Raw genomic sequence first — 55,426 nt, forward strand, 5'->3', positions numbered from 1 at the left:
CGCCCGCAAGGGCCTGAAGGGCCTTTTTGCGCCCGCCTTGTGGCTGGCCATGTGGGGCATGTGGGTCCGAGCAAGCCTTGAACGCAGCCACGATCATGCACTCAAGGGCTCAAATTGAATTTTGCAAGGCCGACTCGAGAACATCCGCAGCGAGGTGATGCCATTGAGCGACAGGGTGGCCAGGCCGGAGCGCACATCACCAATGATGGTGCCGCCCGTGAGGGTGACGGAGCCCAGCAAACCCGCCTGACCATATGCCTGCAGAGTGAAGTTGGCCGACAGCGACGTGCCAAAGAGCACATCGACGCGGTCGAAGGACGAGGTGAAGTCGATGTCCAGGTACTGGCCCGTGGTGCTGCCGCCACCTTGGTCGACCCACAGCACGTTGGGGGCGCTGGCGCCGGCGATGAGGCCGGTCAGCGTGTTGTTGGCGCGGGCGCCGCCGCTGTGCGAGTCTTCGAAGGTCACGCCAAGCGACTGGTACTGGGTGGTGACTTGTTCACCGGACCAGATCGGGCCGCCGGCCAGCGTGTCGAAGTCAATGGTGACGGCACCAGCCGAAGCGTGGATGGCGAGGGCGGCGAGCGGAGCGCTCAGGGCAAAAAATTTGGACATGGTTTCCCTATTTAGGTTGGGGGCGACCACCTTGGGGGTGATCAGGTGTTGCTTCTCGGGCCGGCCGGGCAGGGGGCGCCAGGCCGTAGCCGCACGCTGATTCAACACGGTCTGCGTGCCTCGTTAGGATAGGGGCAGGCCATGGAAGAAATCAGCCTGAACGCATCCCTAGGTTGAGGGAGATCAGGCAGGGCCGATGGTGCCTCGCTCTTCGAGCGAGTTGTCATCCCGCAAGATCACAACAAGTCACCTCGGAGGAATTCATGAAGTTCGCACTCGCGGCCATGGTCGCCAGCCTGTTCGTCGCATCTCAGTCGTGGGCGTACCAGCCCCGAACGGGCGACATCGTCTTTCACACCTCGACGTCGGCCCAAAGCGCAGCCATCCAGGCCGCCACCCACTCCGCATACAGCCACGTGGGCGTCGTGGTTCACGACCTGGGCAGCCCCAAGGTGCTCGAAGCGGTGGAGCCCGTGAAGCTCACTTCGCTTCAAGCTTGGCTGAAACGAGGCAAAGGGCAGCATTACGTGATCAAGCGCCTCAAGCAACCCCTGGCGGCTTCGGCTGCGGCGCAAATGGAGCTGGACGCCAAGCGGTTCATTGGCAAGCCCTACGACCTGACTTTCGAGTGGTCTGACGACCGCATTTATTGCTCCGAGCTGGTGTGGAAGCTCTACAAGGGCAGCGCGGGGATCGAGCTGGCGCCGCTGTCGCAACTCAAGAGCTTCGACCTCACATCGCCCGCCGTGCGGTCCAAGCTCAAGGAGCGCTACGGCAGCCAGATCCCCCTGGATGAACCTGTTGTGCCGCCATCGGCCTTGTTTGACTCGCCCTTGCTGGAGACGGTCGCCGAGCGTTGACAGAGACCGGCGGTATCCATCGTGGAAAATGCCGGCCATGAACAAAAAACAAACTCAGGCAGAAATCGCCCGCCGCATCGCCCAAGGCGAAAGCAAGGCATCCATCCACCGAGCATTGAGTGGAGGCGAACTCAGTGAACGCCAGGTTGCCAACCTCATCGCCACCCACGCGGACCCGCAACTGACGCAGAAGCACGCAGGTTTGGTGACGGCCCTGGTCATCATTTCCTGGATCCAGTTGGCGCTTGCCATGGTGGTGGTCCTGGTGGTTGGCGCGCCGCTGGGTTGGGGAGCGTTGTTGTTCCTGATGGCGTTCACCGCCGCCTTCGGTTACCTGTTCATCTGGGGGTTCAAGCACCACAAGGCCTGGGCCTACACGGCCGCGTTCATCCTCTCGTGCTCGAACCTGCCCAAGACGCTGAAAGACTTCAACTCTGAGCCCATCACCAGCATCGTGGCCCTGCTCGTCGGAGCAGCGATCATCGCGTTCACTTGGTACGTGCGCAGCAAACTGTTCCCCGATTTGCTTTTCTTCGGGCCCAAAAAGGTCAAGGGCGCATTCGTGTTTTCTAGCTGATCCGCGACGGTCGTTTCGGGCTGCGAACATCGGCATCCCCCCCCCAGTTTGCAGTCCGCGCGGCGCCGCCCGGTCGTTGACATCGGCCATCGCCTCATCAGAATGGGATCCCTCATCAACTGGGGGATCCACATGAAGCATCGGGCTTTTTCTGCCGCCTTGGTCACCGCCTTGGGCCTGGCGACTGCACTGCCAGCTCAGGCTCAGTCCGTCTACCTGAACCAGGACAACATCGCGGTGTCCGTGGGTGCAGGCACGTCTGCGGGCACGTTCAACAACACGTTCTCGGGCGGCGCCACGATCACCAAGGTCATTGACGCCCCCACGGCAGACGCCGCTGAATTCCACAATCAACAGACCCACATCTGGTTCACCGCCAGCAGCGTGGGTGGTGGGCTGGAGTTGCTGTTCGACTTCGGCCAGGCCTACGACATCCAGACGCTGCACTTCTGGAACTACGACGGCGAAGCCTATGACGTCGACAACGTCAGCTTCAAGTTCTTCGACGCGGGCAACCTGCAGGTGGGGGCCCTGGACATCCAGCCTGCACTGGGCAGCTCGCCTGCCATCTACGCGCAGGACATCGGCCTGGCCGCGCCGCTGAATGTGCGTTACGTCAGCGCCTTCCTGACTGGCTCGAATGCCCAGGTGGACTTCCAGAACATCGGTTTCACGGCCGTGGCCTCGGTGCCCGAGCCCGGCGTGCTCACGCTGATGGGACTGGGTGGGCTGGTGCTCGTGCCCACCTGGCTGCGCCGCAGGCAAAGGGCTTCGATCTAGGGGGCAGGGGGCTGGGCGGCAGGGCCTTTCCACGTCAGAATGGACGTGAAAGCGCAGACCCAACGCAGGTCATGCGCGTGGCACAAAACAAGACCCGTGTTTCAGGAGGTGGCTCATGGCCGAATCGTTCCCACCCGCCCGCCCGGTGGCCCCCAATGCAGAGCCCTTTGGCGCGCGACGCGTGCCACTCTGGGTCGTGGCCTTGCTCACCTTGGGCTCTGCTGCTATCGCGGCTTGGGCCACCCAGGCCTGGCTGCTCCATGGCGCGGCCTCCGCGCAGGCGGTGCACGCCACCTTGTCAGGTGATCAGGGGCCGATCGAGTTGATGCCGACCGCAGCGGGTCCTGCGACCACGCGCTCGTCAGAGCACGCGCCCACCATGCTCTACGGCATGCTGCCCCTTCACACCGGTCACGGCTTGCGCGACGAACAATGCCGTCAACTCGCTGCCGACGCCTTGAAAGAGGCCGGCGTCACCGAGATCGACCAGACCGGAGATGCCGCCCTGTTCGCTCGCCAGGGCGACTACGCCTTGTTCGTTGGCTGCCACCTGGATCAGAAGCTGGTCCTGGTGGGGGCTGCCGGTCCCGTGCCAGAGCAGGCCGAGTCGCTCCAGGAGCAGCTGCTGCGCTCGCTGCAGACTCGGTTTTGAGCACGGCGTGAGCCGGGCCTGAGCCAAGCACGCCCGGGGCGGCGGCACAATCTCGTCCATGTGGACCCAGATCACCTTGGCCGACCTCGGCCACCCCGAACACGCCGACGCCATCGTCAACTTGCTGGATGCCTACGCCCGCGACGAGATGGGTGGTGGGCGCCCTTTGAGCGAGCACGTGCGGCGCAACCTCGTGCCCGAGTTGCGCAAGCGCCAGGGGGTGCACGTGGTGCTGGCCTTTGCGGGTGACGAAGCAGCGGGCATGGCCATCTGCATGGAGGGGTTCTCGACTTTTGCGTGCGAGCCTTTGCTCAACGTGCACGACATGGTGGTGCTGCCGGCGCACCGGGGGCAGGGCCTGGCTGGGCAACTGCTGGCCGAGGTCGAGCGCCTGGCGCGCGAGCGGGGGTGCTGCAAAGTCACCCTGGAGGTGCTCGAGGGCAATGTGTCGGCGCAGGCGGCTTACCGGCGAGCTGGGTTCGCTGGTTATCAGCTCGACCCCCGCATGGGGCGCGCCCTGTTCTGGCAGAAGCTGTTGGCCTGAGGTTTTCGGCCACAGTGCCCGCGTCTGGCCCGCATTGGGTCCGTGTTGGGCCCGCGTTTCACCGGGTGATGCCGCGCCGAGAACCTCGGCATCATCTGCCCACACCTTTTGCTGGAGTTTGACCATGGATGCGCCCCGAGCCACCTTCACCCGCATGGAAGAAAGCACCCAGGCCGACTGGGCGGTGATCCTGCCGGAGGCCATGAAGATGGCCCGCTCCCTGCCCGATCGGGTGATGGAACACCTGCGCTTGCTGGACGGCGACTTTGGCGGTTTTCCGGTGGACCGGCTCAGCCATTGCCTGCAGGCTGCCACGCTGGCCGAGGCCGACGGGCGAGACGAGGAGTACATCGTGTGCGCGCTGTTGCACGACATCGGTGACACGCTGGGCAGCTACAACCACCCCGACATCGCCGCCGCCATCCTCAAACCCTTCGTGAGCGAGGCGAACTTGTGGATGGTGCAGCACCACGGGATCTTCCAAGGGCACAACTTCTTTCACCACATCGGGCTGGACCGGGACATGCGCGATCAGTTCGCGGGACACCCTCACGCAGAACGGACTGCGGAGTTCGTTGAGCGTTACGACAACCCGGCATTCGACCCGGCCGCGCCCACCCGGCCGCTGAGTCACTTCGAGCCCATGCTGCGGCGCGTGATGGCCAGTCCCAAACAATCGGTTTACAAGGCGGCCATGCGCGAGGCGTGAGTTCGCTCAGGGGGGGGCGCACCCGGGATTGCCCTGCCCCGTGAATCCGGGAGACGAGGGCAGTTTTGCGACAGTTGAGGTGTGCCTCAAACGCCCCCGGTCGATCAGGGGATTGGAATCGCACCGCATCAGTGCTTTACTAGCTGTCTTGAGAAATATGTCTCACCCGAATGGGTGAAGGGATGCCCATGAAGACCCTGTCGTCGCTGCTGCCGCTTGGATGGATCCTGTCTGCGGCCGCTCTCCTGCCTGGGCAGGCGATGGCGCTGGCCTATTTCGACTCCGCCGAGATCACGGCGGCTTCGACGGTCAGCAATTCCTCGTTCAGCTACCTCGATGGCGTGGGTTATGTGCTGACGGCGAACCAGTCTGCCGGCAACTACGTGGCCTGCACGGGCGCGGCCTTGTCGTCGCGCCTCATCCTGACGTCCTCGCATTGTTTCGATTTCAACTACGACAACAAGACGGACAACAGCCGCTCCATGTTCTACGCATGGGAAGGCGAGGGCGCAAGCCGCGGGCTGACCCTTCACAACGGTGATGTGGTCGTGTCCCCGAAATACGAAATCATCCTGGCTGGGGGTTACAAGGCCTACAGCGACGTGGCCTTGATCGTGCTGGACACGCCCCTGGCGGCCACCACGCAGACCTACTCGGTTTACTCAGGCGAGCTGTCCGACAGCGCCCTGTCCAAACTCGGGGACGGCGCCATGGTCGTGGGCTATGGTCAGCACCACGAAGAGGGGCGCTTCATCGAGGGCGGCAGTGTTTACAACCGCTGGATGGGCTACACCCAGATCACCGGTTACGACGACGAGAAGGGCGGCACCTTGTCCGCCGTCCTGGTTCCTGGTGGTGCGGCCTTGGCAGGTGGGGACTCCGGTGGGCCGCTGATGTCCTGGACGTCGTCTGGCCAGGGCGTGATCTTCGGCACCGCCGCCTATGCCCGCGACAACCAGAACAACGGCCGCTACACCGACCTGGGCGATGAGTCGTTCTGGAGCTTCATCGGCGAGCAAGCGGATTTCATCCGCGATGTGGCCCTGAAGTATGGTGAAACGGTCAGCTTCTACAACGATGCCGACCTCGCGGCCTGCCGCCAGGGCAGCACCTGCCCCTTGAGCGGCCCAGGCAGCGTGAGCCACGCACCCGAGCCCAGCGAATGGGCCCTCCTGCTGGCGGGCCTGGCCACGGTGTGGGGCGTGTCGCGCCGCCAAAAACGATCAGCCTGAGGCGACTCGCTTGATGCATGAACAAGGCCCGCGCGATGCGGGCCTTTTCGTTCAGGGCTTCCTGGTTGGCCCTGGGTGAATCAGTGGCTGATCATCCACGGGCGCTTGCTCGGGAAGGCCTTGGCGCCATTGGCCGCCGTGACCGTCGCGCTGCGGATGCCCTTGCTTCCGCTCGAGCAGCAACCGCAGCCTGATGGGTGCTTCAGTCTGGCGTAGCCACCCTCCTGGTAGCCCTTTGACGTCATGGGCGCGTGGCGGGCGGTTTCGTTTCGGTCCATGGCCGTGCGGGTGTCGCTGCTCAGGCAGGCCAGGCGCGGCGCGCTGACGAACACGCGCGGCGAATGGGTGCCGCAGTCGGGGCAGGCGGCCGGCTCGTTGCGCTCGGCCAGGCTGCGAAAGGCGTCGAAGCCCCCGCAGCTCGGACAGTCGTAGTCGTAGGTGGGCATGCGGGGGGCTCCTTGCTTCAGTGCATCGAGCTCACTTGACGATGTCGTACGAGATCGGCATGTCGATGCTGCCGTCGAGCATCTTCACGGGGCCAGAGGCCGTCGGGTTGATGTCGAACTCGAAGATCTCGGTGGGCAGCCACAGCGTGGCGCAGGCGTTGGGGATGTCGACCACGCCGCTGATGTGGCCCTGCACCGGCGCCGTGCCCAGGATCGAATAAGCCTGGGCCTTGGAGTAGCCGAACTTGGTCAGGTACTCGATCGCGTTGAGGCAGGCCTGGCGGTAGGCCACGTGCACGTCCAGGTAGTGCTGCTTGCCGTGTTCGTCAACCGAGATGCCCTCGAAGATCAGGTAGTCCTTGTAGTTGGGCGTGACGGGGCTGGGCTTGAAGATGGGGTTCTTGATGCCGTACTTGGCCATGCCGCCCTTGATCAGGCTCACGCGCATGTGCACCCAGCCGGCCATCTCGATGGCGCCGCAGAAGGTGATCTCGCCATCGCCCTGGCTGAAGTGCAGGTCGCCCACGGAGAGGCCGGCGCCGTCCACGTACACGGGGAAGAAGACCTTGGAGCCGCGCGAGAGGTCCTTGATGTCGCAGTTGCCGCCGTGTTCGCGCGGGGGCACGGTGCGCGCGCCTTCGGCGGCGATCTTGTCCTTGACTTCGCCGGTGGCCTTGCCTGCGTGCGTGGTCTTGGCAAAGGGTGGGTTGGCCAGCGGGGGCACGCGGTCGGGCTGCGTGGCGATGAAGTCCACCTCGCGCTCGTTCCACATGTCGAGCATCTTCTGGTCGGGCAGGCACCCGATCAGGCCCGGGTGGATCAGGCCCGCGAACTCGACGCCGGGGATGTGGCGGCTCTTGGTGAACATGCCGTTGAAGTCCCAGATGGACTTCTGCGCATTGGGGAAGTGCTCGGTCAGGAAGCCGCCGCCGTTGTTCTTGCTGAAAAAGCCGTTGAAGCCCCAGAGGCTGTCGGCCTTGGCGCCGATGTCGAGCAGGTCAACGACCAGCAGGTCGCCGGGCTCGGCGCCCTTGACGCCCACGGGGCCGGAGAGGAAGTGAACGGTGGTCAGGTCCACGTCGCGCACGTCGTCGGCGCTGTCGTTGTTCTGGATGTAGCCGCCGGTCCAGTCGAAGGTTTCGAGGATGAAGTCGTCACCTGGGTTCACCCAGCAGGCCATCGGGATGTCCGGGTGCCAGCGGTTGTGCACCATCGGGTTGTTGTAGGGGGAGTCTTTGAGGTCGACCTTGATCAGGGTTTCGGGCATGGTTGGCTCCTTGGTACGAACGGGTGTCAGCAAACGAGTGAGGCGTTGGGGCGGTGCGGTCGGCGCACTCAGACCGACAGGTAGGCCTTGATGCGCTCGGCATCGGTGTCGGCGCGGGTGGTTTCGTGCACCAGGCGGCCGCCTTCGATCACGAAGAGGCGGTCGGCCACGTCCATCGCGAAGCTCAGCACCTGCTCGCTGACCACGATGGTGATTTCGCGCAGCTTGCGGATCTCGTTGAGCGCCTTGGCGATGTCTTTGATGATCGAAGGCTGGATGCCTTCGGTGGGTTCGTCGAGCAGCAGCACCTTGGGGTTGGTGACCAAAGCGCGCGCGATGGCGAGCTGTTGTTGCTGACCGCCCGAGAGGTTGCCGCCCTTGCGGTGCTTCATCTCGAAGAGCACGGGGAAGAGGCTGTAGATCTCTTCGGGGATGCGCTTGTGCTTGGCGTTTTCCAGACCGGTCTGGATGTTTTCTTCCACCGTGAGGGTGGGGAAGATCATGCGGCCCTGGGGCACGTAGGCGATGCCTTTGCGCACGCGCTGAAAGCTCTCGTCCTTGGTGACGTTGTTGCCGGCCACCGTGATTTCACCGGACTTGGTGGGCAGCACGCCCATCAGGCTCTTGAACAGCGTGGTCTTGCCCATGCCGTTGCGGCCCATGATGGCGATGGTCTCGTTCTTGTTGCCTTCGAACGAGATGCCATGCAGCGCCTCGCTCTGGCCGTAGGCGACGTGAAGGTCCTTGACTTGCAGCATGGTGAGGTCCTTTCAGTGACCGAGGTAAACGTCGATGACCTTGGGGTCGCTCTGGACCTGGTCCATGGTCCCTTCGGCCAGGATCTTTCCCTGGTGCATGACGGTGACCTTGGAGGCGATCTGCTTGACGAAGTCCATGTCGTGCTCGATGACGATCATCGAGCGGCCCTTGCAGATGCGCTTGAGCAACTCGGCGGTGAGCTCGCGCTCTTTGGCGCTCATGCCGGCGATCGGCTCGTCGAGCATCAGCAGCTCGGGCTCCTGCATCAGCAACATGCCGATCTCGAGCCATTGCTTCTGGCCGTGGCTGAGCAGGCCGGCTTCCATCTCGAGCTTGTCGGCCAGACCGATTTCTTCGGCCACCACCTGCACGCGCGCCTTGACCTCGTTGGTGCACTTGAAGGCCAGCGCGCCCAGCACCGATCGGCCCTGCGGGAAGGACACCTCCAGGTTCTGGAAGACGCTGAGGTTCTCGTAGATGGAGGGCGTCTGGAACTTGCGACCCACGCCCGAGCGCACGATGGCGTGCTCGGACTTCTTGGTCAGCTCCTGGTCTTTGAACTGGATGCTGCCCGTGGATGCCTTGGTCTTGCCGCAGATGAGGTCGAGCAGGGTGGTCTTGCCGGCACCGTTGGGGCCGATGATCACGCGCAGCTCGTTCTTGTCGACGTAGAGGTTGAGGCTGTCGATGGCCTTGAAGCCGTCGAAGGACACGGTCAGGCCTTCGATGTAGAGCACGAACTCTTTGGGTGCCATGGTGTGGACTCCGGTTGTCGATGCGTTGTGTGCGGGGGTCAGGCCTGTTGGCCGCTCATGCCAGGAGGCATGCCGCCACCTGCCGGAGGTTTGCCGTTGGGCGGCACCTCGGGGTACATGGCGTGCGCCGTCTTGATGCGCTCGGCCTGCAGCTTGCGATCGGCCTGTCGCTTGGCCCACCAGGGCTTGATCTTTTGCTCCCACAGGCCGGCCAGGCCGTCGGGAAAGGCCATGGTCACGCCGATGAACAGGGCGGCCATCAGGAACAGCCACAGGTCAGGCGCCGACTCGGAGAAGTAGGTCTTGCCGAAGTTGACGATGAGCGCGCCGTAGATGGCGCCCACCAGGCTCATGCGGCCACCGACGGCGGCGAAGATCACCATCTCGATGGAGGGCACGATGCCGACGAAGGACGGCGACATGAAGCCCACCTGCAGGGTGAACATCGCGCCGCCGATGGCCGAGAGGCCTGCCGCCAGGCAGAAGGCGAAGACCTTGAACATGGAGACGTCGTAGCCCGAGAAACGCACGCGGTCTTCCTTGTCGCGCATGGCCAGCAGCAGCGTGCCCAGCTTGCTCGATTGCACCCAGCGGCACAGCAGCACCGAGGCCAGCAGCAGGCCTGCACACACGTAGTACAGGATCAGCTTGGCCTGGTCGGTGCGGATGTCCCAGCCCAGCATCGTCTTGAGGTCGGTGATGCCGTTGACGCCGCCGGTGTAGCCCTGCTGGCCGATGATCAGCACCGTCAGCACCAGGGCCACGGCCTGCGTGATGATGGCGAAGTACACGCCACCCACGCGCCGCTTGAACATGGCGAAGCTGATGATGAAGGCCAGCAGCATGGGCACGAGCACCACGGCAGCCAGGGCAAAGCCCAGGTTGTCGAAGGGCTGCCACCACCAGGGCAACTCGGTGAGCTGGTTCCAGTCCATGAAGTCGGGGATGCCCGGCGTGGACTGGATCTTGGTGCTTTCGGGGTCGGAGGCCTCCAGCTTGAGGAACATGGCCATCATGTAGCCCCCCAGGCCGAAGAAGCAGCCCTGGCCCAGGCTGAGGATGCCGGCGTGCCCCCACAGCATGACCAGGCCGATGGCCACGAAAGCGTAGGTCAGGTACTTGCCCACCAGGTTGAGGCGAAAGGGCTCCAGGGCCAGCGGGAAGGCCACCAGCAGCACCAGGGCCAGCAGCAGGAAGCTGCCGAGCTTTTGTTTGGCCAGCCAGTCTTGCATAACGTTCATGTGAGTGCTCCTTTTGATCTGGTGTGCAACGTCAACGGCGGACCTTGGAGGCGAAGAGGCCTTGCGGGCGCAGCATCAAGATGGTGATGACGGCCATCAGCGTGAGCACCTTGGCGTTCGAGCCGCTCATGAAGAATTCGGAGATCGACTGCGTCTGTGCGATGCCGAAGGCCGATGCGACGGTGCCCAGCAGGCTGCCCGCGCCACCGAAGGTGACCACCAGGAAGCTGTCGACGATGTAGAGCGAGCCGCTGGTCGGGCCCGTGGAGCCGATGGTGGTGAAGGCCGCACCCGCCACACCGGCGATGCCGCAGCCGATGGCGAACGTCAGGCGATCGGTCTTCTTGGTGTTGATGCCGATGGCGTTGGCCATCACGCGGTTGCTGACCGTGGCGCGCACGCGCAGGCCCCAGCGGGCTTTGTAGAGGGCCAGCAGCAGCAGGGCGGTGACCACGGCGGTCAGGCCCATCACGAACAGGCCGTTGATGGGGATGTCGAGGCCCTCGGCCGGGGCCCACGAGCCCATCAGCCAGTCGGGCAGCGTCGGGCTGACTTCCTTGGGGCCGAAGGTGGAGCGAAAGACCTGCTGCAGGCCCAGGCTCAAGCCCCAGGTGGCCAGCAGGGTGTCGAGCGGTCGCTTGTAGAGGTGTCTGATCAGGGCCCACTCGGTGAGCCAGCCCGCCGCGAAGGCGAACAGGAAGGCCGCGACGATGGCCACAGGGAAGTACATCTGCACCAAGCCGGGCGCGAAGGTCTCAGTCAGTGTCGAGCCCAGGTAGACGGTGTAGGCCCCGATGGTCATGAACTCACCGTGGGCCATGTTGATGACCCCCATCTGGCCGAAGATCACCGCCAGGCCGAGGCCCATCAGCAGCAGCACGGAAAACAGGCTCAGCCCGGCGAAGCCTTGCATGAGCCCGATGTTGAGCATGTCGTTGAGTGTCATGTCCATGTTGTTCACCCTCGCATCCGCCAAAAAACCTGCGCGGCCCGGCCAGCGCTGGCGCGGGCCGCAGCAGGAAGCAGGTGGTTTCAAACTGCACCACCCGCGCGCTCACTCGGTCACTGGTATCCCTTGGGGAAGGGGTTCGGTTCGATCAGCTCGGGCGACTCGGCAACCACCTTGAAGGTGCCGTCGGGCAGGCCCTGGGCGATGCGCGATTTGCTCCACAAGTGGTGGTTCTGGTGGACCTTGACGTAGCCTTCCGGCGCGGTCTTGAGCTCGATGCCAGGCGATGCGGCAACGACCTTGTCGACGTCAAAGCTGCCTGCCTTCTCGACAGCGGCCTTCCACAGCCAGGGGCCCAGGTAGCCAGCTTGTGTCACGTCGCCGATCACCGACTTCGGACCGTAGGCCTTCTTGAAGGCTTCGACGAACTTCTTGTTGTTGTCGTTGGTCAGCGACTGGAAGTACTTCATCGAGCTGTAGAAGCCAGCGAAGTTCTCGCCACCCACGCCGAGCATTTCGTCTTCGGTCACCGACAGGGTCAGCAGGAACTGCTTGGCACCGGTGATGCCGGCGGCCTTGAGTTGCTTGTAGAAGGCCACGTTCGAGCCACCCACCACGGCGGCGAAGATGCAGTCGGGCTTGGCCACCTTGATCTTGTTGATCAGGGAGTTGAAGTTGGTGTGGCCCAGCGGGTAGTACTCTTCACCGACCACCTTGCCCAGCTTGCCCACCGACTCGATGTGCTTGCGCGCGATCTTCATGGAGGTGCGCGGCCAGATGTAGTCGGAGCCGACGAGGAAGAAGGTCTTGGCCTTCTTCTCTTTCGCGCCCCAGTCCAGGCCGTAGATGATCTGCTGCGTGGCTTCCTGGCCGGTGTAGATCACGTTCTTGGACTGCTCCAGGCCTTCGTAGAAGGTGGGGTAGTACAGCAGGCCGTTTTCCTTCTCGAAGATGGGCAGCACGGCCTTGCGCGAGGCAGAGGTCCAGCAGCCAAAAACCGCGGCGACCTTGTCGTTTACCAGCAGCTTCTTGGACTTCTCGGCAAACGTCGGCCAGTCGGAGGCGCCGTCTTCCTTGATGACCTTGATCTTGCGGCCCAGGATGCCGCCCATGGCGTTGATCTGGTCGATGGCGAGCTGTTCGGCCTGGATGGAGCCGGTCTCGGAGATGGCCATGGTGCCGGTGGCCGAGTGCAGCTGACCGACGATGACCTCGGTGTCGGTCACGGCCAGCTTGGTGGTGTTGACCTTGGCGGTCGGGAAGGACTGGGCGTTGGCCGAGGTGGCCAGCATGCCCAGCCCGCCCGCACCGGCCATGCCGGCCAGGGGCAGGGCGCCCATGCCCTGCAGCAGGCGGCGGCGGCTGCTGCGGTTGTGGGACAGGTCATCTTCGCGGTTCGACATGGAAAGGCTCCTTGCACAAAAATGGGTTGCCAACGGGGACTCGGATGCCGCATCCCGGTGCATGCCATTTCAAACAGCGAGCCCGGCGCGGCCTTGGGTCACACCTTAGGCAGGGCCAGGGTTTCCATGAATACGTCAATTAACGTAGTCGTTGCGCAGGGCAACGGTTGGACTGCTTCTTGCACACTCAGGGTGCTGGTGTTTCAGCTGGAGCCTGTTCGTGTCCGTTGCCCGGCAGAAGATTTTTCGCATTCGCCGTGACTACAACTCCTGGGTCGCCAACGAGACCCTGGAGGACTACGCCCTGCGCTACACCCCCCGCACCTTTCGCAAGTGGAGCGAGATGCGGGTGGCCAACACGGCCTTCGGTGCGGTGTCCTTCCTGGCGCTCGAAGCCATCGGCGGGGCCATCGCGCTGAACCACGGTTTCAGCACGGCGCTGTGGGCCATCCTGGTGGTGGGCATCATCACCTTCCTCACCGGCCTGCCGATCAGCTACTACGCCGCCAAGTACGGCGTGGACATGGACCTGCTCACCCGGGGCGCCGGCTTCGGCTACCTGGGCTCGACGCTGACCTCGCTGATCTACGCGAGCTTCACCTTCATCTTCTTCGCGCTCGAAGCAGCCATCATGGCGCTGGCTTTGGAGATGCTGTTCGGCTGGTCGCTGCCGGTTTGTTATGTGATCTCGTCGCTGGTCATCATCCCGCTGGTCACGCACGGCATCACGCTGATCTCTCGCCTGCAGACCTGGACGCAGCCGCTGTGGTTGGGCCTGTGGGTGCTGCCCTTCATCGCGGTGGCCTGGCACAAGCCCGAGGCCTATGTCGAGTTCACGCAGCTCGCTGGCCGCGCCACGGGTGACAGCGAGTTCCACTGGCTGGCTTTCGGCATGGCGGCCACGGTCGCGTTCTCGCTGATCGTGCAGGTGGGCGAGCAGGTGGACTTCCTGCGTTTCTTGCCCGAGAAGACGAAAGAAAACCGCGTGCGCTGGTGGACGGCGGTGCTGGTGGCCGGGCCGGGCTGGATCGTGCCGGGCATGCTCAAGATGCTGGCCGGCGCCTTCCTGGCCTACCTGGCCCTGCAGCGCGAGGTGCCGGTGGAGCACGCCATCGAGCCCACGCAGATGTACCTGGCCGGCTTCAGCGAGGTGTTTGGCTCGCCGACGGTGGCGTTGTGGGTGACGGTGCTCTTTGTCATCGTCTCGCAGGTCAAGATCAACGTGACCAATGCCTACGCGGGTTCGCTGGCGTGGTCGAACTTTTTTGCGCGGCTCACGCACAGCCACCCGGGGCGCGTGGTCTGGCTGGTCTTCAACGTGATGATCGCCGTGCTGCTGATGACGCTGGGCGTGTTCGGGGCGCTCGAGCGCGTGCTGGGCCTCTACAGCAACGTGGCGATTGCCTGGGTGGGTGCGCTGGTGGCCGACCTGGTCATCAACAAGCCGCTGGGCTGGTCACCCAAAGGGGTCGAGTTCAAGCGGGCCTACCTGCACGACCTCAACCCCGTTGGGTTGGGGGCCACGCTGTTGGGGGCGGGCGTGGCGGTGCCTGCGCACGCGGGGTTGCTGGGGGCGAGCCTGGTGCCGTGGGCGCCCTTCATCGCGCTGGCATTGGCCTTGGTGGCAGCCCCCTCCATCGCCTGGTGGACCAAGGGGCGCTACTACCTGGCCAGGCAGCCGCAGACGCCCTGGCGACCTGGCCAGCTGGTGCACTGCAGCGTGTGCGAGAACGCCTTCGAGTCCGAAGACATGGCCACCTGCCCGGCCTATGACGCGCCCATCTGCTCGCTGTGTTGCACGCTGGAGTCGCGCTGCCACGATCGGTGCAAGACGCGTTCGCGCGCGGCCGAGCAGGTCTCCGACGTGCTCAGCTCGGTGCTGCCGGCCTACATGTCACGGCGCATCAACTTCCGCGTCGGGCATTACCTGGTGGTCTTCCTGTCGCTGGCGGCTTTGCTGGCCTTTGTGCTGGGCGTGGTGTATTACCAGGAGGGCGTGGTGCGGCCCGAGCTGCTGGCTGACCACACCTTGCCGCCGGGTGCGCTCGAGAGCCCCTTCGTGAAGGTCTATGCCTTGCTGTTGCTGGCTGCGGCCGTGTGCGCCTGGTGGGTGGTGCTGGCTTCAGAGAGTCGGCGCATGGCGCAGGACGACTCCAACCGACAGAACCAGTTGCTGCAGCAGGAAATCGACGCTCACCGCCGCACCGACGCCGCGCTGCAGCAGGCCAAGGAGCTGGCCGAGGCCGCCAACCAGGCCAAGACCCGCTACGTGGCCGGCATGACGCACGAGCTGCGCACGCCGCTCAACAGCATCATGGGCTACGTGCAGATCCTGCTCAAAGACGAGCCTCCAGTGGGTGCGCGCCGCGGCCCGCTGACCACCATCCAGCGAAGCGGTGAGCACCTCAGCGGCCTGATCGATGGCTTGCTCGACCTGGCCCGCATCGAAGCCGGCCGCCTGCGGCTCGACCCATCGCCGGTGCCCCTGATCGAGTTCCTGGAAGACGTGGTCGGCATGGTCAAGCCGCAGGCCGAGGCCAAGGGCCTGGGCTTTCGGTTGGAGACGCGCGGCCGCGTGCCGGCCTGGGTGCACGCCGACGCCCGGCGCTTGCGGCAGATCCTCATCAACCTGACCAGCAACGCCGTGCGCTTCACCGAACGCGGGCAGATCACGCTGCGGCTCGACGCCCGCCGCGAGGTGCTGCGCTTCGAGGTTGAAGACACCGGCATCGGCATCGCGCCGCAGGACATGGAGCGCATCTTCCTGCCCTTCGAGCGCGGCAGCGGCGGGCGGCGCAGCAGCGAGCCCGGCACCGGCCTGGGCCTGACCATCACCCACCTGCTCACCGAGCTGATGGGCGGCGAGCTCAGCGTGCAAAGCACCATGGGGCAGGGCGGCACCTTTTCCGTTCGCCTGTACCTGCGGGAGATCTCCGAGCCGGTGCCGGCGCCCGAGGCGTTGTCGTCAACCCGAGGCGCCCAAGCCTGGCAGGTCAGCGGGCACGCCCACGACGCCAACGGCGCCCACCATGTTCACAGCGATCTCATCGCCCGCGACTACCGGCCCGTCATTGGCTACAGCGGCCCGCGCCGCACGCTGCTGGTGGTCGACGACCAACCCATCCAGCGTCAGATGCTGGCCGGCATGCTGATGCCCCTGGGCTTCGTGGTGCGCGAAGCCGCCAGCGGCCACGAATGCCTGGAGAGCGTGCGCGAGGCCCCGCCCGATGCCGTGCTGCTGGACATCAGCATGGACGACATGGACGGCTGGCAGACGGCGCGTGCCCTGCGCCAGGCCGGCTGCACCGACGTGCCCGTGATCATGGTCTCGGCCAACGTGTTCGAGAACCGACCCGAGAACCTCGCTGCAGCGCAGGCCCAGGCCTTCGTGGCCAAGCCGGTGATGGAGTCCGAGCTGCTCGACACGCTGGGCGAGCAGTTGGGGCTGCATTGGCAGGCCGAGGCATCGCCAGCGCGCACGACCCCGACCGACGCGCTGGCCGAGGTGCCAGTCAGCGAACCAGGCCTGGTGTCTTTGGGCATGCCCGAAGAGCCGTGCCCTGTGCCGATCGAGGCCGCCAAACCCCCGGTCGCCCCGCTGCCTCCTGACGCCGCCTGGGAACTGCACCGCCTGGCCCGCCGTGGCCACGCCCAGGCCCTGGCCGAGTCCCTGGCTGGCTGGCGCACCGAATCGCCCGAACACGCTGCCCGCTGGCGGCAACTGCAGTCCTGGCTGGAGGCCTTTGACCTCGATGCCATCCAGGCCGACCTGGCACCCGAATTGATGGAGGAACAGGCCGATGAGCCCCGACGTTGAGGCCCCGCCCGCCCAGGCAGCCACGCCCCCTGCGCGGGCCGGCACGGTGCTGGTGGTGGACGACGCACCCGACACCTTGCGCATGCTGTGCGACGCGCTGGCCGGCGAGGGCTACACCGTGCTCGTGGCCCGCGATGGCCCGCAAGCCCTGGCGCGGCTGGATGTCGTCACGCCCGACGCCATCTTGCTCGACGGCGTCATGCCCGGCTGGAGTGGCTTCGAGACCTGCCAGCGCATCAAGGCCCACCCCGTTGGTCAGGCCATCCCGGTCATCTTCATGACCGGCCTGAGCGACACCACCGACGTGGTCACCGGCTTTGAGGTCGGCGGGGTCGATTACGTGGTCAAGCCCATCCGAATCGAAGAGGTGTTGGCCCGACTGAATACGCACGTGCGCAACGCCCGCAACGCCCGCGCCGCCCGCGAGGCCCTGGCCCAGGCGAGCATGCAGCAGCGCCCGCTGCCGCTCAACGCCTCGCCCGAAACCGACCGCCTGCTGCAGGCCTCGCTCACCCCGCGCGAAACCGAGGTGCTGACCTGGTTGGCGCGCGGCAAGACCAACCGCGACATCGCCGAGATCCTCGGCATGAGCCACCGAACCGTCAACAAGCACCTGGAACACATCTTTGAAAAGCTGGGTGTCGAGACGCGGGCGGCGGCTGCGGCCCTGGCCACGCGGGCGATCACGGTTTGATGCCGGGGTGATAGGCCTGGTGGCTTGGGGCGATCCCTTGCAGCATCGGTGTGCGGTTGACCGAAATTCACCGTGCCCGACGCGCCACAATGCAGGGGTTTCTCGCAAACCCCCATCGCATCGTGCCGACCACCGCTTCACCATGCGCTAGTCTCCTTGTCCTGATCCCGGTGAGATCAGGCGTGGCAGTCGAGGCCCAGGAGTAAGCAGTAACCATGGCATCACCGCCTTCCCCATCGGCCCCTGCGGCCTGGGTTCCTTATCAGCGTTTCAGTGACCTGCTGTTCGTTTCGGTGGCGGGGCACTTGGCCTTTGCCGTTTTTTTCGGGCTGTTCTGCGCTCAACCCTGGATCGGCCTGAGCCTGGGCCTGAGCAGCGCCATGGTGGGTGTGCTCTTCCCGCTGATGCGCTCCAGTGTGGCGGCCGCCAAGGTGCGCGTCATCGCTCATGCTGCGCTGTTTGCCAACATGCTGCTCGTCATGGTCAGCCTGATCTGGATGGGGCAAAAGCCCGAGGCCAGCGTGTGGTGGCTCGTCTGGTGGCCGATGTTCGTGGCCCACGTGCTGGGCTGGCGCGATGGCGTGGCCTGGGTGCCCGTGACGCTGCTGGCTGCCGCTGGCATGTGGTGGCATGAACTGAATCCTGTTTTGCAGCCACACATGGACGCGCGCGAGTTGCCCATGCCGCTGCTGCAAATCGGCTTCCTGCTGATTGGCTGTGGCGTGGGCCTGGTGGTGCGCCGCGCCTACGAGGGTTACCAGCGCGACATCGGCCGCCAGCAGGCCACCATCCGCGCCCAGCAGATGGAGCTCACCGAGCACACCGCCCACCTTGAGGACATGCTCCAGGCCCTGCAGCAGGCCAACCTCGAGCGCACCCGCCTGTTCGCGCAACTCAGTCACGAGGTCCGCACCCCGCTCAACGGCGTGCTGGGTTTTGCGCAACTGATGGGTCAGACCCCTTTGAGTGAAACGCAGTCGCGCCACCTCGCGCAGATCAACCAGTGCGGCGCCACCTTGCTGCAGATGGTCAACGAGGTGCTTGATTTCTCGCGCATGGAAGAGCGCACCACCCGCGTCGAGCAGGTGCCATTCGACCTGCTGCGGGTCACCCAGGAGGCCATGGACATGGTCTTGCCCGTGGCCTTGGCCAAGGGCGTGACCCTGCACCTCGAGCGGGACCTGAACGAAGGCTTCTGCGGAGACATGGTGGGCGATCCTTTGCGGATCAAGCAGGTGATGCTCAACCTGCTGGCCAATGCCGTGAAGTTCACGCCCGCCGGCGAGGTCACGCTGCGCTGCCGCATGGAGGCCCCGAGCTGGTTGCACATCGAGGTGCAGGACTGTGGCATCGGTGTGCCATCCAGCGCCTTGCCACACCTTTTCGAGCCCTTTTGCGAGGCCAGCGACCGCACGATCGCGAGCCACGGTGGCTCTGGCCTGGGCCTGGCGATCTGCAAGCGCCTGGTCGACGCCATGGGCGGACGCATCGGCGCTTCCAGTCAGCCAGGTCTGGGCAGCCTGTTCTGGTTCGAGGTCCCTGTGGCGATGAGCGCGCCCGCGACCTGAGCGTCGGGCCCGAGGTCTCAGGCCTCGGGCGAGAGCTGCCCCAGCAACTGGGGCGCCTGCTGACGGTGCAGCACCCGCCCGTCGGGCGTGAGGTCGAGCGCGCCCTGAACAAACCAGCGCACCGCAGCCGGGTACATCCGGTGCTCCTGGGTCAGCACGCGCTGGGACAGTTGCTCGGCGGTGTCGCCCACCAGCACTGGCACCACCGCCTGGGCCACGATGGGGCCATGGTCGAGCTCGGGCGTGACGAAGTGCACCGTGGCCCCAGCCAGCTTGCAGCCGGCCTCGATGGCGCGCTGGTGCGTGTGCAGACCGGGGAAGGCCGGCAGCAGCGAGGGGTGGATGTTGAGCAACCGCCCCTCGAAGTGGCGCACGAAACCTTCGGTGAGGATGCGCATGAAGCCGGCCAGCACCACCAGGTCGGGTGTGAAACCGTCGATCACCTTGGCCAGTTCGGCGTCGAAGGCCTCTCGCGATGCGAAAGCCTTGTGGTCGACCACCGCCGTCGCAATGCCGTGCGAGGCCGCGAACTGCAGCCCCGAGGCGTCGGCCTTGTTGCTGATGACGGCCGCGATGCGGGCAGGCCAGTTTTCTTGCTGGCAGGCGTGCACGATGGCTTCCATGTTGGAGCCGCGGCCGCTGATGAGGATGACGATGGATTTCATGGTGAGGCGCGCATTTTAGGTTCTCGGGTGATCGGGGTGTTTTGGAGGTTTGGTTTCGTGCTGCGGCTGGGGCGTGGCTCGCTGGGTGGGGAGCGTGTGATCCGGCCCTGCGCGGGGCATCACCGAGCTTGGCTCACGTCACCCCTTGAACACCAGCCAAGTGGTTGCCGAGCCATGACACCGCACATGTCGGGCCGGCTCACACGCTCCCCACCCAGCGAGCCCGAGCCACCGCGCACTGCGTGGGGTGCGGAACAAGGGCGACGCAAAGCGTCGCCCTTGTTCCTTCTCCGCCTGCCACGGTTTGTCGCGGGATGGGGGCGAGGGGGGTCTGCGCAGGGCCCATTCGCGGTGTCCTGACTCGGCAACCACTTGGCTGGTGTTCAAGGGGTGACGAATGAAGTGCTCGGTGGTGCCCCGCGAGCGTGGTCCCGGAGCAGGCCCCCCTCGCCCCCATCCCGTTGCGCAAACCGTGGCAAACCCATCCCCAACCCACCGCAACCCCACCACCCCTAAAATCACCGGATGAACCAGCGCGTCCTCACCGGCATCACGACCACCGGCACCCCCCACCTCGGCAACTACGTCGGCGCCATCCGCCCGGCGATTGCAGCCAGCCGCGAGAGCGGTGTCGAGAGCTTCTTCTTCCTGGCCGACTACCACGCCCTCATCAAGTGCGATGACCCGGCGCGCATCGCCCGTTCGCGCCTGGAGATCGCCGCCACCTGGCTGGCCGCGGGTCTCGACACCCAGCGCGTGACCTTCTACGCGCAAAGCGACATCCCCGAGATCACCGAGCTGAACTGGCTGCTGACCTGCGTGACGGCCAAAGGCCAGATGAACCGCGCCCACGCCTACAAGGCTTCGGTCGATGCCAACGAGGCCAAGGGCGCCGAGCCCGACGACGGCGTCACCATGGGCCTGTTCTGCTACCCCGTGCTGATGGCTGCCGACATCCTGATGTTCAACGCCCACCGCGTGCCCGTGGGGCGCGATCAGGTGCAGCACATCGAGATGGCGCGCGACGTGGCCCAGCGCTTCAACCATCTCTATGGCGCAGGCAAAGAGCTGTTCGTGCTGCCCGAAGCCGAGATCGAAGAAAGCGTGGCCACCTTGCCCGGCCTGGACGGCCGCAAGATGAGCAAGAGCTACGACAACACCGTGCCCCTGTTCGAAGGCGGCGCCAAGGGCCTCAAAGACGCCATCGCCCGCGTGGTGACCGACTCGCGCCTGCCCGGCGAGCCCAAGGACCCGGAAACCTCGCACCTGGTCACCCTGCACGATGCCTTCGCCGACACAGCCACCCGCGAGGCCTTCCGCCGTGACCTGGTCGCCGGCCTGGGCTGGGGCGATGCCAAGCAGCGCGTGGTCGACCTGATCGAGGCCCACGTGGGCCCCATGCGAGCCCAGTACGCCGAGCTGGTGGCCCACCCCGAGCGCATCGAAGAGGTGCTGCAAGCCGGTGCCGACAAGGCCCGCCGCACCGCCACACCGTTCATCGCCGAGCTGCGCCAGGCCGTGGGCCTGCGCAAGATGGTGGCCGTGGCCCAGCCGGCCGCCAAGGCCGCTGTCGACAAGCAGGCGCTGCCGCAGATCAAGCAATACCGTGAGGCCGATGGCCTCTTCTATTTCAAGCTCACCACGCACCAGGGCTCGCTGCTGCTGCAGAGCTCAGGCCTGGCCGATGGCCGCGAGGCGGGCAACTGGGTCAAGCGCCTGAAGACCGAAGGCGAAGCGGCCCTGGCCGATGCGCCGGTGGCCCGCGCCGAGGGGGTGGACGCCAGCGTGGTGTCCGAAGCCCTGGCCACCCTGGTCGAGGCCACGCGACAGGCCGAGGCCGAGAAGGCTGCCAAGGCCGCACAGGCCTGATCCCCTCGCACCAGGCACCTGCTCACACACCGCTCCCGCTCCAGCACCCATGGCCGGCATCCACATCACCGACATCGAGTCCGCCATCAACTGGTGGCGCGAGCGCTCGCCATCGCCCGATGGCATCAGCCTGGCGCCCGAGGTGAAAAAGCTCGCCGAGGTCTACGCGCTCATGGTCTACCACCACGAGCCGCTTTGCGACGAAGACAGCATGCCCGCCACGGCCCACCAGGCCTGGTTGAAGTGGTACGAGACCACGCCCGACACGCCCTGCATCGCCATTTGCTCGACCAGCCAGGGCGATGACCTGTGCAAGGGCTGTGGGCGCACCTTCGACGAGGTGCAGCTGTGGCCCGAGATGAGCCCGGGCGAAAAGCGCGAGACCTGGCGGCGCATCACCATCGAGTCCAGCGCCTGGCGCTTCAACCGCTATGCGGAGCGCGCTCGAGAGGCGCAGGGCGCCGTGGCGCCTCAGGCGGAGCGGCCCGGGACCTGAGCCGGCACGCCACCGGCCGTTGCGGCCGAGGCAGCCCGCGTGCGCCCCCGGTCGCGCCAGACCTTCCTCAGGAACGGCACGATCGCTTCGCAGAACGCACTCAGGTCACAACGGGCGATGCATGGCAATTCGGTGCCCTGGGCCCAGGTCGGGTTGAGCTGCTCGAAGTGGCGGATGTCCGGGTCGGTGCGCATCTCGGCGGTGATGTCGGCCACATCCGGCTTGAGGCGGTTGGCGTCGTCCCCAAAGTTCAGCAGCATCGTGCCGTGGTCGAGCTTGCCGGGGAACATGGCGTCGCAGTAGCTGGCCACCATCTCCGACATGCCGGGGTTGGCCTGGCCGCGACGCGGGTGGAAGTCAGGGAAGTTGCGCGCCATCAGCAGGTAGGTTTTGTAGCCTTTGCTGATGAGCAGCCAGTACTGGGGCGTCAGAGGCGACTTGATGGCCTCGACAAACAGCTTCCAGGCAAAGGCCTGCTGCAGCGTGCGCGAGCCCCGATGGGCGCTTTCGATGATGGTGTCGCCGCTGAACAGGCCCTTGGCGGTGCGCCCGCCCAGCTTGAAGTGGTAGACACCCAGCGTCGAGAAACCGACGATTTCGGCGTCGCTGCGGCGGCGCACCACGAAGACCCCCTCCTTGCGAGACAGGTCGTCCAGGAAAGTGGCCAGCGGGCTGCTGGCGTAGTGAGCCTCGAACAGCGCGTGCATGCGCAGCACGTCGGTGACCGTGAGCGTCTGGACCTTCTGGTAGCGGGTGGTGAGCATGGCGGCTGGCGGTTGGTGTGGCGTGGGACGGATCTTCCCGGGCCATGACCGCTCCACCGCACAGGGTTTACGCGCCGAGTGGACGCTGAACGCTTGAATGGGGGTGTTTGAAACGATGTGTTTTTCCCAGTGTGGACGATTCAATCGTTTGTTTGAACGGGCAAGGCGAAAGGCGGCAGTGGCGTGTGCCCTGCCGGGTAGCTTTCCTTGCCCGGTCGGCCCTCGAGCGGCGGCATGTCGATATTCTGCTCGGGCACCTTCTGGTCGGGCAGGTGATCCAGCAGGTGGCGGATGAGGGTCAGGCGGCCCAGGCGCTGGTCGTTGAAGTCCACCAGCGTCCAGGGCGCATGCTCCGTGTGCGAGGCCTTGAGCATCGCGTTGCGCGCCTTGCCGTACTCGGCGTACTTGGTGCGCGCGACCACGTCCACGGGCGAGAGCTTCCAGCGCTTGAGCGGGTCGGCCAGCCGTTCGGCAAAACGCGCTTCCTGCTCGGCCTGGTTCACGCACAGCCAGTACTTGAAGACGAGGATGCCGTCGTCGGTCAGCATGCGCTCGAACAAAGGCACTTCGCGCAGGAAGCGGCGGTGCTCTTCGTCGGTGCAAAAGCCCATCACCTTCTCGACGCCGGCGCGGTTGTACCAGCTGCGGTCGAACAGCACCACGTTGCCGGCTGAAGGCAGGTGGGGCACGTAGCGCTGGAAGTACCACTGGCTGCGCTCCTGCTCCGAAGGCTTGCCCAGCGCCACCACCTGGCAGCGACGCGGGTCGAGCACCTCGGAGATGGCGCGGATGACGCCGCTCTTGCCCGCCGTGTCTCGTCCCTCGAAGATCACCAGCAGGCGCTTGTGATGGTGCGCCAGCCAGCGCGACATCTGGGCCAGCTCCAGCTGCATGGGTTCCAGCGCGGCTTCGTAGTCCTTGCGACTGAGCTTGTTGCCGCCCGTTTTCTCGCCTTTTGCTCGGTCCGATTTGTTGCCCATTTGAGCCCTCCGGTTCGGTGTCTGGATCAAACCATAACCGACGAAGCGCTTGCTCGGCCGTGCGGCGCCGTGTTCCTTGTGCCGCCTGTGGAGAGCACGGCGCCTTGCCTCGATAGAATCGGGGCATGACCGACGCCACCGATCCGAACGTTCCCCACAAGCCCACCAACTTCCTGCGCGGCATCATCGACCGCGACCTGGAGCAGGGCACCTACGCCAGCCGCCGCTGGGCCGGCTCGCCCGGTGACGCCGCCCACCAGGATGCCGGCCAGAGCGACCCCGCCAAGGTCCGCCTGCGCTTCCCGCCCGAGCCGAACGGCTACCTGCACGTCGGCCACGCCAAGAGCATCTGCCTGAACTTCGGTCTGGCGCGTGATTACGGTGGCGTCTGCCACATGCGCTTCGACGACACCAACCCCGAGAAGGAAGAGCAGGAGTACGTCGACGCCATCCTGGACGCTGTCAAGTGGCTGGGCTTCGGCTGGGAGTCGAACTTCAACGGCCGGCCTGAGAGCCACCTCTACTACGCCAGCAACTACTTCGACTTCATGTACCGCGCGGCCGAGGCGCTGATCACCGCCGGCCTGGCCTATGTGGACGAGCAGACGCCGGACGAGATGCGCGCCAACCGCGGTGACTTCTCCACCCCCGGCAAGGACAGCCCCTTCCGCAGCCGCACGCCGGACGAAAACCTCGCGCGTTTCCGTGAAATGCGCGACGGCAAGCACGCAGACGGCTCGATGGTGCTGCGCGCCAAGATCGACATGGCCAGCCCCAACATCAACATGCGGGACCCGGCCATCTACCGCATCCGCCGTGCCACCCACCACAACACCGGCGACAAGTGGTGCATCTACCCGATGTACACCTTCGCCCACCCCATCGAAGACGCGCTCGAGCAGATCACCCACAGCATCTGCACGCTGGAGTTCGAAGACCAGCGCCCCTTCTACGACTGGCTGGTCGACAACCTGGCCAAGCTGGGCCTGCTCAAGCACCCCAACCCGAAGCAGTACGAATTCGCGCGCCTGAACCTGACCTACGTCATCACGTCCAAACGCAAGTTGAAGCAATTGGTGGATGAAGGCGTGGTCACCGGCTGGGACGACCCGCGCATGCCCACCATCGCCGGCCTGCGCCGCCGGGGCTACACGCCCGAAGCCATCCAGCTGTTCTGCGAGCGCATCGGCGTGAGCAAGTCCGACAGCTGGATCGACTACAGCACGCTGGACATCGCCCTGCGCGACGACCTCGAAAACAAGGCCCACCGCGGCATGGCGGTGCTTGACCCGGTCAAGCTGGTGCTCACCAACTGGGACGAGGTGATGGGTGCGGGCCACCAAGAGCCTTGCTCGCTGCCGGCCTTGCCTCACCCGCCTGAAGGCACCGAGTCGCCCGTGCGCCACTTCAAGCTGGGCCGCGAGGTCTGGATCGAGCGTGAAGACTTCGAAGAGGTGCCGCCCAAGGGCTACAAGCGCCTTTTCCCCGGCAACAAGGTTCGCCTCAAGGGCGGCTACGTCATCGAGTGCACCGGCTGCACCAAGGACGCCGATGGCAAGGTCACCGAGGTGTTGGCCACGGTGGTGCCCGACACCAAGAGCGGCACGCCGGGCGCCGACAGCGTCAAGGTCAAGGCCGCCATCACGTGGGTGGGCGTGGCCGATGGCGTGGCCGCCGAGGTGCGCATCTACGACCGCCTGTTCACCGACCCGCACCCCGATGCCGGTGGCAAGGACTTCAAGGCCAGCCTGAACCCCGACAGCTTCAAGGTGCTCCAGGGCTACGTCGAGCCTTCGCTGGCTGCGGCGGCGGCGGATCAGAAGTTCCAGTTCGAGCGCTTTGGCTACTTCGTGGCCGATCGCCACGACCACGCGCCGGGCAAGCCGGTGTTCAACAAGGTCACCGGGTTGAAGGACACCTGGAAGTGATGCAGGTGGCGGGACGCCTCCAACGCAGCCTGCTGGTTGTCGCGGGGGTGGTCTCGCTGGGGCTGGCCGTGGCCGGCGCCATCCTGCCTGGCTTGCCCACCACGCCGTTCGTGCTGCTGGCGGCCGGCTGCTTCGCGAAGTCTTCACCGCGCCTGCACGCCTGGCTGCTGGCCCACCGTTGGTTGGGGCCCATGGTGCGCGACTGGGAAGCCCACCACACGCTGCCCCTGAAGGTGAAGTGGCTGGCCACCACCATGATGTCGATCATGGTGAGCCTGTCGGCCTGGCACCTCTGGCCACGCCCCTGGTTGTCGGGCGTGGTCATCGCTGCGGGCCTGCTGGGGGCGTGGGTGGTCTGGCGCATCCCCACCCGCCGCTGAGCGCAGCAAGCCCGAGCGGTCAGCGCTTCAGCGCAGCTCGCCGGCCGATTGCAGGCGCGAGAGCAACTCGTCCATCTTCTTGAGTTGATCGCGCCTGCGCACCAGCGCCAGCTTGGTCGCCACCTGCGTGCCCTCGATGGCCGAGGCCTCGAAGGTGCGGTGGGGCACGATCTCTTTGACCGATGACAGCTCGGCGAGGCGGGCCGCCACACCAGTCAGCAAACCACCGACGGCGGCCTGCGCGATGTCCTGGTTGCGCAAGGCGGTGGCGGCGTCGTCCTGGTCCAGCAACTTGAGCGCCTCGGCCTCGCCCAGGCTGTCGCTCAGGGTGTCGAAGACGAAGGCCTGCACCTCCCACGGGGCGACGCGGCGAGACAGGCTTTGCAGCAGCGCGCCACCGGCCTGGGTCAGGTCGGCGACCGTGGCCGCCTTCAATGGGGGCAGCTCCAGCTCCTCGATCAACGGGAAGCGAGTCAGCTCTTCCAGCACCAGCGGGAAGCGCAGGCACTTGCGAACCTTCTTGGGCATCAGCCAGGTGGCGAGGTTGACGTAATGCTCGCGGATGCGCTTGAGCGCCTCGGTGTCCACGCCAGCGGGTGATTGCAGGCCATTGAAGCCGGGCTCACCCGTGCCGTCCAGGTTGATGTTGATGAAGTGGTGCCAGGTCGAGTCGGTGCTGACGCGGCCCTTGTTGGCGCGGTGGCCGTCGTAGGCCACGATGGAGGCGAACAGCCTGGGCATCAGGGCGTCTTTGGGGCCGGTCGGGCCGCTGGGGAAGCCGTCGCCATGCGAGACCGACATCGCCACGATCTCCGGCGACAGGGCGGCGCCCGTGAGGTCGTTGGGCCACTCGGGCACCGATTGCCCACCGACGGTGATGTTGCCGCCCAGGCTGGCTGGCACCAGGCACTCGCCTTCGTGCGGGTGATCCGGGTAGACCTCGAGGGCGCGGCGGGGCGCCTTGAGTTGCACCAGCGGGTGAGGGCTGCCAACGCCACCGGCCTGGGTGCGGAAGTTCAGGTACAGGCGCTGCGGCTCGGTGTTGGACTGATCGCTGAACTCTTCGCCTTCGTTCGGGCCGGACAGGTTGGTCGAGAAGCGGTTGGTGTTGCTCACATGGGGCGGCGTTTGCGCGGCCTTCCAGCGGCGCATGGCGCGCACCCGGGGCACGTTGCCGCACAGCGAGGCGCCGAGCGTCTGGTGGTCACCGGTGGCGAACACGCCGCCGCCGGCTTCCATGAACTTCGCGATCGTTTCAACTTGCGGGGCTGGCAGGTCGCTGAGGCCTTCGGGCCGAGCCCCGAACAGGAAGACCACGTCGTAGCGCGAGATGCTCAAGCCCTTGCTGGCATCGTTGAAGTCGAAGTTGGGGATGTCGGCGTTCGGGTCGGCGATGCGGCTGGCGGTCACCACCTTGGGCGTCATGCCGTGGATGGTCGAGCCCTTGAGCGTGTTGACGAACTGCGTGAGGCCGAAGCCCTGGCCGGGGTCGAAGTTGAGTGTGTCGGTCACGACCAGGATGCGCGGCTGGCACTCCTTGTAGAGCGCGATCAGGTCGGCGCGGGCGACGGTGGCCAAGGGGGCCTGGAAGTGGAGGATGGGCATGGTGAGGTCCTTTCGGGTTGGGCTGTGAGCAGCACCCGAACGGTAAGCACCCGTCCTTTCGGACACATCCTGCTAACTAGGGCCTCCCCCTAGCTTGCGGCCACCCCCTCATGGGTGAGGCGCACGTGGTCGATGAAGGCTCGCAGCCCCGCCGACATCAGCTTGCGGCTGGGGTGGTAGAGGTTGAAGCCCGGCACACGAGGGCACCAGTCGTCCAGCACGGTGACCAGCCGTCCGGCTTGCAGGGCAGGCATCGCATGTTGCTCGTAGGTGTAGGCCAGGCCCACGCCGGCCTCTGCGGCCTGCACCATGAGCATGAGGTCGTCGCTGGCCAGCGGACCATCGACCTCCACCTGCACCGCGTGTTGGCGCTTGATGAACTCCCACTTGAAGTAGCTGCCGCTGGGGAAGCGGATGCGGATGCAGGGGTGCTGCTGAAGGTCGCGCGGGTGCTTGGGGCGGCCATGGCGTGCGATGTGCTCGGGCGAGGCCACGACCACGAAGCGCTGAGGCGGCCCCAGCGGCACCGCCACCATGTCTTGCTGCAGGCTTTCACCGAAGCGCACGCCGGCGTCGAAGCCCTCGGCAACGATGTCGACGAAACGGTCGTCGGCCACCACCTCCATGCGCATGCCTGGGTGCCGGGTCAGGAAGCCGCTGACCAGGGGTGGCAACACCCACTGGCAGGCCGCGCGGGGGGCGTTGATGCGCAAGGTGCCCATGGGGCTGTCGCGAAAGGCGTTGATGTCTTCGAGTGCGCTGCTGATGTCCTGCAGCGCGGGTGCCAACCTGGCCAGCAGTTGCCGCCCCGCCTCGGTGGGCGAGACGCTGCGCGTTGTCCTGTGCAGCAGGCGCAGACCCAGGCGCTGCTCCAGCCCTTTGATGGTGTGGCTCAGCGCCGATGGGCTCACCCCGACCTCGGTGGCCGCGCGCCGAAAGCTGCCCAGGCGCGCGACGACCGAGAAGGCCTGGAGGTCCTGCAGGGGAGGGGTGTTCATTGTTGAATCCTGTTCATCAATGCATTGAGTGATGGGTGGATTGTGTGGTGAATCAGGGCGCCCTACGCTTGCCCAGTCTTTTCACCCAGCCAAGGCAGGAGCCGAACATGAACTTCCAAGGTCAAACCATTTTCATCACCGGCGCGTCGTCGGGCATGGGGGCCGACACGGCCCGCCTGCTGGGCTCTCGCGGTGCCAATGTCGTGCTGGCGGCCAGGCGAGAGGCCGCCTGCGCCGACGTGGCCCACGAGGTCGAGGCCGCGGGTGGCCGCGCGCTGGTTCTGCGCATGGACGTGGACCAGGAAAGCGACGTGCAGCGAGCCGTCATGCAGGCGGTGGCGCACTTCGGGCGCATCGATGGCGCCTTCAACAACGCTGGTCTGCTCGGTGCGGGACAGCCATTTCACGAGATGTCCACCGAAGCGTTCGAGGCCGTGATGCGAACCAACGTGCTGGGCGTGTTCTGGTCGATGAAGCACCAACTCGCTGCCATGCTGAAAAGCGGTGGCGGCGCCATCGTCAACAACGCCTCCATCGTGGCGCAGATCGGCTTTCCCGGCATCGCGCACTACAACGCCAGCAAGCATGCTGTCATGGGGCTGACCCAGACGGCGGCGCTGGAGTACTTCAAACAGGGCATCCGCGTGAACGCCGTGTTGCCAGGTCCGGTGGAAACGCCGATGGCTCTGCAAGGCTTTGGCAACCGCGACAACCTGCAAGCCATGATGAGCGGCAGCGCTGCGGGCCGAGCCGGTCAGCCGAGAGAGGTCGCCGAGGTGGTGGCCTTCTTGCTGTCGTCGGGGGCGAGCTACGTGAGCGGTCAGGGATGGGTCGTGGATGGCGGCTACACGGTGCAGTGAGCCAACCGTCGCGCCACACCGCAAGGCGACCACGCCTGGATCCGCGTGGCCGCCTGATGAGCCGCCTGGCCCATCCACGCTGGGGCGTCATCAGTCGATGTGGTAGCGGGCCTTGGCGGATGCCTGGCAGGCGTCCTTGGCGGAGCCGGCAAGGCCTTCGCAGCGTTCGGCGGCCACCTTGTGGTCGGCCTCGCGCTTCTTCTCGGCGGCCTCGTCGCGGACCTCCTTGATCTCCTGGCGAGCCTTCAGGTTGGTGATGGCCTTGTCGTGCTCGGCCTTGGCCTGCTTCTCACAGACGTTCTTCTGGTTGCCTTGCAGGTCGTCGCAGCGCTCCTTGGCGATTTTGTGGCGGGCGTCGATGCCTGCTTCGGTGGCTGCATCCTTGTCGGCCTGTTTGCCGGTGTGTTGGGCCTTCAGTCGGGCCAGCGCCACCTTTTCTGCACCGTTGGCCTCGGCTTGGCAGATGTCCTTGGCGTTGCCGGTGACGCTGTCACAGGTCACCTTCTCGCGAGCGTAGTGCTGCTCGATGTCGTCCTTGGCCAGCTTGTAGACCTCGGCATTGATCGGGGCCGGGTTGGCGGCTTGAACGTGTTGCAGGAAGCCCAGACAAAGGGCGATGGGCAGGAGGGCAATGTGTCGCTTCATGGGGGTTCCTCTGTTGTGATGAACGGCGGGGGCCGCAGCTCCCGTGTGACCTCTTGGCCACGGGTTCACTGTGCCAACCGATGGCTGGCGAGGAAGCAGGACAGGGCCGAGGCTGTTTGTCAGCCGAGGCCTACGCAGCAAGCGTTTTGTTTCAAGTGGGGCGCACGCGCACGTCGCGGGCCTGCAGCGCGCGACCGTCGTCGGACGTCACCTGCATCGCCGCGATGGGCCGGCCGCTTTCACGGTCGACGATCTTCACGGGCGGGCCATCGGGGGCCGGCGCGTGGCGGTCACCCCATTGCAGCATCGCGATGATGATGGGGAAGAGGTCGCGGCCCTTGTCGGTGAGCCGATAGTCGAGCACGCGGCCGTTTTCGCTCTCGGCCATGGCCTGCAGGATGCCGTGCTGAACCAGGCTCTGCAGCCTGGCGGTGAGCACGTTGGGCGCGATGCCCAGGTGCGACTGGAACTCGCCGAAGCGGCGGGTGCCAAAAAAAGCCTCGCGGATGATGAGCAGCGTCCAGCCGTCGCCCACCTGCTCGAGGCAGCGGGCGATGGAACAGCTCATGTCCGAAAACGAGGTGCGTCGCATGGTGGGTGCATCTTACTTGCTTCAAGCAAGTAAAGCGAGTAGGCTGCGCAACTACTTTCTTCAAGCAAGCAGTTTCGAAAGGCCCCCATGTCCGCTCCCTCGTCAGACGTCGCCCTGTTTGTCCACTCCACCGGTGTGGGCCCGTTCATGTGGAACAAGCTGTTGGTGAACCTGCCTGCCGGCGTCACACCCCTGACACCCACCAACCGTGGTTACAGCCTGCCAGACCTGGTCGCGCGAGGCACCAAGGTGACGGTGGCCGAAGAAGCGGCCCACATCAAGGCCCAGATCCCGGCGGGCACGACGGGTGTGCACCTGGGTGGGCATTCGTACGGCGGGCTGGTGGCCTTGACGCTGGCGCTCGACCCCGAGGTGCCGGTGAAGTCGCTGTGGCTGTACGAGCCCGTGCTGTTCGGCGCCTTGCGTCCCTTGGTCGATGAGTTGCCCGAAGACGTTGCGCAGCAGGTGCGCGAGTTCACCGAAAAGCCCGATCGTTTCCTGGATGCCAGCACGGGTGGGCAGGACGCCTGGCTGGAGAACTTCGTCGACTACTGGAACCACCCGGGCATGTGGGCCTCGATGCCGGACAAGGCCAAGGACATGGCCCGCCTGGTGGGCTGGAAGATGTTCCAGGAAGTGCGCATGGTGTTCGAAGAGCCTCAACCCTTTGAGGCCTACCGTTTCCAGGTGCCGCTCACCCTGGTCAAGGGCGAGCGCACCCAGCCGCCTGCGCGCGAGATGGTGCGCCGCCTGGCAGCGGTCAACCCGCATGCGCAGGTCGAGGTGCTCCAGGGTTTGGGCCACATGGGCCTGGTGGGCAACCCGGCGGGCGTGCTGCCGTCGCTTGAGCAGCACTGGGCGCGCGTGCTGGGTTGATCGCGCTTGGCCAGCCCCCTTGATCAGGCCTGATCGTTGCCAGTCGCGGCCTTGGCTGATTTCTTCGCCGGGGCCTTGGCCGGCGCTTTGGCGGTTTTGCGTGCGGGTTTGGCTTCGGCCGTTTCACTGCCCTTGGCCACTGTCTTGCGTGGTGCGGTCTTGCGGGGGGCCTTCTTGGCCGCCGGGGCTCCGGTTGGGGCGACGACAGCGGGTGCTGGCGGCGCGCTGTCGACCTGCGCATGGCGGGCCGCTGGCGCCTCGGTGATCAGCGCCGTCTCGCGGGGTGCACGCTCGCTGGGGTTGCGCGAGTCAGCGCGACCGGGGCCGCGCTCGTCCCGGCGGTGCTCACCACGGCTGTCTGGTCGTGTGTCTGTGCGGCTTTCCGTGCGTTCGTCGGAGCGACCGTCGGCACGCGCCTCGCGGCCTTCACCCTTGTTGCGGCCACGGCCACCTCGGCTGCGGCGACGGCCTCGCCCTTCCTCAGCGGGGGCAGCGTCTGGCGCGCTCGATTCACCCGCCCCGTTGCCATCCGATTCCTCGTCGGCATGGTCGACAGGCGCGGCTTGCACGCGGGCCGGCGCATCCTGCTCAGGGGCCAGGCGCACATCCACTTCCTGCTCGGCAACCTGGGCTTCGGCCTGGGCGGCCGCGTCGGCACGTGCGCGTGCTTGCGCGCTGGGCACGCCACTGCCGCGCGCCACCCAGGTGCCTGACTTCTCATCGCGGCCGAATTCCAGCAGGCCACGCGCCAGCGCTTCTTCGAGCAGGTTGCCGAAGGTGCGGAAACCGTAGTAGTTCTCGTTGAAGCCGGGGTTGCGGCGCTTGATGGCTTCTTTCAGCACGGAGGCCCAGATGCGGCCGCCGTCGTCGCGGTCGGTGACCAGGGCTTCGTAGGTCTCGGCGGCCATTTCGACGGCCTTGGCGCGGCGCGTGTCCATCTCTTCGCGGCGGCGCTTTTCTTCTTCGGGGCTGCGGCGGGTGTTGCCACCGCCGTCGCGCCCGCCTTGGGCGTTGGCGCCGGGTCGGCGAGCCGTGCCGCGCACCAGGTCGTCGTAGTAGATGAACTCGTCGCAGTTGGCGATCAGGAGGTCAGACGTTGATTGCTTCACGCCCACGCCGATGACGTGCTTGGCGTTCTCGCGCAGTTTTGACACCAGGGGCGAGAAGTCGGAATCGCCCGAGATGATGACGAAGGTGTTGACGTGGCTCTTGGTGTAGCAAAGGTCGAGAGCGTCGACCACCAGGCGGATGTCGGCCGAGTTCTTGCCGGACTGGCGCACGTGCGGGATCTCGATGAGCTCGAAGTTGGCCTCGTGCATGGGGGCCTTGAAACCCTTGTAGCGCTCCCAGTCGCAGTAGGCCTTCTTGACGACGATGCTGCCTTTGAGCAGCAGGCGCTCGAGCACGCGCTTGATGTCGAATTTCTCGTAGTTGGCGTCGCGCACGCCGAGGGCGACGTTCTCGAAGTCGCAGAACAGCGCCATGCTGATGTGGTCGTGTTGGGGCATGGTGTCTCTTTTCTTGTTTGTTGTTGTGGTGTGGGGGGCGGGCGCGGGTCAGAGCAGACCGGCGTCCCGCAGGTAGGCGCTGGGGCGGCTGGCGTCGCACAGGATGGTGAGACGCCGCCGCGCACGGGTCATCGCGACATAGAGCAGGTTGCGATTGTCCACCGAGTGGCCGCCGATGGCGAATTCACCTTTGTTCAGGCCTGGCAGGATGACGTGGTCGAACTCCAGGCCCTTGGCAGCTTCGATGCTCGAGAGCAGCAGCGCGTGCTTCTTGGGCATGTGGTGCTGGCGCATTTCGCGCTCGTTCATGGCGCGAAAGAACGAAGTGAGGTGATCGTAGCCCGAGGCCGATCGGATCAGGCCTTCGAGGTTGCCGATCACTTGCTCGATGTCTTGCTTGCGCACCATCATGCGCGCGGCCAGGCGCTGCGGCTGCAGCACGCGCACGAAGCGGCGTTGCCAGACATCGGGGTCATCGCTGTCGATGACATCGAGGGCGTCTTCGAGCAAGGGCCTGATCGCATCGGGCGCGTTGCGCAGCACCTGGTTGTTCAGGAAGTCGGGCGCGAACGAAGGGTCGTCGCAGATCGCCTTGATGGCCTGCTTTTCGAGCTTGGCCAGCAGGGCGGTGTCCTCGGCCTGTTCGGGGCTCAAGTCGCCCGTGTCCACGCGCGAACCTGCGAAGCGCAGCAGCGCGCGCAGCACGGCTTCACGTGTCTCGGTGCGCTCGATCAGGCCGAGAGCGTCGCGCGCACAGGCGTGCAGGCCGCGCACGAACAGCACCTCGGGGCGCTGCAGGTAGGGCAGAAAACCGCTGGTGCGGTGGTCGATGCCGTGGTCGAGCAGCAGGTTCTCCAACTCGACCGATTGGTGCGGTTGGCGCAGCAGGATGGCGATGTTCGACAGCGGGGCCTTCGCGTCCAGGCCCACGCGCTCGGTGATGAGCCGTCGCAGGTGCACGCGCACTTCGCTTGGGTCGGTGGTGCGGATGACTTCGACTTCGGTGTCTGCCAGGCCGGCGGGGCGTTGCGCCACGCAAGGCTTTTGAGCCAGCTTGCCGACGGCGGTGGCCAGTTTCTGGCCGAAGCGCCAGGTGGTGCTCAGCGGCATGCGCGTGGCTGGGGCCACCTCGCGGTCGAAGGCCTCCGTCATGAAGCGGGCGTCTGCACCCGAGATGGCATGGATGACCTGGTCGCGGTCGCCCACGCCGACGAAGCCCGCGCGGTTGCGCGCCATCAGCTCGCGCAGCACCGTGAACATGGCGCGGTTGGTGTCGTGCATCTCGTCGACCAGCACGAGGTGCAGGCCCATGGCGAGTGGGTGCTCCCCACCTTCGCCCACGCCGATCCAGGCGTCTTCGTCGGTCAGCAGGCGGGCCAGGTCGTGCGTGGCGTCGTGCTCCGCGCGGAACACGGGGTGGTCGGGGTGGCCGCCACGGCGGATGTGCTCGTACGCATGGAAGATCTTCAGCGTGGCGTACTCGCGGCCCAGCTCGGCCGCCACCTTCGGGGTGAGCACGCGATCCAAAGCTTCCACCTGCAGCTGCATCGTGCCCTTGAGGTGCAGGAAGTCCGACAGCAGGCCCTCGACGCTGGCTTCGTCGCGGCCATCGAAGGTGAACTCGTCGGGGTGGCGTTCGTCGGCGTTGTGCAGCACGCGGTCGATGGCTTGGAGCACATGGGGCCGCAGCTGCTCGGCTTTGTCGAGCAAGGCAACGGGTGCGCCTTCGATGGCCAGCAGGCGCTCGGTGCAGAAGGCGTCGAAGGTTTGCACGCGCACCTGGCGACGCACGTCGGCGCCCAGGCCGATGCGAGCCATGGCGTCGTTGAAAGCCTGCACGGCGGCATCGGTGTAGGTCAGCACGCGCACGCGTTGGGGGGCGGCGCCGCGCAGCAGGGCCTGGGCCAGGCGCAGCGCCAGCGTGGTGGTCTTGGCCGCGCCCGCATTCGCTTCGATGATGAGGTGGGGTTTGCGCACCAGCTGGATGGCGCGTTGCTCCGGTGTGGGCGCGATGCCCTTCGGGGTGAAAACGCCCTCGGCCTCGGGCGCAGCGTGGGCCGCAGATGCGGTGCGGGCGTTGGGGGGCAGCAGGGGCGCGCGTGGCTGGCTCATCTCGGGTGGTGGGCGATCTGCTCAGTCTTCGGCGTCGGTTTCGTCATCGGGCAGCGCATCTCGCGTGCCGCGTTTGGCGGCTTTCTGGCGCGCCAGCTTCTTGGCCTGTTTCTCTGCCTCTGCGGCCTCGGCGGCGGCGCACCAGGCTTCGAACTGCGCGGGGGTTTCGAGCGTGATGCGGCCCATGACCGATGAGCGGAAATCGTTGATCAGCACCTCGGCGGCCTTTTGCATGTTGACGCGCCCGCCGCTGATCACGGCGCCGCGCTTGCGCCCGATCTCGGTCAGCAGCGCGTCGTCATGCATGGACGGGATGGCGTCGACATCGTCGAGCTTGTAGCGCGCGGCCAGCAGCTGCGGGTAGGGGCCCTTGAGGCTGTTGGCCAGCTCCAGCGCGACCTCTTCTTCGTCGTAGGCGTTCTTGCCCACGGCGCCGCTGGCGGCCAAGTGGTAGCCGCTTTTCTCGACGTGAATCTTGGGCCAGAGCATGCCGGGCGTGTCGAACAGGTAGAAGTCGCTGGCCAGGTTGATGCGCTGCTCGATGCGGGTCACCCCCGCTTCGTCGCCCGTCTTGGCGGCCTTCTTGCCGACCAGGGTGTTGAGCAGGGTCGACTTGCCCACGTTGGGGATGCCGCAGATCAGCACGCGCAGGGGCTTGTCCATGCCGCCGCGGTTGGGGGCCAGCTCGCGGCAGGCGTTGATGAGGCGCTGGGCCGGGGCGCGTTCACCGGCGTCGAGAGAGATGGCGCCGGTGTCGCTCTGCTCGCGCCACCAGGCCAGCCAGGCCTCGGTCTGCACCGGGTCGGCCAGGTCCTGTTTGTTGAGCACCTTGAGCTTGCGGCGGTTGCCAGTGATCTGGGCAAGCATCGGGTTGGCGCTGGAGCCGGGCAGGCGGGCGTCGAGCAGCTCGATGACGACATCGATGTCCTTGATGCGTTCGAGGATGGCTTTTTTGGTCACGTTCATGTGACCGGGGAACCATTGGATGGCCATCGGGCGGGGCTTTCAGGGCTCGGGCGGGAGGAACAGGGGCGCTGGCTGGGGCGGGGCGTGCAATCAGACGGCCAGCGGTGCGCAGGCGTGATTGTCTCCGACCTCGTGGCCTGGGTCACCTTGCTGGCCCCGGGCGATGTGGGCGTCCAGCCAGGCCGTGACCTGCCGCGAATCAGTCAGCGTGCGCAGCGCCTGGTAGGCGTCCTCGGCCTGGGGATGACGACGGCGCAGGAAGTTCAGCCACTGCTTCATGCGGCCAGCCTGGTGCCTGGGCTCGACCCGGGGCTGGATGAGCCGCCAGTAGCGGTGCACCAGCGGCTGCAGGGCATCCCAATCTGCCCAGGTGCGGCCTGCGTCGCCCGGGCAGGCCGGCCAGCCCAGCTCGGCTCGCATGGCCAGCGCCAGACCGGGGTCGGCCACCATGCCGCGCCCCAGCATGATGGCGCTGCAGCCGCTCTCGCTCAGGCAGCGCCTGGCGTCGTCCACCGTCCAGATTTCGCCATTGGCCACCACCGGGATGCCAACGGCTTCGCGCACGTGGGCGATGCGGTCCCAGTAGGCGGGTGGGCGGTAGCCATGCGCTTTGGTGCGGCCGTGCACGACCAGCTCGTTGGCACCTGCGGCTTCGATGGCACGGGCGTTGGCCTCGGCGAGCGCGTCGTCGTCAAAGCCCAGGCGCATCTTGGCCGAGACCACGGTGTGCGCTGGCACGGCCTCTCGGACGGCTTTGACCACGCGGTGCACGTGCTCGGGGTCCTGCAGCAGTGCCGCGCCACCGCCGTGGCGGTTGACCACCTTGGCGGGGCAGCCGAAATTGAGGTCGACACCGGGTGAGCCCAGCTCCGCCAGGCGCGCTGCGTTGTCGGCCATGCAAGCCGCATCCGAGCCCAGCAGCTGCCCTCGCACGGGGATGCCTGCAGGGGTGAGTGCGCCGCGATCGAGTTCAGGCATGATGCGGCGAAAGGCGCGTTCGGGCAACACTCGCTCGGTCACGCGAATGAATTCGGACACGCAGCGGTCCACGCCGCCGGCGCGCGTGAGGATGTCACGCAAGGGCGCATCAAGCAGGCCTTCCATGGGCGCGAGCAAGATCTGCATGGGGTCTGAAGCGGGACAATGAGAGGCAGTCGAAGGGCGCCAGTGTACGCACGCACCGAGTCCCGTGCTGGGGGCTTCAGTCGGTGACTGTTTCCGCCGATAACCCCGAATCAGAATGCCTGCAGTTGCCATGATCACCGCCACCGAATTGCTCACCATCGACGCTGTGCTGCAGGAGCTCGACAGGGCGCGCCGCAACGGCCCCCTGCAACACATCGTCATCCCGCCGTGCCCGGAGTTGTTGACCCGGTTGCAAAAGGCCATGTCGGAGGCCGAACCCGACCTCAACGAAGTGGCTCGCATCGCCACCAGCGACGTGGCGATGTCGGCCACCCTCCTGCGCGCAGCCAACAGCCCGGCTTACTCGGCGGGCGGCGCTGCGGTTCAGACCATTGGCCAGGCCATGAACCGCCTGGGCCTGCAACGCACCGCAGCGGTCATGACGGCCTTCCTGGCGCGTGGTGCCATGAAGGTCACCGCTCCACAGCTTCAGCGCTTCTGGGAACGATCCACCAAACGCGCGGTGGCCATGTCTCACTTGGCAGAGCGCCTGCCGGGCATCTCGGCCGACCTGGCGCACACCTATGGATTGTTCTGCCACGTCGGCATGCCGGTGATGGCGCAGAGCGTCAAGGGCTACCTGGGCACGATGGTCGAAGCCAGCGCGCGCATCGACCGCTCATACGTGCAGACCGAGAACGCCAACCACCGCACCGACCATGCCGTGGTGGGGGCGCTGGTGTCTCGCCTCTGGCGCCTGGCGCCTTCTGTGACAGCCGCCATCCGCCTTCACCATGACCTGGAAGCGCTCGGCGAGCGCAGCGCCGATCCCGACGTCAATGCCTTGGTTTCGGTTGGCCTGCTCGCCGAGTGGTTGATGCGCCGTCACGAAGCGCTCGATCCGGATGCGGACTGGGTTGTCCATGGTGCAACGGCGATGGGTTGGCTGCACATCAACGAAGACGACCTGAACACGTGGTTCGAAGAGCTTCAGGAAGCTTTTGACGCCGTCTGATGTCGCCTGAGTGATTCTCCCGGCGTGGGTTGGTGGAGCCGATATGATCGCGGCTTCAAAGAACCAGGGAGAAAACAAGGTGGCATCCAGCCTGCTCATCCTCCTCGATGACATCGCGACCGTGCTCGACGATGTCGCGCTGATGTCCAAAGTGGCTGCCAAGAAGACGGCTGGCGTGCTGGGCGACGACCTTGCCCTCAATGCCCAGCAGGTCTCTGGCATCCGAGCCGAACGCGAGTTGCCCGTGGTCTGGGCCGTTGCCAAGGGCTCGTTTCGCAACAAGCTGATCCTGGTGCCATCGGCCCTGGGCATCAGCCTGGTGGCGCCCTGGGCCATCACACCTTTGCTGATGGCTGGCGGGGCATTCCTGTGCTTCGAGGGGGCCGAGAAGATCCTTCACCCCCTGTTGCATCGCGACGAGGAGGCGGCGCATCATGCCGCGTTGACGCAAGCCGTTGCCAACGAGCAGGTCGACATGGTGGCCTTCGAGCGCGAGAAGATTCAGGGCGCTGTGCGAACCGACTTCATCCTCTCGGCCGAAATCGTCGTCATCACTTTGGGCACCGTGGCCCTGGCGCCGCTGACCCAGCAGGTGCTGGTGGTCGGTGGCGTGGCCCTGGCCATGACCGTGGGGGTCTATGGCCTGGTGGCGGCCATCGTCAAGATGGACGACGCCGGCTTGCACCTGAGCCAGCGCTCGAATGGCGCGGCACAACTCGTTGGCCGAGGCCTGCTCGCCACCGCCCCGCGCCTCATGAAGGCCCTGTCGGTGGTGGGTACCGCGGCCATGTTCCTGGTTGGTGGAAGCATCCTTTTGCACGGCGTGCCGGGAGTGCACGACTGGGTGCACTCCCTGCAGCACAGCGTGGCAGAGTGGCCCACGGTGGGCGGGGCGATGAGCGCGCTGGTGCCATTGCTGACCGACGGCCTGGGTGGCTTCGCCGCGGGTGTTGTGCTCGCAGCGGTGGCAACAGCCGTGACGGCCCTCTGGCGACGCCTGCGTCCTTGAAGCGTTCAGGCTGAGGCCTGGGCCCGCTGGCGACGAGCCGTCAGGCAAAGGCCCACCAGGCCGACACCCAGCATCGCGAAGGCCGACGGCTCTGGCACAGCAGAGGTTTGAACCATGGCGATCACGGGCCCAAGGTCCCAACCCAGGTACGTGGTGTTCGCGACCCTGCCGTCGATGACGTCGGCCAGGCTGTGCCCTGCCAGGTCACCATCAAAACGGAACTGATCGGTGCGCAGGTAAGTCAGGTCGTAATTGAACACTTGAACCGTGTTGTCGCCTTCCAGGAAGTACAGGTTGCCTTCTTCGTAACCGATCAGGTTGCCCACCTTGCTCAGCAAGGTGCTGCCCTGCCAGCTGCTCGGGCCTGTCGTGAAGCTGGTCTTGGTGGAGTTGAACTCCAGCGTGCCTGTTGGGTAGTTGTAGTAGCTCAGGCTGCCATCGGCATCGAGCCACAGAGAGTTGTCATCGCCCATGGCCAGCAGATTGTTGTTGCCGATGAGCGATTGACCTGCCTGCGGCCCGTTCACCAGCGTGAGCGGGAAGCTGGAGCGCGAGACGGTGTTGGTGGAGTTGTCCGAGTAAAAGTCAAACCAGTAGTTGACGCTGTTGACCGATGGGTTGATGAAGTTGATGTCCCAGTCTTCGACGAAGTCGCGGGCGCGGGTCAGCGTGGTGCCGTTGCCGATCACGTTCTCGGAGGTGGCCAGCGCTGCCCACAGGTAGTTGCTCGTGGCCTGGTTGTTGCCGCCGCCCACGATGGCGTCGGGGAACAGCGTGAGTGTGGCCTGGTGCGGGCGAACGTCGTAGCCCTTGGAGGGGAAGAACTCCTCGCGGTAGACGGTGTTGCCACCTGAGAGGTAGCGGTCTTCTTCCTGCCAGCGAGACACCTGCGTCCAGGTGTAGCTTTGCGCTTGAGCGGATGTGGCGATGCCATGCAGGGCGCAGGCACCCATGATGCTCAAGGTGATGCGTGCGATGCGGAGGCGTTGGGCGGTGTGGACCATGCTTGTCTTTCTTGGGGCGGTGGTTGAAACGGACTCGATGTCCGACGTCCACATTCTTCGATGGCCGTGAATGGGAGGCTTTGCATTTCCCGCAAGCCTTTGTCGCTCATCGCCAAAGCAGTGTCTGTTTTGTGAATTCCGCACACCTCTCCACTTGAACACGGGGGCGGGTTCCAGTGCGGCATGCATTGATCCGGGATGATGTTTGGCAGTAGCCTGCGCCTCCTCTCAGTCATCCGGCACTTGTGCACATGAACGTTCCACGCATCCACACATCCAGCACCGGAGCGGCCCTCCTGCTGGATTTCATGCGCTCACGCGGGATGGTGGAGCCGGAACTCCAGGCCCGCCTGATCGGCTTGTGCGAAGCACCTCGCATGCCCATCGAAGTCTGGTTCGGTCGGCTGGCCTCTTTGCAGCAACTCGCTGGCTCGCCATCGGTGGGCTTGGATGTTGCCAGCATCGTGCAACCCAGGCATGTCGGCACGCTGGGTTACCTGGCCGTGCACAGCGACAACATCATGCAGGCGCTGACCCGCTACTGTCGCTTTCAAGGCCTGCTGCACAACGTCATCGAGTTCAACTTGATGGTCGAAGGCAGCGAGCTCGTGATGCGCTGGTTCGGCCACGAGCAAAACCCGGCGCCCCTGGTCTCTGACGAGCTGTTCCTGGGGGGGCATCGTGAACCTGGTCCGCACCCATGCTTCGCCAGCGGGCATCAACCCGACGGGCGTGACCTTTCCCCAAGCCGAGCCCCCGCACGGCGATGCACACAGGCGGTACTTCCAGTGTCCCGTGCACTTCATGGCCCCTGTGCTCAGCTTGCGCTGGCCGCTGAGCTTGCTGGATCGGCTCAACATCCACCGTGACGCGGACCTGGCTGAGCAACTGGAGCACCAAGCCGAACAAATCCTGTCTTCGATGCAGGCGAGGGACCCCTTGCTGCCGCAGTTGCGCCATCACATCCTGCACTGCCTGCACGAAGGGGAGTTGGACTTCGCTGCCGTGGCCCGTCGCATGGGTGTGGGCGAGCGAACCCTTTACCGCCAGATGCACGAGCGAGGCATCCGATTCAAGGCTGAACTCAACCAGATCAGGTTTGACATGGCGCGTCAGTACCTGTCTGATCGAGCGCTGTCCCTGATGGAGATCGCACTGCTTTTGGGCTACACCGACCAGAGCGTGTTCACTCGGGCATTTCGCACCTGGTCTGGCATGACGCCGCAGCAGTTCCGCCGAGGGGTGGCGGCCGTGTCCAGGCACTGAGCGACGCGGCTTCAGGCGTTGGTCGCCACCGGCAACCAGCGCGACAGCAGCAAGGCCAGGGCCTCGCGGTCGAAAGGCTTGGTGAGGTAGTCGTCCATGCCATTGGCCAGACAGACCTCTCGGTCGCCGCTGAGGGCGTGCGCCGTCAGCGCGATGACCGGTGTGCGCTCGCGCGCGGTGTCTGCGGCCTCCATCTGCCTGATGCGGCGTGCGGCCTCATAGCCATCCATCACCGGCATTTCGCAGTCCATCAGCACCACGTCGAAAGCGTTTTGACCGAACAGGGCCAGGGCATCCTCGCCGTTGCGGGCGTGCTGACAGCTCACCCCCAGGCTCTCCAGCGTCATCGTCGCGATGAAGGCGTTGACTTCGTTGTCCTCGACCAGCAGCACCTCGCCCTGCAGTCGCAGCTCGGCCAGTGCTGGAGGTTGCGTGTCGGCAAAACCCTCGCTGCCTTGCAGTCGTTCGGCTTCGCTCAAGGCCTCGGTGCTGTAGGGCATGTCCACCGTGATCTCGAAGGTCGTGCCAATGCCCAGCACGCTGCGCACGGTGATCTCGCCGCCCATCTCGTCCACGATCTGCTTGCAGATCGCCAGGCCCAGGCCCGTGCCGCCATAGCTGCGGTTGCTGCCGGACTCGACCTGGTAGAAGGGCTGAAAGAGCTTGTCGATCGAGTCGGGCGGGATGCCCACGCCGGTGTCGGACACGTCCAGCGTGACGCGTGCCATCTCGGAGCCGAGTTTGCGCACCGACAGGCTCAGCAGCACTTCGCCGCACTGCGTGAACTTGACGGCGTTGCTCACGAGGTTGAGCAAGACCTGGCGCATCTTGCCTTCGTCGCCGGTCAGGCTGCGGATGTCGGCAGGCACGTGGTGGCAGTCGCGGCGGATGCCGATGCCCTTTTGTTCGGCGGTGGCCTGGAAGGCGTGCGCGACGCTGCTGATCAGGCTCAGCGGATCGAATGGCGTCGGGGACAGGCGAACCTTGTGCGCATCGAGTTTGGAGTAATCCAGGATCTCGTTGAGCAGGTGCATCAGGTTGCGAGCGGAGTCTCGTGCCGATTTGACGAACAGGCGATCGCGTTCCGACAAGTGTTCATCGTTGAGCATGCTCAGCGCGCCGATGACCCCATTCATCGGGGTGCGGATCTCGTGGCTCATGTTGGCCAGAAAGGCCGTCTTGGCCCGGCTGGCGGACTCCGCCTGCTCTTTGGTGCGACGCAACTCGGCGATGTGGTTCTTGCGTTTGGACTGCAGGAACAGCTTGCGCTCACGGGCCAGCGAAAAACGGTAGAGGCAGTAGCCCAGCGCATTGGCCGCGACCAGGTGCACCACCATGCGTTGAAAGCCTGTGCCGTGAGCCTGGGGCTGTTGGTAAGCGAACGCCAGGGCCAGCAAGCCGATGCCCGACGCGATCAGGAGGGTCGGGCCTGCGGTCAGTCGGGCAAAGCCGTACACCATCACCGTGGCGAACACCGTGGCAGATGTCAGGCCCCACAGCAGGCTCATCGGGTCGTCCTGCCAATGACCGGTGGTGATGATCATGTTGCTCAGCAGGCAGACCAGGCTGACGATGGCAACGAAAGCGGCCGTGTAATGGCGGGTGAAAAAGGACTTGTTCAGCCGGGTGGCAGAGCCGAACAACAGGAGGCCGCATGACAAGCCCAGGCGGCCCAGTTGCACCTGGTCGGTCACCTGGCGGTGGCCGGTCAGCAAGTCGAAGCTGAAAAAGACCAGGAAATAAACCGCCGCCACCGTCGAGGACACGAACAGGAAACGCGTGCCGTAGGAGCGATAAGCCACCTGGAATTCGGTTTCCAGGGAGGCGTTCGAAAACCCTCGGTTACCCAGGGTGCGCAACATGTTCTGCATGGTTGCTCTGACGGGCCCCATATCACCTCTGCGCTGGGTGGTGTTGAGCCTACCCCCAAAATGGGGGAGGCGATTGGGGCCCCATTATTCCCCTTTTCAAGTGGTGCAATGCGGGCATCACTGGGCCAAACCGACGCCTTTTTCTCGCAGTTGGTCGGTTTGTGGTCAAACTGTCGCAAATTGGCCCGATCTTGGGCCGCTCCTGACCAAGGTCAAAAGGGTCAGCTCAGGGATTCGCTGAACTCGGGCTGGTCCACGACGGACAGGGGCACACAAAATTTGCGCTCGGCCCGCTCAAAGTCGATGTCGATGTCTGGATGCAGGGTTTCGGCCATGAAGCCGTAGAGCGGGCAGGCTGCGGCAATCCAGCGCGCATCGGCCTGGGTGATGTCCATGTAGAACAGCGTGACTGGCACACCCGGTTGCGCGGAGGTGACGACCTTTTCGCCGCCGAACACGTCCTGAAACTGCATGGCGTGATACATGCGATCGATCGGCGAGCGACCAATCAGCAGCGAGTAATCAATGCCCACCCGGTGGCTGATCTCGAAAGCGGCTTTGACCAGGGCTGGCAGCACCATCCGGCCTTCGGGGCCGTTGCGCACCGTCATGCGGCCAGCTTCCAGCAAGTGCTTGCCCCGGAAGCGTTCTGGCAGCGCGAGTTCGGTCTCGAAGCGCAGCGGCTGGTTGAGGTTGGTCTGCAAGCGCAGCGCACCCACAACCTCACCACTGTCCTTGGACTCGGCCATCAAGATCAGGACGTCTTCGCGCAGGTCTTCGGGTTCGGGCTTTGATAGCGTCAGCCGGGTCACAAGGTCGGGCTGGTGGCGCCCGTATGCCTGGGCGCGCTGCAAGCAGACCTTTTCAATGTCGTCCTGGCCATTGGCCAGTCGGATGGTGAACGGCAGCAGCTGCGTGTCGGAGATCTGGTGACTGTAGGGACGGTCGAGCCTGACAGTGGGCCTGGACATGAACAACACCTCTCAAGACCGGTGACGAACCCGCTGCACCGGGGATTCCCAGGCAAACAGCAACCCGCGTGGAACCTGGGCAGCCGATGAGGTTGCATGCTTCCTCATGGCTTCACACATTCTTACAGAGTCAACAGCTTAAATGACAAAAGTTGAGAAAGCGTGTGGTTTTAACGGTTTTTGTGTTGTAAACGCGCTTTGGGTGCGCGCTCGGATCCGCCGACTTGAAGCCGTTGTGGGGAGGGTATTGCCTGATTGGGTGCGGCCCCACTGGTGTGTCGCCCCGCACCGGGGGGGCAGGGCACTGAACGTTGATTCTTACGCCCTCATGAACAGGTATCTTTGGCTTACATGGTATCGATCGCGAATCCCCCAAGGGATGGCAATATCGCGAGATGGGGCAGGGTCACGCCTGCACCCGACATCAATCAAAAAAGTTTCAGGTGGGTCAGCATGTTCAAACGAAGTCTGGGGCTGGATGCCATCCGACTGATTGCCTGCCTCATGGTGGTGGTCTTTCACGCATCCAAAACGGCCTCCATGCCCAGGTATTTCGGGCCGCAATGGCACGATTGGCTGTTCGAGGTCGAGCACATCCGAATGCCGCTGTTTTTTGTGCTCAGTGGCTACCTCATGTCGACGCTGTACCTGCGGCGCACCTCAGGCAGCGCGCTGGCCGCGGATTTCCTGCTCAAGCGAGCCAAGAAAATCTTCCCGCTTTACTGGCTGGCGCTGGGCGTCATGTGCGTGGCGACGATCTTGGTCGTCGGCTCCCTGCCTTTTGACGATGCTTCAGGCGTGATCAAGACCCTGCTGCTGTTGCCCCAAAACCCCAGTGAAGTCGGTGGAACGGGCGCGCCGATTGTTTATCCGGCCTGGGTGCTCCAGTACGAGATCCTGGCCTACGGGCTGGTGGCTCTGTCCATGTGCAGCCGACTCCTGCTTGGGGGCTTTTTGTGGTTCTGGCCCGCGATTCATGTGCTCGGCGCCGGCAGTGAAATCTGGTTGTTGTCGTTCCTGGGTTCTCAATGGCTGCTGATTTTCTGGTTCGGGGTCGTGCTCGGCCAGTTCCTGGGGGGCGTGGAAGTTCGGCGGGATGTTGCGTTCCTGTGGGCTGGCGCCTGGTTTGTCGTGGCCCTGGTGACCAGGCAGGAGGGCCTCATTGACAAAGTGACCGAGGAATTGACGTTCGGGCTGGCCTTTTGTGGCTTGATCCTTGCCGTCCGATCGTTCAGCTACCAGGGTGTTCAACGCTGGTTGGCTGCGATCGTGAGAAGAGGCTCTGACGCCTCTTACGCCACTTTTTTGTTTCACATCGGCGTGGTCAGCGCTGGTTGTCGCATCGTGCAGGCGTGCGGTTTGGCCGGCGCTGCAGGGCACATCGTCAGCGTTCTGCTGTGCCTGGTCGTCTCGTTGGCCGTTGGGGTGTGGGTCAATCGACACATCGAGCCCCGCATCGCTCATTTGCTGAATCGCAAAGCGACCGAGGCCCCTGTTGCAACACCCTCAGGCAACGTGTGATTTTCAGGGTTTGAGTTGCTGGTGCAGTGCCACCAGCTCCTGACTGAGTTTGTGGCGCGCATCCAGGTGGATCATCGGCCGTGACAATTGATGGGATTCTTTGATTTTGACCGAGGCGCTCAGGTAGGGTTGCAGCACGGGCAGGCCTTCGTCGATCAATTCCTGGACCAGTTTTTGGGGCAGCGTGGCCCTTGGTTGAAATTGGTTGACCACGATGCCGGAAACCTTCAGCTCCTCGTTGTGGTCGGCGCGAATTTCCTGGACGTTGTCCAGCAGGGTGTACAGCGCCCGGCGCGAAAAGTCATCGCAATCAAAGGGAATCAGGCAACCTTGCGCCGCAATCAGAGCCGAGCGCGTGTAGAAATTCAAGGCGGGCGGGGTATCGACGTAAATTCTGTCGTACGTCTGGCCGATTTCCTCCAGCGCGTCCCTGAGCTTGTAGATTTTGTATCGGGACTCGAGTTTGGCGTGCAACTCGTCCAGCGAGGGGTGCGAGGGCAGCAGGTCGAGGTTTTCCCAGGGCGTGGCGACGATGTGGTCGTGGATGTCGCTGGGCTTGGCCGTGAAGCGCAGGGTTTGCTCGAAGAAGGCGGCGGCGCTGCGGCTGGCGTCCTCGGCGGGCGCGCCTTGCAGGTAGTGGCTGGAGTTGCCCTGCGGGTCCAGGTCGACCAACAGCGTGCGCAGGCCTTCGGCTGCGCTGATGGCGGCCAGGTTGCAGGCGATCGTCGACTTGCCGACGCCACCCTTCTGGTTGAAAACGACGTAGCGCATGGTGACCTGCCCCTCGCAAAATGGTTGCCTGGTTGGCATTGTGCACTGCAACAAGCGCGAAGCCGGCCGTCTCTCTGGCGAGACAGGCCGGCTTCGGTTTGGGGGCGCCTGGCGGGCAGCTTGTCGTGGGCGGCCGCAGTCGCCTTCGCGGTCGCGAGGGCAGGCGGCGCGGGCCGCTCAGCGCCCGGCTTCGGGCAGCTCGATCTTGACTTCCAGCACCTCGAGGTCGCCCTGGCGTTCCATGGCCACCTTGATGTCGTCCGGGTTGATGGAGACGTACTTGGAAATCACGGCCACCAGTTCCTTTTGCAGGTCGGGCAGGTAGCTGGGGCTGTGGCTGCGGCCGTTGCGCTCGTGCGCCAGGATGAGCTGCAAGCGCTCCTTGGCGACCGAGGCCGTCTGCTTCTTTTCACCGAGGAAGAAGGAGAGGAATCCCATGGCGTTCACTTGCCTCCGAACAGGCGCTTGAAGAACCCGGGCTTCTCGGCGTCGATGAAGCGCAGGGGCTTGTCCTGGCCCAGGAATCGGTCGATGACGTCGCTGTAGGCCTCGGCGACGTCGGTGCCCTTCATGTGGATGGTCGGGATGCCCTGGTTGGAGGCGTTGAGCACGGTCTCCGATTCGGGGATCACTCCGATCAGCTTGACCTTGAGGATGTCATAGACGTCGTCCAGGGACAGCATCTGCCCGCCTTCGACCCGGTTGGGGTTGTAGCGGGTGATCAGCAGGTGCTCCTTGATGGGCTCGCCGCCTTCTTGCGCGCGCTTGGTCTTGCTGCTGAGCATGCCCAGGATGCGGTCGGAGTCGCGAACCGAGGAGACCTCGGGGTTGGTCACCACCACGGCCTCGTCGGCGAAGTGCATGGCCATGAGCGCACCGGTTTCGATGCCGGCGGGCGAGTCGCAGACGACGTACTCGAAGCCCATGTCACCCAGGTCCTTGAGGACCTTCTCGACGCCTTCTTGCGTCAGGGCTTCCTTGTCACGCGTTTGCGAGGCGGCCAGGATGAACAGGTTCTCGCACTGCTTGTCCTTGATGAGGGCCTGGTTGAGGTTGGCCTCGCCGTGGATGACGTTGATGAGGTCGTAGACCACGCGGCGCTCGCAACCCATGATCAGGTCGAGGTTGCGCAGGCCGACGTCGAAGTCGATGACGGCCGTCTTGTGGCCGCGCAGGGCCAGGCCCGAGGCGAAGGAGGCGCTGGTGGTCGTCTTGCCAACGCCCCCTTTGCCGGAGGTCACGACGATGATCTTGGCCATGGGAGGGCGGTCCTTTCAGTGGATCAGGTAGAAATCGGTTCGAACACCAGGCGGTCGCCGTCGAGGCGGATCTGCGCCGATTTGCCGCGCACGTTGTCGGGCAGCGGGTTGTCGGTGGTGCGGTAGGTGCCGGCGATGGACAGCAGCTCGGGCTCCATCACGGTGGCGAAGATGCGCGCCTGGGCGTTGCCCTTGGCGCCGGCGATGGCCTTGCCGCGCAGGGGCGCATACACGTGGATGCTGCCGTCGGCGATGACCTCGGCGCCGTGGTTGACGACCGCCGTGATGACCAGGTCGCCGCCTTTGGCGTAGAACTGCTGGCCCGAGCGCAGCGGCTTGTCGAGCACCACGGTGCTGGCGGCCACCGGCACTTCGACTTCAACGGGCACTTCGACGCGCACTTCGCGGACGACTTCTCGCACCACCTCGATGGTTTCGACGCGGGCGGGCGAGGCCACGCTGTCGGGCGCTTCGACCAGGCCTGCGGCCCGTGCGGCTTCGCCCTGCTTGCGGGTGGCGCCGCGCACGGCGATCGGCTTGAGTTTGTATTGGCCCAGCAGTTTGATCAGGGCCGGGAAGTCGATGGCGACATCGAGGCTGGCCAGGTGGGTCAGGTCGATGACCAGGGGCTCGCCGTCGAAGAGGTCGGGCGTGGCGCCAAAGCGGTCTTGCAGGGCTTGGGCCAGCGTCGTCAGGTTGCCGGTTTTCAGCAGGAAGGCTTCCAGCGTCAGCGAAGCGCTCTTGAGGTCGAACAAGGCGGAAGCGTTGGCGGCAGGGGCGTTCATGAACAGCGGCGCTGGTAAAACGTGAAGTTTAAGGCAGCGCAAGGGTGCTTCCGGGGCGCGGACATGCCTTCGTCGGATACTTGGACTCAGGGCGGACCCGAGGTTTGTGGGTTGGCTGGCCACGAGAAAGGACTGGGCAAGGCATGGTGGGGCTCGAATCGTTGTCGGGCGTGCAGACAGGGTTGATCGTGGCCCTGGGGGCGGGGTTGCTGATCGGTGTCGAGCGCGAGCGCCGCAAGGGGCAGGGTGCTGATCGGCACTCGGCCGGTTTGCGCACCTTCGTGGTTGCGGCTTTGGTCGGGGCGGTCGGGCAGGTGCTGTCGCCGGTGGTGGCTGCGGTGGTGCTGGTGGCGGTGTCCGGGTTGGCGGGTCTGTCCTACTGGCGTTCGCGCTCCGACGACCCTGGCTTGACCACGGAGTTGGCCTTGATCGCGACGACGCTCATCGGGATGCTGGCGGTACCGCAGCCCGAACTGGCGGCTGCGTTGGCGGTGGTGCTGGCCGGGGTGCTCGCCCTGAAGGCGCGCCTGCACCGTTTCGCGACCGACTGGCTCAGCGAAGCCGAGTTGCACGATGGCTTGCTGCTGTCTGCGCTGGCGTTGGTGTTGCTGCCCCTGTTGCCCGCAGAGCCGATCCGCTGGCTGGGGCACCTCTCGCCTCGGCGGGTGCTCATGCTGGTGGTGGTGATCCTGACGATGCAGGCCGCATCGCACCTGGCTCAGCGGCTGTTGGGGCCGCGCGCGGGGGTGCCGATGGCGGGACTGCTGGGCGGCTTCGTCTCCAGCACGGCCACCATCAGCGCCCTGGGCAGCCAGGTGCGCAGCGGCGAGGTGCCGCTCAGGCTGGCATGGTGTGGCGGGGTGCTGTCCACGGCGGCGACCTGGTTGCAGGCCTGGTTGATCGGCGCGGTGCTGGCGCCGAATCATGTGTTCGAGATGGCAAGCCTGGCGCTGATGGGGACTGCGGTGCCTTGTGTGATCGGGCTGGCTCTTTGGCGACGCCAGTCGGGGGGCGCGTTGGTGCAGGCGAGCATGGACGGGCCAGTGCTGCGCTTGAAAGAGGCGCTGCAGGTCAGCGGCTTGCTGGTGCTCGGGGCGCTGCTGGTGCAATGGGCCCATGCCTGGAGCGACACGGGCTTGTTGATCGGGGTGGCGATCGCGGCCATTGCCGATGCGCACGCGCCCGTGGCTGCGCTGTGGGGCATGCGCGATGGTGGCGGGCTGTCTGCCGACGAGCTGCTGCATGGCACTCTGGTGGCCGTCAGCGTGAACGCCGGCACGCGCACCATCGCTGCCTGGGCGGCAGGGGGCGCGCGTTACGCGACGGGCATCGGTGCCGCTTTCGCTTTGAGCTTGGCCGTGGTCTGGGGCTGGGGCGCGCTCACACCCTGAGCCAGGGCTGTGGTGCTGGTTCTGGTTGCCCTCAGCGCGGTTTGGGCTTTTTGCGCGCAGGCCCGGTGCCAGCCCGTGGCGGCAGCCCGGTGTGCTGCGTGAGCACCTGGCCTGGTTTGGGCCTGCGCGAGCTGACCTGCGGCAGGTCCCGCGGGTCATGTTCCGCCTGCTTGCCCCCGCGTCGCGAAGGCGCAGGCTCGTTCGACCCGCCGCGCGCCACGCGCCCCACCGTCACCACCGAGGTCTTGGTGCCGGCCTTGGTCGAGTTCTTGCGGCGAGCGCTTTCGTACGTACCGTCGGTGGCCGGCTGGTAGGTCGGGATCAGGTGGTGCGGCCCGTTGCCGATCAGGTCGCGGCGGCCCATGGCCATCAGGGCTTCGCGCAGCAGCGGCCAGTTGTTGGGGTCGTGGTAGCGCAGGAAGGCCTTGTGCAGGCGACGGCGCTTCTCGCCCTTGACGATGTCCACGCGCTCGCCCTTGCGGGCATCGCGGCTGATGCCTTTGAGCGTGTTGAGCCCCGAGTGGTACATGGCGGTGGCCGTGGCCATGGGGCTGGGGTAGAAGGTCTGCACCTGGTCGGCCTTGAAGCCGTTGCGCTTGAGCCAGATGGCCAGGTTCATCATGTCTTCGTCGGTGGTGCCCGGGTGGGCCGCGATGAAGTAGGGGATCAGGTACTGCTTCTTGCCGGCCTCGGCGCTGAACTTTTCGAACAGCTCCTTGAAGCGGTCGTACGCGCCCATGCCGGGCTTCATCATCTTCGACAGCGGCCCTTGTTCGGTGTGCTCGGGCGCGATCTTGAGGTAGCCGCCGACGTGGTGGGTCACCAGCTCTTTGATGTACTCCGGTGAGCGCACGGCCAGGTCATACCGAAGCCCCGAGCCGATCAGGATCTTCTTGATGCCGGGCAGGGCGCGCGCACGGCGGTACATGCGGATCAGCGGGCCGTGGTCGGTGTTGAGGTTGGGGCAGATGTCCGGGTAGACGCACGAGGGCTTGCGGCAGGCGGCCTCGATGACGGGCGACTTGCAGCCGATGCGGTACATGTTGGCCGTGGGGCCACCCAGGTCGGATATGACGCCGGTGAAGCCCTTGACCTGGTCGCGGATGGCCTCGATCTCGCGCAGCACCGAGCCTTCGGAGCGGCTCTGGATGATGCGGCCTTCGTGCTCGGTGATGGAGCAGAAGGTGCAGCCGCCGAAGCAGCCGCGCATGATGTTCACGCTGAAGCGGATCATGTCCCACGCGGGGATTTTGTCGTCGCCATAACCGGGGTGGGGCGCGCGCGCGTAGGGCAGGTCGAACACCAGGTCCATCTCGGGTGTGGTCAGCGGGATGGGCGGCGGGTTGATCCAGACCTCGCGGGCGCCGGGGCCTTCGCCGTGGCGCTGTACCAGGGCGCGCGCGTTGCCGGGGTTGGTCTCCAGGTGCAGCACGCGGTTGGCGTGGGCGTAGAGCACGGCGTCTTGCGACACGGCTTCGAAGGAAGGCAGGCGGATGACGGTGCGATCACGTGGGGGCAGCACGAACTTGCCGCTGCGGTTGGCGTTGGCGTCGTGGTGGCTGGTCGCGGGCGCTTCCAGCTCGTCGGCGTCTTCGTGGGCGTGGGCATGTACCGGCGCCGCGTTTTCAGCGGCGACCTCGGCGGTGGCGACGGCTGTCAACGCTGCATCGATCGGGGCTGCCTTTCGCTTGAGCGCCGGATTGGGAACGAGCTTGATCGGCTTGACTTCGCTGCCCAGCCGATTGCCTTTGCCGCTGGGCTTGAGCGGGTCAAATGCCCCGGCGTCTTCCAGCGCGCAGCTTTGGCCCTGTTCGGCCGCCGCCTCGGACATGCCCATGTAGGGGTTGATGTGCTGGTCGATGCGGCCTGGGCGGTCGACCTCGGTGGAGTCGAGCTCGAACCAGCCCTGGGCCGTCGGGTCGTTGCGGCGGCGGATGAAGGCGGTGCCGCGCACGTCGGTGATCTGCTCGATGGGCTCGCGCGCGGCCAGGCGGTGCGCCACCTCGACGATGGCTCGCTCGGCGTTGCCATACAGCAGCAGGTCGGCCTTGCTGTCGGTGAGCACGCTGCGGCGCACCTTGTCGGACCAGTAGTCGTAGTGGGCGATGCGGCGCAACGAGGCCTCGATGCCGCCCAGCACCACCGGCACGCCAGGGAAGGCCTCGCGGCAGCGCTGCGAGTAGACGGTGGCGGCTCGGTCGGGGCGTTTGCCACCCACGCCGCCGGGGGTGTAGGCGTCGTCGCTGCGCAGTTTGCGATCAGCCGTGTAGCGGTTGATCATGGAGTCCATGTTGCCGGCCGTCACGCCCCAGAACAGGTTGGGTTTGCCCAGGGCTTTGAAGGGCTCGGCGCTGGTCCAGTCGGGCTGGGCGATGATGCCCACGCGAAAGCCCTGGTTCTCGAGCATGCGGCCGATGACGGCCATGCCGAAGCTGGGGTGATCGACGTAGGCGTCGCCCGAGACGATGACGATGTCGCAGCTGTCCCAGCCCAGCACATCCATTTCGGCGCGGGTGGTGGGCAGGAACTTGGCCGGCCCGAAGCGCTTGGCCCAAAAGGGCTTGTAGCTGCTCAGCGGTTTGGCCTGAGGGGAGGGCGGGGCGACGGTCAGTTGGGGCATGGGGGTGACGCAGGTGGGGCGTCGGCAGACAACCCGACATTGTCGCCTGGGTGGGCGTCGAGCGGGCGTGAGGATCCCCCAGGCCAGGCGGGGTCTTGTTGGGAGCTCACCGTGTCCGCTTGACCAGTTTGATGACCGAAACCGCGATGCCTGCCCCAGGGTAGGCGGGTTGTTTTTTGTAAAGCCGATGTTTCAAGGCCCTGCGGCCCGTGCGCGCGATGGGCCTGCGCCGCACAATGTTCATGTGTCCGATTCGCCCAAGAAAGGGGCTTTCCAACGATGATCCGTCAGCGCATCACCAGTGTCTTTGCTTCTTTCGCCGTCGCCCTGGCCGGCGTCACCCTGTCGGTGGCCCCGATCGAGTCCGAGGCCAAGCGCCTGGGCAGCGGCCGCGCCTCCGGCATGCAGCGTCAGATGCCTGCCAAGCAGGCCGACAGCTCGCCGCCGGCGCAAAACGCCACGCCCAACCAGGCCGGCAAGCCGGCTCAGGCCGCACCGGCCAACGCAGCGGCCCCCGCCGCCGCCCAGCCCGCCAAGCGCTCCTGGATGGGCCCGATCGCCGGCCTGGCCGCAGGTTTGGGTCTGGCCGCTCTGGCCAGCCACCTCGGATTTGGTGAAGAGCTCGCCAATTTCATGATGATGGCCTTGCTCGGCGTGGTGGCCATGGTTGCCATCGCCTGGGTCGTGCGCCGCATGCGTGGTGCGCAGCCGGCCGGTCCGCAACTGGCGGGTGCGGGCGCGCCCTTCCAGGGGACGCCTGCTTCGGCCGGTCTGGCCGGGTCGCAGCAGGCCATGGGCTCGTCCATGGCGCGTGAGGCGCATGGGGTCTTCGGCGGTGGTCAGGCGAACGGCGCCTCGGCTGCCGGCTTCGGCGCGGCTGCAGCTTCTGCCCGCCCTGAAGGCTTTGACGCCGATGGCTTCACCCGCATCGCCAAGATGATCTTCATCCGCCTGCAAGCCGCCAACGACGAGGCCAACCTCGACGACCTGCGCAAGTTCACCACGCCGGAGCTGTTCGCATCGCTGCGCCTGGACTTGCAGGAGCGTGGCCAGTCCGCCCAGCAAACCGATGTCATGCAGCTCGATGCCGAGCTGGTCGACACGGCCCAGGAAAACGGCCAGTGGGTGGCTTCGGTGCGCTTCAGTGGCCTGATCCGCGAGGAAGTGGGCCAGGGCGCCGAGCCGTTCAACGAACTGTGGCACCTGGTCAAACCGCTCGATGGCGGCCGCGAATGGGCGATTGCCGGCATCACGCCGCTGCAAGCCTGAGCCGTTTGACGGCATGACGCAGCGTGGCTTTGGCCACGCCCGCTCCAGCACCATTGAAAAAGCCCGTCCGGCGTGAGCCGGACGGGCTTTTGCTTTGGCGTCGTTGCTGGTTGCGACTCACCAGCCGGTGTGGGGCCGGCCGGCCATCGCAACACCGAGCCTCAGGCCTTCTTGGCCCAGGCCTGGCACCAGCCCTTGCCAGCAACCTGCTTGCCACCCAGCAGCGGGCAAACGCCCCAGGCGTCCTTGCCTTGGTAGAACTGGCAGTTGGCGCAGTTGTTGCCGGCCTTGTACTGAGGGTACTTCTTGGCGTCGACCTTGGTGGCGTCGTGCTTGTAGCCAAGGCCCACGGCGGCGGGGTCCTTTTCATCGACCTTGGCGGCCTGGGCGTGGGCACTGGTCATGCCGGTGACAGCGCCCAGGGCGGCTGCGGCCGGGACGATGGTCATGATGAATTGACGGCGACTGGTCATGGTGGGTTCTCCGTGGTGGGGGAAAAGAAAAGGCGTTGAACTGCCTTTGACGTATTTTTGTCCGGTTTGTGCTGGCCTGTCTGAGGTCAAATCAGCTTCGTTGGGGTCAAACCTGATTCAACTGACCGGAGTCTAGAAATGGCTGAAGCACAAGATCTCGGCGACGCAACGTTGCCACGTTATCGCAGCAGCGCGGCTGCCAGGATGGTGAACATCCCGGTGGCCACTTTGCGCGTGTGGGAGCGACGCTACAGCGTGGTGGGCCCCTCTCAGGCGCCCTCCGGACACCGACTGTATTCCAGCCAGGATGTCCGGCGCTTGGTGTTGATCAAGCAAATGGTGAACAAGGGCCACGCCATCAGCATGTTGGCCAGGCTGGAAACCCATCAGCTGCAAGACCTGGCCAGCGAGGCAGAACAAGCCGAGGCCGCCGTGACGACGGGGCAGGTCATGACGCCTGTGCGCTCACCTGGCTCGGCCAGCGCCGAGGAGGTGCGGCTGCTGTTGGTGGGGCATGGCGCGGGCGCCCGCTGGACGGAGTCCCTGCGTGGCCTGCAGGGCGTGCGGGTGATCGGTGCGTTGGACGAGAGCGCGGCTTCGGAGATGGCCGCTCAGCAAATGAGGGCCGACCTGATCCTGGCGGACCTCGGCTCTGTGCACATGGAGTCGGTGGACTGGCTGGGGCGGCTGATGCGGCACGTGGGCGCCAGGCAGATGATCGTCATCCACGGTTTTGCCAACTCTCAGGTGCTCGAGGCCTTGCGGGCCCGGGCGGCGGTTTTGCGGCGCTCGCCGCTGCACCCTGATGAATTCAGGCAGACCGTCCTGGAGGCGGTGCGAGGGTGGTTCAGCGTGGGCCAGGCCCTGCAAGCCTTGCCTGACCCGGCGCCCGCGCCGCGTTTTGACAGCGCTGACCTGGTCATGCTGATTGCCCAGATGCCGAAGGTGGCCTGCGAATGCCCCA

The 55,426-nt window shown here is 65.5% G+C and carries 51 protein-coding genes and 2 pseudogenes (1 of these 53 cut by a window edge); 25 read left to right on the forward strand and 28 right to left on the reverse strand.

Annotated elements, in window-relative coordinates:
• Window positions 1-93: 93 nt before the first annotated feature.
• Window positions 94-615, reverse strand: a complete 522-nt coding sequence (locus ABG80_RS03250; protein ID WP_058086344.1) for a hypothetical protein — start codon at window positions 613-615, stop codon at window positions 94-96.
• A gap of 263 nt (window positions 616-878) precedes the next feature.
• On the opposite strand from ABG80_RS03250, the gene ABG80_RS03255 reads away from it, so the two are divergent.
• The 7 genes from ABG80_RS03255 to ABG80_RS03285 all read left to right on the forward strand — a co-directional run bounded on the left by ABG80_RS03255 (window position 879) and on the right by ABG80_RS03285 (window position 5,969).
• A complete protein-coding gene (locus ABG80_RS03255) occupies window positions 879-1,475 on the forward strand; it encodes a YiiX family permuted papain-like enzyme (protein WP_058086345.1) in 597 nt (198 codons plus the stop codon).
• 37 nt (window positions 1,476-1,512) lie between these two features.
• The gene (locus ABG80_RS03260) at window positions 1,513-2,052 is read left to right on the forward strand and encodes a hypothetical protein (protein ID WP_152987435.1); all 540 of its coding nucleotides are present in this window, start codon (window positions 1,513-1,515) and stop codon (window positions 2,050-2,052) included.
• A gap of 132 nt (window positions 2,053-2,184) precedes the next feature.
• Entirely contained in the window at window positions 2,185-2,832 is a 648-nt protein-coding gene (locus ABG80_RS03265; RefSeq protein ID WP_058086347.1) for a PEP-CTERM sorting domain-containing protein, read from the forward strand.
• A 115-nt stretch (window positions 2,833-2,947) separates the two neighbouring features.
• Window positions 2,948-3,484 carry a hypothetical protein gene (locus ABG80_RS03270; RefSeq protein ID WP_058086348.1) on the forward strand — a complete coding sequence of 179 codons (537 nt, stop codon included), beginning with the start codon at window positions 2,948-2,950 and terminating at the stop codon, window positions 3,482-3,484.
• A gap of 58 nt (window positions 3,485-3,542) precedes the next feature.
• Entirely contained in the window at window positions 3,543-4,028 is a 486-nt protein-coding gene (locus ABG80_RS03275; RefSeq protein ID WP_058086349.1) for a GNAT family N-acetyltransferase, read from the forward strand.
• 124 nt (window positions 4,029-4,152) lie between these two features.
• Window positions 4,153-4,737: an HD domain-containing protein gene (locus tag ABG80_RS03280; protein ID WP_058086350.1), complete on the forward strand. Its 585-nt coding sequence runs from the start codon at window positions 4,153-4,155 to the stop codon at window positions 4,735-4,737.
• Window positions 4,738-4,925: 188 nt separating this feature from the next.
• Window positions 4,926-5,969, forward strand: a complete 1,044-nt coding sequence (locus tag ABG80_RS03285; RefSeq protein WP_160322420.1) for a trypsin-like serine protease — start codon at window positions 4,926-4,928, stop codon at window positions 5,967-5,969.
• 80 nt (window positions 5,970-6,049) lie between these two features.
• Here ABG80_RS03285 and ABG80_RS03290 read toward each other — a convergent pair whose 3' ends face one another.
• The 7 genes from ABG80_RS03290 to urtA all read right to left on the reverse strand — a co-directional run bounded on the left by ABG80_RS03290 (window position 6,050) and on the right by urtA (window position 12,789).
• On the reverse strand, window positions 6,050-6,415 hold the full coding sequence (locus tag ABG80_RS03290) for an FmdB family zinc ribbon protein (protein WP_058086352.1): 366 nt from the start codon (window positions 6,413-6,415) through the stop codon (window positions 6,050-6,052).
• 31 nt (window positions 6,416-6,446) lie between these two features.
• Window positions 6,447-7,682, reverse strand: a complete 1,236-nt coding sequence (gene fmdA / locus ABG80_RS03295) for a formamidase (protein WP_058086353.1) — start codon at window positions 7,680-7,682, stop codon at window positions 6,447-6,449.
• A 68-nt stretch (window positions 7,683-7,750) separates the two neighbouring features.
• Window positions 7,751-8,440, reverse strand: a complete 690-nt coding sequence (urtE, locus tag ABG80_RS03300) for an urea ABC transporter ATP-binding subunit UrtE (RefSeq protein WP_058086354.1) — start codon at window positions 8,438-8,440, stop codon at window positions 7,751-7,753.
• Window positions 8,441-8,452: 12 nt separating this feature from the next.
• A complete protein-coding gene (gene urtD, locus ABG80_RS03305) occupies window positions 8,453-9,196 on the reverse strand; it encodes an urea ABC transporter ATP-binding protein UrtD (protein ID WP_058086355.1) in 744 nt (247 codons plus the stop codon).
• A gap of 38 nt (window positions 9,197-9,234) precedes the next feature.
• Entirely contained in the window at window positions 9,235-10,437 is a 1,203-nt protein-coding gene (gene urtC, locus ABG80_RS03310) for an urea ABC transporter permease subunit UrtC (RefSeq protein ID WP_058086356.1), read from the reverse strand.
• 31 nt (window positions 10,438-10,468) lie between these two features.
• Window positions 10,469-11,383: an urea ABC transporter permease subunit UrtB gene (urtB, locus tag ABG80_RS03315; protein WP_058086447.1), complete on the reverse strand. Its 915-nt coding sequence runs from the start codon at window positions 11,381-11,383 to the stop codon at window positions 10,469-10,471.
• A gap of 116 nt (window positions 11,384-11,499) precedes the next feature.
• On the reverse strand, window positions 11,500-12,789 hold the full coding sequence (gene urtA, locus ABG80_RS03320) for an urea ABC transporter substrate-binding protein (RefSeq protein ID WP_058086357.1): 1,290 nt from the start codon (window positions 12,787-12,789) through the stop codon (window positions 11,500-11,502).
• Between the two features lie 220 nt (window positions 12,790-13,009).
• Here urtA and ABG80_RS03325 point away from each other — a divergent pair, with 220 nt between their 5' ends.
• The 3 genes from ABG80_RS03325 to ABG80_RS03335 all read left to right on the forward strand — a co-directional run bounded on the left by ABG80_RS03325 (window position 13,010) and on the right by ABG80_RS03335 (window position 18,868).
• Window positions 13,010-16,606, forward strand: coding sequence for a hybrid sensor histidine kinase/response regulator (locus ABG80_RS03325; protein WP_083505770.1), 3,597 nt, complete (start codon window positions 13,010-13,012; stop codon window positions 16,604-16,606).
• Window positions 16,590-17,300, forward strand: coding sequence for a response regulator (locus ABG80_RS03330; protein WP_083505771.1), 711 nt, complete (start codon window positions 16,590-16,592; stop codon window positions 17,298-17,300). Before ABG80_RS03325 ends, ABG80_RS03330 begins: the two co-directional genes overlap by 17 nt.
• 215 nt (window positions 17,301-17,515) lie before the next feature.
• Window positions 17,516-18,868 (forward strand): sensor histidine kinase, encoded by a 1,353-nt coding sequence (locus ABG80_RS03335; RefSeq protein WP_058086358.1) that lies wholly within the window; start codon window positions 17,516-17,518, stop codon window positions 18,866-18,868.
• A 17-nt stretch (window positions 18,869-18,885) separates the two neighbouring features.
• On the opposite strand, the gene purN is transcribed toward ABG80_RS03335, so the two are convergent.
• The gene (gene purN / locus ABG80_RS03340) at window positions 18,886-19,533 is read right to left on the reverse strand and encodes a phosphoribosylglycinamide formyltransferase (RefSeq protein ID WP_058086359.1); all 648 of its coding nucleotides are present in this window, start codon (window positions 19,531-19,533) and stop codon (window positions 18,886-18,888) included.
• 525 nt (window positions 19,534-20,058) lie between these two features.
• Here purN and ABG80_RS03345 point away from each other — a divergent pair.
• Window positions 20,059-21,402, forward strand: coding sequence for a tryptophan--tRNA ligase (locus ABG80_RS03345; RefSeq protein ID WP_058086360.1), 1,344 nt, complete (start codon window positions 20,059-20,061; stop codon window positions 21,400-21,402).
• 49 nt (window positions 21,403-21,451) lie between these two features.
• On the forward strand, window positions 21,452-21,898 hold the full coding sequence (locus ABG80_RS03350; protein WP_058086361.1) for a DUF3717 domain-containing protein: 447 nt from the start codon (window positions 21,452-21,454) through the stop codon (window positions 21,896-21,898).
• Here ABG80_RS03350 and ABG80_RS03355 read toward each other — a convergent pair.
• Complete coding sequence (locus tag ABG80_RS03355) at window positions 21,874-22,662, reverse strand: hypothetical protein (RefSeq protein ID WP_058086362.1); 789 nt, start codon at window positions 22,660-22,662, stop codon at window positions 21,874-21,876. The two genes, ABG80_RS03350 and ABG80_RS03355, sit on opposite strands and share 25 nt — an antisense overlap.
• A gap of 140 nt (window positions 22,663-22,802) precedes the next feature.
• Window positions 22,803-23,642, reverse strand: coding sequence for a polyphosphate kinase 2 (ppk2, locus tag ABG80_RS03360; RefSeq protein ID WP_058086363.1), 840 nt, complete (start codon window positions 23,640-23,642; stop codon window positions 22,803-22,805).
• 125 nt (window positions 23,643-23,767) lie between these two features.
• Here ppk2 and ABG80_RS03365 point away from each other — a divergent pair, with 125 nt between their 5' ends.
• Window positions 23,768-25,570 (forward strand): glutamine--tRNA ligase/YqeY domain fusion protein, encoded by a 1,803-nt coding sequence (locus ABG80_RS03365; protein ID WP_058086364.1) that lies wholly within the window; start codon window positions 23,768-23,770, stop codon window positions 25,568-25,570.
• 5 nt (window positions 25,571-25,575) lie between these two features.
• Window positions 25,576-25,950: a YbaN family protein gene (locus ABG80_RS03370; RefSeq protein ID WP_235513735.1), complete on the forward strand. Its 375-nt coding sequence runs from the start codon at window positions 25,576-25,578 to the stop codon at window positions 25,948-25,950.
• Between the two features lie 27 nt (window positions 25,951-25,977).
• Here ABG80_RS03370 and ABG80_RS03375 read toward each other — a convergent pair whose 3' ends face one another.
• Window positions 25,978-27,555 carry a hypothetical protein gene (locus ABG80_RS03375; protein WP_058086366.1) on the reverse strand — a complete coding sequence of 526 codons (1,578 nt, stop codon included), beginning with the start codon at window positions 27,553-27,555 and terminating at the stop codon, window positions 25,978-25,980.
• Window positions 27,556-27,644: 89 nt separating this feature from the next.
• The gene (locus ABG80_RS03380; RefSeq protein ID WP_058086367.1) at window positions 27,645-28,553 is read right to left on the reverse strand and encodes a LysR family transcriptional regulator; all 909 of its coding nucleotides are present in this window, start codon (window positions 28,551-28,553) and stop codon (window positions 27,645-27,647) included.
• A gap of 107 nt (window positions 28,554-28,660) precedes the next feature.
• Here ABG80_RS03380 and ABG80_RS03385 point away from each other — a divergent pair, with 107 nt between their 5' ends.
• Window positions 28,661-29,413 carry an SDR family NAD(P)-dependent oxidoreductase gene (locus tag ABG80_RS03385; RefSeq protein ID WP_083505772.1) on the forward strand — a complete coding sequence of 251 codons (753 nt, stop codon included), beginning with the start codon at window positions 28,661-28,663 and terminating at the stop codon, window positions 29,411-29,413.
• 90 nt (window positions 29,414-29,503) lie between these two features.
• On the opposite strand, the gene ABG80_RS03390 is transcribed toward ABG80_RS03385, so the two are convergent.
• Both ABG80_RS03390 and ABG80_RS03395 read right to left on the reverse strand, forming a co-directional pair.
• Window positions 29,504-30,058: a hypothetical protein gene (locus ABG80_RS03390; RefSeq protein ID WP_058086368.1), complete on the reverse strand. Its 555-nt coding sequence runs from the start codon at window positions 30,056-30,058 to the stop codon at window positions 29,504-29,506.
• Window positions 30,059-30,209: 151 nt separating this feature from the next.
• Window positions 30,210-30,650: a winged helix-turn-helix transcriptional regulator gene (locus ABG80_RS03395; protein ID WP_058086369.1), complete on the reverse strand. Its 441-nt coding sequence runs from the start codon at window positions 30,648-30,650 to the stop codon at window positions 30,210-30,212.
• Between the two features lie 87 nt (window positions 30,651-30,737).
• On the opposite strand from ABG80_RS03395, the gene ABG80_RS03400 reads away from it, so the two are divergent.
• Window positions 30,738-31,526, forward strand: a complete 789-nt coding sequence (locus ABG80_RS03400; protein ID WP_058086370.1) for an alpha/beta fold hydrolase — start codon at window positions 30,738-30,740, stop codon at window positions 31,524-31,526.
• 23 nt (window positions 31,527-31,549) lie between these two features.
• Here the strand turns inward: ABG80_RS03400 and ABG80_RS03405 are convergent, their stop codons facing one another.
• The 4 genes from ABG80_RS03405 to ABG80_RS03420 all read right to left on the reverse strand — a co-directional run bounded on the left by ABG80_RS03405 (window position 31,550) and on the right by ABG80_RS03420 (window position 37,237).
• Window positions 31,550-33,034: an NYN domain-containing protein gene (locus tag ABG80_RS03405; protein ID WP_152987437.1), complete on the reverse strand. Its 1,485-nt coding sequence runs from the start codon at window positions 33,032-33,034 to the stop codon at window positions 31,550-31,552.
• A gap of 48 nt (window positions 33,035-33,082) precedes the next feature.
• Window positions 33,083-35,146 (reverse strand): UvrD-helicase domain-containing protein, encoded by a 2,064-nt coding sequence (locus tag ABG80_RS03410; protein WP_058086372.1) that lies wholly within the window; start codon window positions 35,144-35,146, stop codon window positions 33,083-33,085.
• 21 nt (window positions 35,147-35,167) lie between these two features.
• Window positions 35,168-36,139, reverse strand: a complete 972-nt coding sequence (gene ylqF / locus ABG80_RS03415) for a ribosome biogenesis GTPase YlqF (RefSeq protein WP_058086373.1) — start codon at window positions 36,137-36,139, stop codon at window positions 35,168-35,170.
• A gap of 63 nt (window positions 36,140-36,202) precedes the next feature.
• Window positions 36,203-37,237 carry a tRNA dihydrouridine synthase gene (locus tag ABG80_RS03420; RefSeq protein ID WP_058086374.1) on the reverse strand — a complete coding sequence of 345 codons (1,035 nt, stop codon included), beginning with the start codon at window positions 37,235-37,237 and terminating at the stop codon, window positions 36,203-36,205.
• Window positions 37,238-37,367: 130 nt separating this feature from the next.
• On the opposite strand from ABG80_RS03420, the gene ABG80_RS03425 reads away from it, so the two are divergent.
• Together ABG80_RS03425 and ABG80_RS03430 are read left to right on the forward strand one after the other, a co-directional pair.
• Window positions 37,368-38,252, forward strand: a complete 885-nt coding sequence (locus ABG80_RS03425; RefSeq protein WP_235513736.1) for an HDOD domain-containing protein — start codon at window positions 37,368-37,370, stop codon at window positions 38,250-38,252.
• Window positions 38,253-38,295: 43 nt separating this feature from the next.
• Window positions 38,296-39,261 carry a DUF808 domain-containing protein gene (locus ABG80_RS03430; protein ID WP_058086376.1) on the forward strand — a complete coding sequence of 322 codons (966 nt, stop codon included), beginning with the start codon at window positions 38,296-38,298 and terminating at the stop codon, window positions 39,259-39,261.
• 5 nt (window positions 39,262-39,266) lie between these two features.
• On the opposite strand, the gene ABG80_RS03435 is transcribed toward ABG80_RS03430, so the two are convergent.
• Complete coding sequence (locus tag ABG80_RS03435) at window positions 39,267-40,265, reverse strand: PEP-CTERM sorting domain-containing protein (protein ID WP_058086377.1); 999 nt, start codon at window positions 40,263-40,265, stop codon at window positions 39,267-39,269.
• A gap of 377 nt (window positions 40,266-40,642) precedes the next feature.
• On the opposite strand from ABG80_RS03435, the pseudogene ABG80_RS24030 reads away from it, so the two are divergent.
• The 3 genes and pseudogenes from ABG80_RS24030 to ABG80_RS03445 form a co-directional block, all read left to right on the forward strand.
• Window positions 40,643-40,903: pseudogene (locus ABG80_RS24030) on the forward strand (AraC family transcriptional regulator ligand-binding domain-containing protein); the annotation flags it as partial.
• 43 nt (window positions 40,904-40,946) lie between these two features.
• Window positions 40,947-41,057, forward strand: a pseudogene (locus tag ABG80_RS24035) (hypothetical protein); the annotation flags it as partial.
• A 12-nt stretch (window positions 41,058-41,069) separates the two neighbouring features.
• Window positions 41,070-41,531 carry a helix-turn-helix transcriptional regulator gene (locus tag ABG80_RS03445; RefSeq protein ID WP_152987441.1) on the forward strand — a complete coding sequence of 154 codons (462 nt, stop codon included), beginning with the start codon at window positions 41,070-41,072 and terminating at the stop codon, window positions 41,529-41,531.
• A gap of 11 nt (window positions 41,532-41,542) precedes the next feature.
• Here ABG80_RS03445 and ABG80_RS03450 read toward each other — a convergent pair whose 3' ends face one another.
• Window positions 41,543-43,402, reverse strand: coding sequence for an ATP-binding protein (locus ABG80_RS03450; protein ID WP_058086380.1), 1,860 nt, complete (start codon window positions 43,400-43,402; stop codon window positions 41,543-41,545).
• 221 nt (window positions 43,403-43,623) lie between these two features.
• A complete protein-coding gene (locus ABG80_RS03455) occupies window positions 43,624-44,373 on the reverse strand; it encodes a hypothetical protein (protein WP_058086381.1) in 750 nt (249 codons plus the stop codon).
• A gap of 351 nt (window positions 44,374-44,724) precedes the next feature.
• Here ABG80_RS03455 and ABG80_RS03460 point away from each other — a divergent pair, with 351 nt between their 5' ends.
• Window positions 44,725-45,894, forward strand: coding sequence for an acyltransferase family protein (locus ABG80_RS03460; RefSeq protein ID WP_083505776.1), 1,170 nt, complete (start codon window positions 44,725-44,727; stop codon window positions 45,892-45,894).
• Between the two features lie 3 nt (window positions 45,895-45,897).
• On the opposite strand, the gene ABG80_RS03465 is transcribed toward ABG80_RS03460, so the two are convergent.
• The 4 genes from ABG80_RS03465 to minC all read right to left on the reverse strand — a co-directional run bounded on the left by ABG80_RS03465 (window position 45,898) and on the right by minC (window position 48,709).
• Window positions 45,898-46,665, reverse strand: coding sequence for a ParA family protein (locus ABG80_RS03465; protein WP_058086383.1), 768 nt, complete (start codon window positions 46,663-46,665; stop codon window positions 45,898-45,900).
• Between the two features lie 177 nt (window positions 46,666-46,842).
• A complete protein-coding gene (minE, locus tag ABG80_RS03470; protein WP_058086451.1) occupies window positions 46,843-47,103 on the reverse strand; it encodes a cell division topological specificity factor MinE in 261 nt (86 codons plus the stop codon).
• Between the two features lie 5 nt (window positions 47,104-47,108).
• A complete protein-coding gene (gene minD, locus ABG80_RS03475; RefSeq protein ID WP_058086384.1) occupies window positions 47,109-47,924 on the reverse strand; it encodes a septum site-determining protein MinD in 816 nt (271 codons plus the stop codon).
• Between the two features lie 23 nt (window positions 47,925-47,947).
• A complete protein-coding gene (gene minC, locus ABG80_RS03480; protein WP_058086385.1) occupies window positions 47,948-48,709 on the reverse strand; it encodes a septum site-determining protein MinC in 762 nt (253 codons plus the stop codon).
• A 143-nt stretch (window positions 48,710-48,852) separates the two neighbouring features.
• On the opposite strand from minC, the gene ABG80_RS03485 reads away from it, so the two are divergent.
• Window positions 48,853-50,100 (forward strand): MgtC/SapB family protein, encoded by a 1,248-nt coding sequence (locus ABG80_RS03485; protein WP_058086386.1) that lies wholly within the window; start codon window positions 48,853-48,855, stop codon window positions 50,098-50,100.
• Between the two features lie 31 nt (window positions 50,101-50,131).
• Here the strand turns inward: ABG80_RS03485 and ABG80_RS03490 are convergent, their stop codons facing one another.
• On the reverse strand, window positions 50,132-52,720 hold the full coding sequence (locus ABG80_RS03490; RefSeq protein ID WP_058086387.1) for a YgiQ family radical SAM protein: 2,589 nt from the start codon (window positions 52,718-52,720) through the stop codon (window positions 50,132-50,134).
• 279 nt (window positions 52,721-52,999) lie between these two features.
• Here ABG80_RS03490 and ABG80_RS03495 point away from each other — a divergent pair, with 279 nt between their 5' ends.
• Window positions 53,000-53,989 (forward strand): Tim44 domain-containing protein, encoded by a 990-nt coding sequence (locus ABG80_RS03495; protein ID WP_058086388.1) that lies wholly within the window; start codon window positions 53,000-53,002, stop codon window positions 53,987-53,989.
• A gap of 161 nt (window positions 53,990-54,150) precedes the next feature.
• On the opposite strand, the gene ABG80_RS03500 is transcribed toward ABG80_RS03495, so the two are convergent.
• Complete coding sequence (locus tag ABG80_RS03500) at window positions 54,151-54,462, reverse strand: high-potential iron-sulfur protein (protein WP_058086389.1); 312 nt, start codon at window positions 54,460-54,462, stop codon at window positions 54,151-54,153.
• A 138-nt stretch (window positions 54,463-54,600) separates the two neighbouring features.
• Here ABG80_RS03500 and ABG80_RS03505 point away from each other — a divergent pair, with 138 nt between their 5' ends.
• Window positions 54,601-55,426, forward strand: partial view of a MerR family transcriptional regulator gene (locus ABG80_RS03505; RefSeq protein ID WP_058086390.1) — the 5' portion only. The gene runs 194 nt beyond the window's last position; only the first 826 of its 1,020 coding nucleotides appear in the window; the start codon lies at window positions 54,601-54,603; its stop codon lies off the right edge, out of view.

Origin of the sequence: Aquabacterium parvum, assembly GCF_001447195.1 — a bacterium.
Classification (GTDB): domain Bacteria; phylum Pseudomonadota; class Gammaproteobacteria; order Burkholderiales; family Burkholderiaceae_C; genus Aquabacterium; species Aquabacterium parvum.

Bases quoted from the DNA above. Each gene is read 5' to 3' on its own strand.
- ABG80_RS03250 (WP_058086344.1), bottom strand. From the start codon at position 615: ATGTCCAAATTTTTTGCCCTGAGCGCTCCGCTCGCCGCCCTCGCCATC.
- ABG80_RS03255 (WP_058086345.1), top strand. From the start codon at position 879: ATGAAGTTCGCACTCGCGGCCATGGTCGCCAGCCTGTTCGTCGCATCT.
- ABG80_RS03260 (WP_152987435.1), top strand. From the start codon at position 1,513: ATGAACAAAAAACAAACTCAGGCAGAAATCGCCCGCCGCATCGCCCAA.
- ABG80_RS03265 (WP_058086347.1), top strand. From the start codon at position 2,185: ATGAAGCATCGGGCTTTTTCTGCCGCCTTGGTCACCGCCTTGGGCCTG.
- ABG80_RS03270 (WP_058086348.1), top strand. From the start codon at position 2,948: ATGGCCGAATCGTTCCCACCCGCCCGCCCGGTGGCCCCCAATGCAGAG.
- ABG80_RS03275 (WP_058086349.1), top strand. From the start codon at position 3,543: ATGTGGACCCAGATCACCTTGGCCGACCTCGGCCACCCCGAACACGCC.
- ABG80_RS03280 (WP_058086350.1), top strand. From the start codon at position 4,153: ATGGATGCGCCCCGAGCCACCTTCACCCGCATGGAAGAAAGCACCCAG.
- ABG80_RS03285 (WP_160322420.1), top strand. From the start codon at position 4,926: ATGAAGACCCTGTCGTCGCTGCTGCCGCTTGGATGGATCCTGTCTGCG.
- ABG80_RS03290 (WP_058086352.1), bottom strand. From the start codon at position 6,415: ATGCCCACCTACGACTACGACTGTCCGAGCTGCGGGGGCTTCGACGCC.
- fmdA (WP_058086353.1), bottom strand. From the start codon at position 7,682: ATGCCCGAAACCCTGATCAAGGTCGACCTCAAAGACTCCCCCTACAAC.
- urtE (WP_058086354.1), bottom strand. From the start codon at position 8,440: ATGCTGCAAGTCAAGGACCTTCACGTCGCCTACGGCCAGAGCGAGGCG.
- urtD (WP_058086355.1), bottom strand. From the start codon at position 9,196: ATGGCACCCAAAGAGTTCGTGCTCTACATCGAAGGCCTGACCGTGTCC.
- urtC (WP_058086356.1), bottom strand. From the start codon at position 10,437: ATGAACGTTATGCAAGACTGGCTGGCCAAACAAAAGCTCGGCAGCTTC.
- urtB (WP_058086447.1), bottom strand. From the start codon at position 11,383: ATGACACTCAACGACATGCTCAACATCGGGCTCATGCAAGGCTTCGCC.
- urtA (WP_058086357.1), bottom strand. From the start codon at position 12,789: ATGTCGAACCGCGAAGATGACCTGTCCCACAACCGCAGCAGCCGCCGC.
- ABG80_RS03330 (WP_083505771.1), top strand. From the start codon at position 16,590: ATGAGCCCCGACGTTGAGGCCCCGCCCGCCCAGGCAGCCACGCCCCCT.
- ABG80_RS03335 (WP_058086358.1), top strand. From the start codon at position 17,516: ATGGCATCACCGCCTTCCCCATCGGCCCCTGCGGCCTGGGTTCCTTAT.
- purN (WP_058086359.1), bottom strand. From the start codon at position 19,533: ATGAAATCCATCGTCATCCTCATCAGCGGCCGCGGCTCCAACATGGAA.
- ABG80_RS03345 (WP_058086360.1), top strand. From the start codon at position 20,059: ATGAACCAGCGCGTCCTCACCGGCATCACGACCACCGGCACCCCCCAC.
- ABG80_RS03350 (WP_058086361.1), top strand. From the start codon at position 21,452: ATGGCCGGCATCCACATCACCGACATCGAGTCCGCCATCAACTGGTGG.
- ABG80_RS03355 (WP_058086362.1), bottom strand. From the start codon at position 22,662: ATGCTCACCACCCGCTACCAGAAGGTCCAGACGCTCACGGTCACCGAC.
- ppk2 (WP_058086363.1), bottom strand. From the start codon at position 23,642: ATGGGCAACAAATCGGACCGAGCAAAAGGCGAGAAAACGGGCGGCAAC.
- ABG80_RS03365 (WP_058086364.1), top strand. From the start codon at position 23,768: ATGACCGACGCCACCGATCCGAACGTTCCCCACAAGCCCACCAACTTC.
- ABG80_RS03375 (WP_058086366.1), bottom strand. From the start codon at position 27,555: ATGCCCATCCTCCACTTCCAGGCCCCCTTGGCCACCGTCGCCCGCGCC.
- ABG80_RS03380 (WP_058086367.1), bottom strand. From the start codon at position 28,553: ATGAACACCCCTCCCCTGCAGGACCTCCAGGCCTTCTCGGTCGTCGCG.
- ABG80_RS03385 (WP_083505772.1), top strand. From the start codon at position 28,661: ATGAACTTCCAAGGTCAAACCATTTTCATCACCGGCGCGTCGTCGGGC.
- ABG80_RS03390 (WP_058086368.1), bottom strand. From the start codon at position 30,058: ATGAAGCGACACATTGCCCTCCTGCCCATCGCCCTTTGTCTGGGCTTC.
- ABG80_RS03395 (WP_058086369.1), bottom strand. From the start codon at position 30,650: ATGCGACGCACCTCGTTTTCGGACATGAGCTGTTCCATCGCCCGCTGC.
- ABG80_RS03400 (WP_058086370.1), top strand. From the start codon at position 30,738: ATGTCCGCTCCCTCGTCAGACGTCGCCCTGTTTGTCCACTCCACCGGT.
- ABG80_RS03405 (WP_152987437.1), bottom strand. From the start codon at position 33,034: ATGCCCCAACACGACCACATCAGCATGGCGCTGTTCTGCGACTTCGAG.
- ABG80_RS03410 (WP_058086372.1), bottom strand. From the start codon at position 35,146: ATGAGCCAGCCACGCGCGCCCCTGCTGCCCCCCAACGCCCGCACCGCA.
- ylqF (WP_058086373.1), bottom strand. From the start codon at position 36,139: ATGGCCATCCAATGGTTCCCCGGTCACATGAACGTGACCAAAAAAGCC.
- ABG80_RS03420 (WP_058086374.1), bottom strand. From the start codon at position 37,237: ATGCAGATCTTGCTCGCGCCCATGGAAGGCCTGCTTGATGCGCCCTTG.
- ABG80_RS03425 (WP_235513736.1), top strand. From the start codon at position 37,368: ATGATCACCGCCACCGAATTGCTCACCATCGACGCTGTGCTGCAGGAG.
- ABG80_RS03430 (WP_058086376.1), top strand. From the start codon at position 38,296: ATGATCGCGGCTTCAAAGAACCAGGGAGAAAACAAGGTGGCATCCAGC.
- ABG80_RS03435 (WP_058086377.1), bottom strand. From the start codon at position 40,265: ATGGTCCACACCGCCCAACGCCTCCGCATCGCACGCATCACCTTGAGC.
- ABG80_RS03445 (WP_152987441.1), top strand. From the start codon at position 41,070: ATGGCCCCTGTGCTCAGCTTGCGCTGGCCGCTGAGCTTGCTGGATCGG.
- ABG80_RS03450 (WP_058086380.1), bottom strand. From the start codon at position 43,402: ATGCAGAACATGTTGCGCACCCTGGGTAACCGAGGGTTTTCGAACGCC.
- ABG80_RS03455 (WP_058086381.1), bottom strand. From the start codon at position 44,373: ATGTCCAGGCCCACTGTCAGGCTCGACCGTCCCTACAGTCACCAGATC.
- ABG80_RS03460 (WP_083505776.1), top strand. From the start codon at position 44,725: ATGGTATCGATCGCGAATCCCCCAAGGGATGGCAATATCGCGAGATGG.
- ABG80_RS03465 (WP_058086383.1), bottom strand. From the start codon at position 46,665: ATGCGCTACGTCGTTTTCAACCAGAAGGGTGGCGTCGGCAAGTCGACG.
- minE (WP_058086451.1), bottom strand. From the start codon at position 47,103: ATGGGATTCCTCTCCTTCTTCCTCGGTGAAAAGAAGCAGACGGCCTCG.
- minD (WP_058086384.1), bottom strand. From the start codon at position 47,924: ATGGCCAAGATCATCGTCGTGACCTCCGGCAAAGGGGGCGTTGGCAAG.
- minC (WP_058086385.1), bottom strand. From the start codon at position 48,709: ATGAACGCCCCTGCCGCCAACGCTTCCGCCTTGTTCGACCTCAAGAGC.
- ABG80_RS03485 (WP_058086386.1), top strand. From the start codon at position 48,853: ATGGTGGGGCTCGAATCGTTGTCGGGCGTGCAGACAGGGTTGATCGTG.
- ABG80_RS03490 (WP_058086387.1), bottom strand. From the start codon at position 52,720: ATGCCCCAACTGACCGTCGCCCCGCCCTCCCCTCAGGCCAAACCGCTG.
- ABG80_RS03495 (WP_058086388.1), top strand. From the start codon at position 53,000: ATGATCCGTCAGCGCATCACCAGTGTCTTTGCTTCTTTCGCCGTCGCC.
- ABG80_RS03500 (WP_058086389.1), bottom strand. From the start codon at position 54,462: ATGACCAGTCGCCGTCAATTCATCATGACCATCGTCCCGGCCGCAGCC.